Annotated in this window: 42 protein-coding genes, 1 tRNA gene and 1 pseudogene; 21 read left to right on the plus strand and 23 right to left on the minus strand. The window is 41.3% G+C overall.

All coding sequences use genetic code 11. The annotated features are described in order from the left end of the window. Positions 1–825: 825 nt before the first annotated feature. Positions 826–910 (minus strand) — tRNA-Leu (locus tag SKA34_RS13425). A gap of 224 nt (positions 911–1134) precedes the next feature. On the opposite strand from SKA34_RS13425, the gene SKA34_RS13430 reads away from it, so the two are divergent. After that, the gene (locus SKA34_RS13430; protein WP_006646077.1) at positions 1135–1626 is read left to right on the plus strand and encodes an RDD family protein; all 492 of its coding nucleotides are present in this window, start codon (positions 1135–1137) and stop codon (positions 1624–1626) included. Between the two features lie 13 nt (positions 1627–1639). Here the strand turns inward: SKA34_RS13430 and lptG are convergent. Both lptG and lptF read right to left on the minus strand, forming a co-directional pair. Beyond that, positions 1640–2730, minus strand: a pseudogene (lptG, locus tag SKA34_RS13435) (LPS export ABC transporter permease LptG). Beyond that, entirely contained in the window at positions 2730–3830 is a 1101-nt protein-coding gene (gene lptF, locus SKA34_RS13440) for an LPS export ABC transporter permease LptF (protein ID WP_006646079.1), read from the minus strand. The pseudogene lptG and the gene lptF overlap by 1 nt, the downstream one beginning before the upstream one ends. 195 nt (positions 3831–4025) lie before the next feature. Between lptF and pepA the strand changes: the two genes are divergently transcribed. The 5 genes from pepA (at position 4026) to SKA34_RS22955 (ending at position 10517) form a co-directional block, all read left to right on the plus strand. Further along, a complete protein-coding gene (gene pepA, locus SKA34_RS13445; protein ID WP_006646080.1) occupies positions 4026–5534 on the plus strand; it encodes a leucyl aminopeptidase in 1509 nt (502 codons plus the stop codon). A gap of 49 nt (positions 5535–5583) precedes the next feature. Beyond that, a complete protein-coding gene (locus SKA34_RS13450; RefSeq protein ID WP_006646081.1) occupies positions 5584–6036 on the plus strand; it encodes a DNA polymerase III subunit chi in 453 nt (150 codons plus the stop codon). A 28-nt stretch (positions 6037–6064) separates the two neighbouring features. Then, positions 6065–8926, plus strand: coding sequence for a valine--tRNA ligase (locus tag SKA34_RS13455; RefSeq protein ID WP_006646082.1), 2862 nt, complete (start codon positions 6065–6067; stop codon positions 8924–8926). A 180-nt stretch (positions 8927–9106) separates the two neighbouring features. After that, the gene (locus SKA34_RS13460; protein ID WP_006646083.1) at positions 9107–9523 is read left to right on the plus strand and encodes a DUF2061 domain-containing protein; all 417 of its coding nucleotides are present in this window, start codon (positions 9107–9109) and stop codon (positions 9521–9523) included. A gap of 88 nt (positions 9524–9611) precedes the next feature. Beyond that, positions 9612–10517, plus strand: coding sequence for a helix-turn-helix domain-containing GNAT family N-acetyltransferase (locus tag SKA34_RS22955; RefSeq protein ID WP_006646084.1), 906 nt, complete (start codon positions 9612–9614; stop codon positions 10515–10517). A gap of 71 nt (positions 10518–10588) precedes the next feature. Here SKA34_RS22955 and SKA34_RS13470 read toward each other — a convergent pair whose 3' ends face one another. Together SKA34_RS13470 and rraB are read right to left on the minus strand one after the other, a co-directional pair. Further along, positions 10589–13021, minus strand: a complete 2433-nt coding sequence (locus tag SKA34_RS13470; protein WP_006646085.1) for a glycoside hydrolase family 2 protein — start codon at positions 13019–13021, stop codon at positions 10589–10591. Positions 13022–13214: 193 nt separating this feature from the next. Continuing rightward, positions 13215–13613, minus strand: a complete 399-nt coding sequence (gene rraB / locus SKA34_RS13475; RefSeq protein WP_005369784.1) for a ribonuclease E inhibitor RraB — start codon at positions 13611–13613, stop codon at positions 13215–13217. A gap of 651 nt (positions 13614–14264) precedes the next feature. Between rraB and SKA34_RS13480 the strand changes: the two genes are divergently transcribed. The 8 genes from SKA34_RS13480 (at position 14265) to SKA34_RS13515 (ending at position 22365) form a co-directional block, all read left to right on the plus strand. Beyond that, positions 14265–15713, plus strand: coding sequence for a YfcC family protein (locus SKA34_RS13480; RefSeq protein ID WP_006646086.1), 1449 nt, complete (start codon positions 14265–14267; stop codon positions 15711–15713). Between the two features lie 240 nt (positions 15714–15953). Further along, on the plus strand, positions 15954–17174 hold the full coding sequence (gene arcA, locus SKA34_RS13485) for an arginine deiminase (protein WP_006646087.1): 1221 nt from the start codon (positions 15954–15956) through the stop codon (positions 17172–17174). Positions 17175–17242: 68 nt separating this feature from the next. Beyond that, positions 17243–18154 (plus strand): carbamate kinase, encoded by a 912-nt coding sequence (arcC, locus tag SKA34_RS13490; RefSeq protein ID WP_006646088.1) that lies wholly within the window; start codon positions 17243–17245, stop codon positions 18152–18154. 122 nt (positions 18155–18276) lie between these two features. Further along, a complete protein-coding gene (locus tag SKA34_RS13495) occupies positions 18277–19287 on the plus strand; it encodes an ornithine carbamoyltransferase (protein ID WP_006646089.1) in 1011 nt (336 codons plus the stop codon). Positions 19288–19706: 419 nt separating this feature from the next. Next, entirely contained in the window at positions 19707–20636 is a 930-nt protein-coding gene (gene pyrB, locus SKA34_RS13500; RefSeq protein ID WP_006646090.1) for an aspartate carbamoyltransferase, read from the plus strand. A 15-nt stretch (positions 20637–20651) separates the two neighbouring features. Next, positions 20652–21119: an aspartate carbamoyltransferase regulatory subunit gene (gene pyrI, locus SKA34_RS13505; RefSeq protein ID WP_006646091.1), complete on the plus strand. Its 468-nt coding sequence runs from the start codon at positions 20652–20654 to the stop codon at positions 21117–21119. Between the two features lie 273 nt (positions 21120–21392). After that, positions 21393–21884, plus strand: coding sequence for an arginine repressor (locus tag SKA34_RS13510; protein WP_006646092.1), 492 nt, complete (start codon positions 21393–21395; stop codon positions 21882–21884). A 94-nt stretch (positions 21885–21978) separates the two neighbouring features. Beyond that, positions 21979–22365 (plus strand): Rid family detoxifying hydrolase, encoded by a 387-nt coding sequence (locus tag SKA34_RS13515; RefSeq protein WP_006646093.1) that lies wholly within the window; start codon positions 21979–21981, stop codon positions 22363–22365. 98 nt (positions 22366–22463) lie between these two features. Here SKA34_RS13515 and idi read toward each other — a convergent pair whose 3' ends face one another. The 8 genes from idi to nudF form a co-directional block, all read right to left on the minus strand. Further along, a complete protein-coding gene (gene idi / locus SKA34_RS13520) occupies positions 22464–22988 on the minus strand; it encodes an isopentenyl-diphosphate Delta-isomerase (protein WP_006646094.1) in 525 nt (174 codons plus the stop codon). A gap of 110 nt (positions 22989–23098) precedes the next feature. Continuing rightward, positions 23099–23824: a 1-acylglycerol-3-phosphate O-acyltransferase gene (locus SKA34_RS13525; protein WP_006646095.1), complete on the minus strand. Its 726-nt coding sequence runs from the start codon at positions 23822–23824 to the stop codon at positions 23099–23101. Between the two features lie 173 nt (positions 23825–23997). Beyond that, the gene (gene parC / locus SKA34_RS13530; RefSeq protein WP_006646096.1) at positions 23998–26274 is read right to left on the minus strand and encodes a DNA topoisomerase IV subunit A; all 2277 of its coding nucleotides are present in this window, start codon (positions 26272–26274) and stop codon (positions 23998–24000) included. 73 nt (positions 26275–26347) lie between these two features. Next, on the minus strand, positions 26348–28231 hold the full coding sequence (gene parE / locus SKA34_RS13535; RefSeq protein WP_006646097.1) for a DNA topoisomerase IV subunit B: 1884 nt from the start codon (positions 28229–28231) through the stop codon (positions 26348–26350). 214 nt (positions 28232–28445) lie between these two features. Beyond that, entirely contained in the window at positions 28446–29024 is a 579-nt protein-coding gene (gene yqiA / locus SKA34_RS13540; RefSeq protein ID WP_006646098.1) for an esterase YqiA, read from the minus strand. After that, the gene (gene cpdA / locus SKA34_RS13545) at positions 29024–29848 is read right to left on the minus strand and encodes a 3',5'-cyclic-AMP phosphodiesterase (RefSeq protein ID WP_006646099.1); all 825 of its coding nucleotides are present in this window, start codon (positions 29846–29848) and stop codon (positions 29024–29026) included. The genes yqiA and cpdA overlap by 1 nt, the downstream gene beginning before the upstream one ends. A 38-nt stretch (positions 29849–29886) precedes the next feature. Beyond that, the gene (locus tag SKA34_RS13550; protein WP_083784408.1) at positions 29887–30315 is read right to left on the minus strand and encodes a DUF1249 family protein; all 429 of its coding nucleotides are present in this window, start codon (positions 30313–30315) and stop codon (positions 29887–29889) included. Positions 30316–30353: 38 nt separating this feature from the next. Then, positions 30354–30977: an ADP-ribose diphosphatase gene (gene nudF, locus SKA34_RS13555; protein WP_006646101.1), complete on the minus strand. Its 624-nt coding sequence runs from the start codon at positions 30975–30977 to the stop codon at positions 30354–30356. Positions 30978–31296: 319 nt separating this feature from the next. On the opposite strand from nudF, the gene tolC reads away from it, so the two are divergent. Continuing rightward, positions 31297–32592: an outer membrane channel protein TolC gene (gene tolC, locus SKA34_RS13560; RefSeq protein WP_006646102.1), complete on the plus strand. Its 1296-nt coding sequence runs from the start codon at positions 31297–31299 to the stop codon at positions 32590–32592. A 74-nt stretch (positions 32593–32666) separates the two neighbouring features. Here tolC and hldE read toward each other — a convergent pair whose 3' ends face one another. The 3 genes from hldE to SKA34_RS13575 form a co-directional block, all read right to left on the minus strand. Then, complete coding sequence (gene hldE / locus SKA34_RS13565) at positions 32667–34097, minus strand: bifunctional D-glycero-beta-D-manno-heptose-7-phosphate kinase/D-glycero-beta-D-manno-heptose 1-phosphate adenylyltransferase HldE (protein WP_006646103.1); 1431 nt, start codon at positions 34095–34097, stop codon at positions 32667–32669. A 78-nt stretch (positions 34098–34175) separates the two neighbouring features. Further along, positions 34176–37073: a bifunctional [glutamate--ammonia ligase]-adenylyl-L-tyrosine phosphorylase/[glutamate--ammonia-ligase] adenylyltransferase gene (glnE, locus tag SKA34_RS13570; RefSeq protein ID WP_006646104.1), complete on the minus strand. Its 2898-nt coding sequence runs from the start codon at positions 37071–37073 to the stop codon at positions 34176–34178. Between the two features lie 123 nt (positions 37074–37196). Next, complete coding sequence (locus SKA34_RS13575; protein ID WP_006646105.1) at positions 37197–38777, minus strand: methyl-accepting chemotaxis protein; 1581 nt, start codon at positions 38775–38777, stop codon at positions 37197–37199. 130 nt (positions 38778–38907) lie between these two features. Between SKA34_RS13575 and SKA34_RS13580 the strand changes: the two genes are divergently transcribed. Next, positions 38908–39702 carry an ion transporter gene (locus SKA34_RS13580; protein WP_006646106.1) on the plus strand — a complete coding sequence of 265 codons (795 nt, stop codon included), beginning with the start codon at positions 38908–38910 and terminating at the stop codon, positions 39700–39702. 67 nt (positions 39703–39769) lie between these two features. On the opposite strand, the gene SKA34_RS13585 is transcribed toward SKA34_RS13580, so the two are convergent. Further along, a complete protein-coding gene (locus tag SKA34_RS13585) occupies positions 39770–41284 on the minus strand; it encodes an inorganic triphosphatase (protein WP_006646107.1) in 1515 nt (504 codons plus the stop codon). A gap of 185 nt (positions 41285–41469) precedes the next feature. Here SKA34_RS13585 and SKA34_RS13590 point away from each other — a divergent pair, with 185 nt between their 5' ends. The 3 genes from SKA34_RS13590 (at position 41470) to SKA34_RS13600 (ending at position 44183) form a co-directional block, all read left to right on the plus strand. Beyond that, positions 41470–42150: a TIGR00153 family protein gene (locus tag SKA34_RS13590; RefSeq protein ID WP_006646108.1), complete on the plus strand. Its 681-nt coding sequence runs from the start codon at positions 41470–41472 to the stop codon at positions 42148–42150. 30 nt (positions 42151–42180) lie between these two features. After that, entirely contained in the window at positions 42181–43449 is a 1269-nt protein-coding gene (locus SKA34_RS13595) for an inorganic phosphate transporter (RefSeq protein ID WP_006646109.1), read from the plus strand. Positions 43450–43565: 116 nt separating this feature from the next. Further along, a complete protein-coding gene (locus SKA34_RS13600; RefSeq protein ID WP_006646110.1) occupies positions 43566–44183 on the plus strand; it encodes a TIGR04211 family SH3 domain-containing protein in 618 nt (205 codons plus the stop codon). Between the two features lie 83 nt (positions 44184–44266). On the opposite strand, the gene SKA34_RS13605 is transcribed toward SKA34_RS13600, so the two are convergent. Both SKA34_RS13605 and SKA34_RS13610 read right to left on the minus strand, forming a co-directional pair. Further along, complete coding sequence (locus tag SKA34_RS13605; protein ID WP_006646111.1) at positions 44267–45223, minus strand: general secretion pathway protein GspB; 957 nt, start codon at positions 45221–45223, stop codon at positions 44267–44269. Beyond that, positions 45223–46896 carry an AAA family ATPase gene (locus tag SKA34_RS13610; protein ID WP_039860532.1) on the minus strand — a complete coding sequence of 558 codons (1674 nt, stop codon included), beginning with the start codon at positions 46894–46896 and terminating at the stop codon, positions 45223–45225. The genes SKA34_RS13605 and SKA34_RS13610 overlap by 1 nt, the downstream gene beginning before the upstream one ends. Positions 46897–47132: 236 nt before the next feature. Here SKA34_RS13610 and SKA34_RS13615 point away from each other — a divergent pair, with 236 nt between their 5' ends. After that, on the plus strand, positions 47133–48362 hold the full coding sequence (locus tag SKA34_RS13615; protein ID WP_006646113.1) for a multifunctional CCA addition/repair protein: 1230 nt from the start codon (positions 47133–47135) through the stop codon (positions 48360–48362). A gap of 79 nt (positions 48363–48441) precedes the next feature. Here the strand turns inward: SKA34_RS13615 and SKA34_RS13620 are convergent, their stop codons facing one another. The 3 genes from SKA34_RS13620 to folB all read right to left on the minus strand — a co-directional run bounded on the left by SKA34_RS13620 (position 48442) and on the right by folB (position 50131). Next, a complete protein-coding gene (locus SKA34_RS13620) occupies positions 48442–49245 on the minus strand; it encodes an undecaprenyl-diphosphate phosphatase (RefSeq protein WP_006646114.1) in 804 nt (267 codons plus the stop codon). A gap of 62 nt (positions 49246–49307) precedes the next feature. Further along, entirely contained in the window at positions 49308–49781 is a 474-nt protein-coding gene (gene folK, locus SKA34_RS13625) for a 2-amino-4-hydroxy-6-hydroxymethyldihydropteridine diphosphokinase (RefSeq protein WP_006646115.1), read from the minus strand. After that, a complete protein-coding gene (gene folB, locus SKA34_RS13630) occupies positions 49778–50131 on the minus strand; it encodes a dihydroneopterin aldolase (protein ID WP_006646116.1) in 354 nt (117 codons plus the stop codon). The genes folK and folB overlap by 4 nt, the downstream gene beginning before the upstream one ends. A gap of 247 nt (positions 50132–50378) precedes the next feature. Between folB and plsY the strand changes: the two genes are divergently transcribed. After that, entirely contained in the window at positions 50379–50990 is a 612-nt protein-coding gene (gene plsY / locus SKA34_RS13635) for a glycerol-3-phosphate 1-O-acyltransferase PlsY (RefSeq protein ID WP_006646117.1), read from the plus strand. Between the two features lie 54 nt (positions 50991–51044). Here plsY and tsaD read toward each other — a convergent pair whose 3' ends face one another. Continuing rightward, the gene (gene tsaD, locus SKA34_RS13640) at positions 51045–52064 is read right to left on the minus strand and encodes a tRNA (adenosine(37)-N6)-threonylcarbamoyltransferase complex transferase subunit TsaD (protein ID WP_006646118.1); all 1020 of its coding nucleotides are present in this window, start codon (positions 52062–52064) and stop codon (positions 51045–51047) included. Positions 52065–52366 lie beyond the last annotated feature (302 nt).

Below are 52366 nucleotides of genomic sequence, written 5' to 3' on the forward strand. Positions count from 1 at the left end.
AAATCTATAAACCGTGCCCCCTCTATCATTGGAGCGATTTCTTTACTCTCCTACTAATGCGACCGATGTAACTATCAAGAAAATAGCTGCGTGTGTTAAGTAGATAGAATAAGACCATTTTCCCCAAGACTTGAAATACACTTCTATTTAACATTTTTGAAATCGCACCAGACTCAAAAGCAAAAAAACAATACAACAAGATAGAACAATAGCGTTGCGTATATATCTGTCTGTAATTTCATTTGAAACCAAATAAGCTACAGCACTTAAAAGCGCGACTTCAATAGCAGAGCCTGCAACAAAGGAAGGGGGATATGCTTACTTTGGTAAATACAACATGCGTGAATGCACCACCCAAAAAATGATAATCCATTAAATACATATGGTTGAAGTAATATTGAATTGTTCCCCATTAAGCCTAAAACCATAACAGCTATCATCAACCAATTCCAAAATTTGTAACGACCAAAAAAATATAGCGTCAGGAAGAGTAAAACATAGAGATAAAGCTCAATGCTTATACTCCACGGTGAATAGCTGAACGATAAAGGATCAGTTAATGATGTCCATAATGGCACCATTAATAGGTTATGGAGTATTTCAGACAGAGAGCCATGGCCAGTAAATGGAAAAGTAGATTTTAAACTAAAGAATTGAACGCTACGTTACTCGACTCATTCAAAATAATTCTGTAATCAGGTCAGATCACTTTAAGCTTAGTGTAACAATTAAATATGGCACGTATGTCGAGGAGAAGTTAAGAGTAAGTCTAATGTCTAGATACAACAAAGCCCCAATCTTTCGATTGAGGCTTTGTTTGAAATTTGGTGCCCGAGGACGGACTTGAACCGTCACTCCCGAAGGAAACGGATTTTGAATCCGTCGTGTATACCAATTTCACCACTCGGGCTTATGGCTGCCATTATACGTATACAATGTAGTGAGGCAAGCCTTTATCGTTAAGATATTCAACCAATATCTTTGACCGCTATATTTTTATTCTATTTCATTCGTTGTTGCTGATAATATCACCCCCCCCACACACATTCTGTAGCAATATCAAGCGTTCTCTGGCTTATCGTTTACTGTTACACTCAGCACATATGGACACAGTTAGATAAAATCGGATTTTTTATGTCAAAATCAACAAAAATAAAAAATACTACTTCCCCACAATATCCAACCTTATTTCGGCGTTTAGCCGCTTGGTTTTATGATGCTTTAATTGTCGCAGCTATTCTTATGTTAGCGGGCGGTATAGCGATGGCAGGAATAGCGCTTCTACTTCATTTTAATATTCTCGATTTAGCTCATTATGAAGATGTAAGTGCTTATTTAACTCATCATCCACAAGCTAACTTACTTTACTCTAGCTACTTAGGTGCCGTAATTATTGGATTCTACACTTATTTTTGGACTCATGGCGGCCAAACTTTGGGAATGCGAGCATGGAAATTAAAAGTACAAAATAAAGATGGGCGCTCAATTACTGTTACTCAAGCATTGATCCGCGCTGCAACTGCAGCCCTAGGGTTGGGGAATTTGCTCGCATACAACACTAAACGTCGGGCGTTACAAGACGTGATGGCTGAATGTGAAATGATAGTGACAAAAGATATTCGCTAATAAAAAGGAGCCGTTAGGCTCCTTTTTTTCGTTTATAGTTGCGTCTTAACAAATATATTGTAATAAACAAGAAAGCTAAACTTGGACCTAATGCAGTAAAATAGGCGGTAATCGGTACACTAAAATCATAGGACCAAACACTTGGTCTGATATATAAAATGCAAAACCAAAAATGACACCAGAAAGTACGCGAGCCCCCATCGTAACAGAGCGAAGAGGACCAAATACAAAAGATAATGCTAATAGCATCATAACAGCAATGGATATTGGCTGAAGCGCTTTACGCCAAAATGCTAAATCATAACGAGAAGCATCTTGCTTGGTCTCTTTAAGATAATTTACATAATGATATAAGCCTGACAACGATAACTCTTCAGGTTTCACCGTCACAACTGCTAATTTATCTGGTGTTAATGTTGTTTCCCAATGCTTGCTTGCTATCTGACTATTGGTTAACTGACTACTACCTATCATGTCAGTTATGGTCACATCATGCATTGTCCAGCCTGTGGCTTTATCGTAAGACGCTCGTTTTGCTGATGTTACATCTTCCAACTGACCTTTGTTGTCAAACTGCCAAATGTTAACAACATCCACTTTATTGAGATCATGAACACGTCCCATATAAATGAAGCTATTGTCATTTTTAGCCCATACACCACTTTGTGCAGCAATCACACTACCGCCATAAATCCATGCCGAACGATATTCACGTGCCATTTTCTGCGCTTGCGGTGCTCCCCACTGCCCCAGTAAAACAACCACTATCATCATTGGGACTGCCGTTTTTAAGGTCGATAAACCGATATCAAGCTTAGAAAAACCTGCCGCTTGCATTACCACCAGCTCTGAGCTTGATGCCAGCATACCTAAACCAATCAATGCACCTAATAATACTGCCATAGGGAAAAACATAATGATGTCTTGCGGCATTGATAATAAGACAAAATACAGCGCCTTGAGGAGATCGTAGCTTCCCTGCCCCACTTTTCTTAACTGCTCAACATATTTAATGATCGCAGATAAGCCCACTAAGGTTGATAGTGTCAGTGAGAAAGTTGCAATGATCGTTCGACCTATATACCAGTCGAGAATTTTAAACATTAACTGCGTCTCCGTAATTTATCTTTAAGGCGTCGCACAGGCATCGAATCCCAGCTATTTAAAGCAAGAGCAACTAACAATGTTGTAATATTAATCGGCCACATGCCAATCACTGACGGGATAATACCATCCTCAATCGCCGATTTTGCTGATGAGATCGCTAAGAAATAAGCCAAATAAATCAATACAGCAGGTGCCAATTTTGCAAATCGTCCTTGACGTGGATTAACAGCAGACAGCGGCACAACAATCATCACTAACAATGGAATACAAAACACTAAAGAGAAACGCCACTGTAATTCAGCTTTTGCTGCCAAGCTTTTATCTTTTATTAGGGTCATTGTGGGTTGAGCTTCCCAATCACGATCACCCGCTTTAACTTCACGTTGTCCTATTAGTGCTTGGTAGTCATTAAAATGAGTAATGGAGTAGTTTAGCTGAGTAGGAATACCTTCATATCGGGCGCCGTCATTTAATTCTAACATTTGACGACCATCAGATAACTCTTTGACGGTACCATTGTCAGCAACCATGACACTAGGCTGCAAGGTGTCCGTTGCTTTTAATTGCGCGACAAAAACCTTATGAAGTCTTGAGCCTTTATCAGTAATATTATCAATAAAGATAACCCCACTTCCATTTGGCGCCTGCTGAAACGTCCCCTTTACCAACATATTTAACGTTGGCCCAGCTTTTGTTTCTTCTTTAAGTTGCTCTATATGCTCTTGCGACCAAGGTGCAACCCAAAACGCATTCACAGCTGCAATTGACCCCGTAATAATGGCCAAGGCTAACGCTGATTGGAGTAATAATTTATTCCCCATCCCCGTCGCATTCATCACCGTAATTTCACTTTCAGCATATAATCTGCCGAACGTGAGTAAGATCCCAATGTACAAACTCAGAGGGAGCATTAGTAGTGCCATCGAAGGGATAGATAATCCCATGAAGGTTAGAATGAGATCACTCGGGATCGAGCCATCGGTTGCATCGGCTAAAATGCTAATAAACTTTTGGCTAATAAAGACAAGAAAAAGTACAAAAAGTACCGCTAATTGGCTCTTTAATGTCTCTCTTGTCAAATACCTAACAATAATCACGCGTTATATTCCCATAGAAAACTTGTTTTTTTGATGGAATCACTATAGTTTTTCGTTAAATCAGTTATTTTTTTATCTTTCAGCTAAATGAAAGACTGCACTATAAGCGTATACCGAAATCACGGCAGAGCAAACAAGTGTGGTATTATCCAACATTTAGCGTTAATTGTCTTTATTAGGATGTTAGGAGTACGCATGGAGTTCAGTGTAAAAAGCGGCAGCCCCGAAAAACAGCGTAGTGCTTGTATTGTTGTTGGCGTCTTTGAACCACGTCGCCTCTCTCCAATCGCGGAACAGCTAGATAAAATCAGTGATGGTTATATCAGCTCCTTACTGCGTCGTGGCGACCTTGAGGGTAAGCCGGGGCAAATGCTTTTACTACACCACGTACCAAACGTGTTATCAGAACGTGTTTTACTTGTTGGTTGTGGTAAAGAGCGTGAACTTGATGAACGCCAATATAAGCAAATCATCAAAAAAACGATCAGTACTTTAAATGAAACTGGCTCTATGGAAGCAGTGTGCTTCTTAACAGAGCTTCATGTTAAAGGTCGTGATACTTACTGGAAAGTACGTCAAGCTGTCGAAACAACCAAAGATAGCTTGTATACCTTTAACCAATTTAAGAGTAATAAACCAGAGACTCGTCGTCCACTGCGTAAACTAGTCTTTAATGTACCGACTCGTCGCGAGCTCTCTTTAGGTGAGCGCGCTATCAGCCATGGTCTGGCGGTAGCATCTGGTGTTCGCGCAAGTAAAGATTTGGGTAATATGCCACCAAACGTGGCAAATCCAGCTTATCTGGCTTCACAAGCACGTCGTCTAGCTGATGATTTTGAGACCGTAAGTACTAAAATCATTGGTGAGCAAGAGATGCAATCTTTAGGGATGACATCATATCTTGCTGTGGGTCGTGGTTCTAAAAATGAAGCCATGATGTCGGTTATTGAGTACAAAGGTAACCCCGATTCAGACGCTAAGCCAATCGTCCTTGTCGGTAAAGGGTTAACTTTTGATTCAGGTGGTATTTCGATTAAACCTGGCGCTCAAATGGACGAAATGAAGTACGACATGTGTGGTGCAGCCTCTGTGTTCGGTACCATGAAAGCATTAGCTAAGCTTAATTTACCCATCAATGTCGTTGGTGTGTTAGCGGGCTGTGAAAATATGCCGGGAGGTAACGCTTATCGTCCTGGTGATATTTTAACCACTATGTCAGGTCAAACAGTTGAAGTATTAAATACCGATGCTGAAGGTCGTTTAGTTCTTTGTGATGCATTAACTTACGTTGAGCGTTTTGAACCTGAATGTGTGATTGACGTTGCGACATTAACAGGTGCCTGTGTTGTTGCTTTAGGTAATCACATTAGTGGTTTAATGGGTAACCATAATCCACTATCCCATGAAATTATTAATGCATCAGAACAATCAGGCGATCGTGCTTGGCGTTTACCGATGAGTGATGAATACCAAGAGCAAATTGCCAGCCCATTTGCTGATATGGCAAACTTAGGCACGCCTGGTGCAGGTACCATAACTGCAGGTTGTTTCTTATCTCGCTTTACTAAAAAGTATAACTGGGCGCACCTTGATATTGCAGGAACCGCTTGGAAAGGTGGCGCAGCAAAAGGCTCTACCGGTCGACCAGTCCCTCTACTTGTCCAGTTCTTATTAAATAGAGCAGGCCAAGAGATCGTCGAGTAAAAGACCATCGAAAAGGGCCGTAAGGCCCTTTTCTTTAGGAACAAAAAACATGACTCATGCTACGTTTTATATAATCGATGACAAGCAAGAGAGTGCTGACAGTCACTTTCAGTGCCATTTTGCCTGTCATTTAGCAGCGATGAGTTACCGGCAAGGTAATAACGTTTACCTACTCGCAGAAAATAAAAAGCAAGCAGAACAAATAGATGAATATCTATGGCAGCAGGATCCTGATAGTTTCGTGCCCCACAATCTTGTCGGCGAAGGGCCTAATGGTGGCTCCCCCGTTGAGATTGGATGGTCAACATTACGTCATACAGGACGCCGTGCTACGCTAATTAATTTAGCGGAAAACGCACCAAATTTTGCGGTTAGCTTTGCACAAGTGGTAGACTTCGTTCCTTGCGATGAAAAGCTCAAGCAGTTAGCGCGCGAGCGTTACAAGGCATATCGCCTTGCTGGCATTCAAATTACGACTGCCACTGCTACTGAGACGCCCTAATTCCACATAGAATCCTTCTAAGAGCGCTATGGAAAAGACATACAACCCACAATCAATTGAACAAGCGCTATATCAGCGCTGGGAAGAGGCTGGTTACTTCAAGCCTCATGGTGATACATCTAAAGATGCTTACAGCATTATGATCCCACCACCAAACGTCACAGGTAGCCTACACATGGGCCACGCGTTCCAGGATACCATCATGGATACCCTGATCCGTTGTGAGCGTATGAAAGGCAAAAACACCTTATGGCAGGTTGGTACTGACCACGCAGGTATTGCTACCCAAATGGTTGTGGAACGTAAGATTGCTGCGGAAGAAGGCAAAACAAAACACGATTACGGTCGTGATGCTTTCATCGATAAGATCTGGGAATGGAAAGGCGAATCTGGTGGCACGATCACTAAGCAGCTTCGTCGCCTTGGCGCGTCAGTAGACTGGGATCGTGAGCGCTTCACGATGGATGATGGTCTATCAAATGCAGTTCAAGAAGTTTTCGTTCGTCTATATCAAGAAGATCTTCTTTATCGCGGTAAGCGTCTAGTTAACTGGGATCCTAAACTACACACAGCGATCTCTGATCTAGAGGTTGAAAACAAAGATAAAAAAGGCCACATGTGGCACTTCCGTTACCCATTAGCTGATGGAGTACAAACAGCGGAAGGTAAAGACTACATCGTTGTTGCAACTACGCGCCCAGAAACGATGCTGGGTGATACTGGTGTTGCCGTTAACCCTGAAGATCCACGTTACAAAGATCTGATCGGTAAAGAAATCATGCTTCCAATCGTTGGCCGTCGCATCCCTATCGTAGGTGATGAACACGCTGATATGGAAAAAGGCACCGGTTGTGTGAAAATCACACCTGCACACGACTTCAATGACTACGAAGTAGGTAAACGTCATAGCCTACCTATGATCAACATCCTAACGTTCAATGCTGATATTCGTGATGCTGCTGAAGTATTCACAACTAATGGCGAGCCAAGTGAAGCATACAGCACAGCGCTTCCAGAGAAATACCATGGCATGGAACGTTTTGCAGCACGTAAAGCGATTGTTGCTGAATTTGATGAACTAGGCCTACTAGAAGAAATCAAAGATCACGACCTAACTATCCCTTACGGTGATCGTGGTGGCGTGGTTATTGAACCAATGCTAACAGACCAATGGTATGTGCGTGCAGCACCGCTTGCAAAACCTGCAGTTGAAGCGGTTGAGAACGGCGATATTCAGTTCGTGCCGAAGCAGTACGAAAACATGTACTTCGCTTGGATGCGTGATATTCAAGACTGGTGTATTTCACGTCAACTATGGTGGGGTCACCGTATTCCTGCTTGGTACGACAACGACGGTAATGTTTACGTTGGCCGTAACGAAGCAGAAGTACGTGAAAAGCATAACCTAGCACCTGTTGTGGTTCTAAACCAAGATAACGACGTACTTGATACATGGTTCTCTTCAGCACTATGGACATTTGGTACGCAAGGCTGGCCAGAAAATACTGCTGATCTTCAAACCTTCCACCCATCTGATGTGTTGGTAACCGGTTTTGATATCATCTTCTTCTGGGTTGCACGTATGATCATGATGACCATGCATTTCTGTAAAGATGAAGACGGCAAGCCGCAAGTACCATTCAAGACAGTTTACGTAACGGGTCTTATCCGTGACGAAAACGGCGATAAAATGTCGAAATCTAAGGGTAACGTTATCGACCCTATCGACATGATCGACGGTATTGATCTTGAGTCTCTCGTTGAGAAGCGTTGTGGCAATATGATGCAGCCACAACTTGCAGCGAAGATCGAAAAAGCGACTCGCAAAACATTTGAGAACGGTATCGAACCTTACGGTACAGACGCACTACGTTTCACCCTAGCAGCAATGGCTTCAACAGGCCGTGACATCAACTGGGATATGAAGCGTCTTGAAGGTTACCGTAACTTCTGTAACAAGCTATGGAACGCAAGCCGTTACGTACTGATGAACACAGAAGATCAAGATTGTGGCTTCGCAGCAGGTAGCGAGCTTGAGTACTCTCTAGCAGATAAGTGGATTGAATCACAATTCCAGCTAGCGGCAAAAGAGTTCAATACTCATATTGATAACTTCCGTTTAGATATGGCTGCTGGTGTACTTTATGAGTTCATCTGGAACCAATTCTGTGACTGGTACCTAGAACTAACGAAACCTGTTCTATGGAAAGGCACAGAAGCACAACAACGTGCAACGCGCCATACGCTAATCACAGTGCTTGAAAAGACATTACGTCTTGCGCATCCTGTTCTTCCTTACATCACTGAATCTATCTGGCAGAGCGTTAAGCCACTCGTTGACGGTGTTGAAGGTGAAACTATCATGACTCAGGCATTGCCTCAGTTTGATGAAGCGCAATTTGACCAAGCAGCGATCACTGATATTGAGTTTGTTAAAGCGTTTATCACCAGCATTCGTAACCTACGTGCAGAATACGATATCGCGCCAAGTAAGCCATTATCAGTAATGCTAAAAGTGGCTGATGCTGCAGATACCGCACGTGTTGAAGCAAACCTGACAGTACTGAAATCTCTAGCAAAACTAGAAGAAGTGAAAGTATTGGCTGACGGTGAAGCAACACCGGCTTGTGCTACTGCACTTGTGGGTAAATCTGAATTGATGATCCCAATGGCGGGCTTGATTGATAAAGATACAGAGCTTGCACGTTTAGACAAAGAAATCGCGAAAATGGAAGGCGAAATCAAACGTACTTCTGGCAAGCTTAGTAACGAAGGCTTCGTTGCTAAAGCGCCTGAAATCGTGATCACTAAAGAGCGTGAAAAGCTAGCCGGTTATGAAGAAACATTAGTGAAGCTTATTGAGCAAAAAGCAACGATTGCTGCGCTATAATCTCACCAATCATTCTTGATTAATAAAAACCGACAGTCACATACTGTCGGTTTTTTTATGTTTCAAATCCGGCATCTCTTTTCAAACAATAGCTTTCACCTATTAGTAATATATAAAATAACAAATTTAGTTATTGCTAATATTCTATGATAATGACCTCATCGAATTGAGGATCACCTTATGAAAAAGACAATCAGTTTTGCCGCCATCCATTTTACTGTCGCTTTTAGCGTGGCTTACCTTCTTACTGGCGATATCATTATTGGTAGTTTAATTGCAATGATTGAGCCGATAGTTAATACCGTTGCCTTTTATTTCCATGAAAAAGTGTGGCAAAGCAAAACACTCAAACAATCACACTTTAATACGCCAAGTCGCAAAACAGTAAGCTTTGCTATTGTGCACTTCAGTGTCGCATTTAGTGTTGTTTACCTTCTTACTGGTGACGTACTAATTGGTAGCCTAATGGCAATGATCGAACCTGCAATTAATACCATGGCTTACTATTTCCATGAACGTGTATGGCAACGTAAAGATCACAACCAAGCAGGGACACATCAGCCCACTTGGCTAGATGCAATGGCTTGTCAGCACTAATAAACAACACGATAGATAAAAAAGATTGACATTGTTGCAGGCTGCAACTAATTTAGTTGCGTAGTGCAATTAAATTCAAGGATAAATCATGCAGCCCCAACAACTTCGCCAGCTCTCTCGCCAATTAGTCCGTCAACTCGGCATGCTAAATAATCAATGTGGACAATTCGCCCTTACCCACGTACAAGCCCACACTTTGATTGAGTTAGAACAAGGGCCTTGTACGGTTAATCAAATGGCAGAGCGTTTACGGGTCGATAAATCCAATGCCAGCCGTAATTTAGCCATGTTACTCAACCAAGGATTGATCCATTCAATTGCCAACCCTAACGATAAACGTAGCCAACTCTCTCAGTTGACACCGAATGGTATTCAAACACTCTCCGCTCTTCACCACCAACTTGATAAAGATACCCAAACGATTTTAAATCAACTGGATCAAGATGAAATAGAGCAGTTAGAAACAAGTTTACGCCGTTACCATAAAGCTTTGACAATCACAGAGCATCAACAGGGGTATGTACTCAGAGAAATCACGCCTTTAGATAATGCCGCCGTTGCTGCACTTATTCGTCGTGTTTCAGCTGAATATGGATTAACCCCAGATAGAGGCTTTAGCGTTGCGGATCCTCATCTTGATGATCTCTTCCAGCATTACCAATTACCGAAAAGTCGTTATTGGGTGATAGAAAAAAACAATCGTATTTTAGGCTGTGGCGGTGTAGCACCATTAGCGGGAGATGCACAGTGGAGTGAACTGCAAAAAGTCTTCTTCTTACCAGAGCTCAGAGGCAAGGGGTTAGCACGAGTATTAACTGTTCAGGCATTAAAGTTTGCCCGAGAAAATGGCTTTAAAGGCTGCTATTTAGAGACCACAGAGGTATTAAAAGAAGCGGTGAAACTCTATCAATCTCTAGGCTTTGTCGATATTCCAACTGCGCTAGGCAATACAGGGCACAATGTGTGTGAAATTCATATGCTTAAAACCTTCTAATTCATTAATAATGATAATAAAAAGCCTGCTCAGAGACTCTCTCAGCAGGCTTATCTAAGCAATATAATGGATTAGTAGCTTTGCTTTAAATGATAAACACGTAAGCCTTGCACGACTTCATCGTAACTGGCTGAGCCAATGTACTTCACTTGGCGTTGGTGCTCAGGGACGAGAGTAAAGCTTGAATCTTCAAATCGACCTTCCCCTTCAAATTCTAAATGAACATAGAAAGCAGGTTTGCTGCTACTCAGCATCACTGATATTTCACCATTCATTTCAGCAACTTCAAAACGTAAATCAGGATCTTCTAATTCACATTCTTTAGGTTTCGCTGGAAACCATGTGTTTTCAATCAGTTTATTGCCATTGCGTAAATGCACATGGAAGAAGCCCTCACTCTCATGACCATCAAGATCTTCGTTTAGCCATTCCCACACTACTTTAGTGCAATCAGGATTAAGGAACTCTGAAATAGGTTCACGATATAAAATCTCACCTTCCCAGCTCTGCCATACCACTTCACCTTTTAACTCAGCACTATTACGACCATCATTGATCAAGTGAAGTTTTACTCCTTGATCATCTCGAATAAAGGTCGCCATCTGTGGCGCAAAGAAACGTCGAGTATGATAGTGCAACTGCTTCCAACGACCGCTATATTCTAGCGATGACCATGAGCTTACTGGCCAGCAATCATTCAATTGCCAGAATAAAATGCCACGATTTGTCGGCTTATGAGCACGCCAATATTCTGCTGCCGTTTTAATCGCCATTGCTTGTTGTACTTGCGATAGGTACAACATATTGACGAAACCATTAGGGAAGCGGAAATAGCGGGTAAACATTTCTGTGATAATAGAGTTACCACGGCTATTTTTCTGATGACATTCAAAACTTGGTGACGTGATATTCCAATCTTGCTCAGGGGCAAACGTCTTCACTGTCGGCAGTGACGGCCATGATTGGAAACCAAACTCAGAACAAAAACGTGGTGTGACAGTTTGGTAGGCTTCAAAATCTTTACCTGAATGCCATACATCCCAGAAATGCATGTCGCCACGTTTATCATCGTGCCACGCATCGCCAAAATCTAACTCACCATTACACGGCGAGCTCGCCCAGAAACGACGAGAAGGATCTTCTTTTTCAACCACTTCTGCTAATGCACGGTTTAAGCGATCATAATTAACAAGATATTTTTCGCGGTTTTGACGCGATTCCGGATACCAACTAATCGCACCTATCACTTCATTGTCACCACACCATAAGGCTAGGCTTGCATGATCTTTTAATCGGCGGACTTGGTATTCAACTTCCTGTTTTACTTCTGCTACAAAATCAGGTGTTGAAGGGTACAGCGCACAAGCAAACATTAAATCTTGCCATACCATGATCCCTAATTCATCACACAACTCATAGAAGATATCTTTTTCATACATGCCTCCGCCCCAAACACGTAGCATGTTCATATTGGCAGCTAACGCATCTTCCAACAAAGAACGATACCGTTGATCCGTCATGCGTGAAGGCATCGCATCCATCGGAATCCAATTGGCACCCAATGCAGAGATCTCAACATCGTTAATTTTAAAGACCATACTTTGGCCAAATTCATCATCTTCAGTGATCAACTCAAGCTTACGCAGGCCAATCTTCTTATTGATATAACTGCCGTCAGCTTCAATTTTAAGATCATATAAACGAGGTTTGCCATACCCAGCGGGCCACCAACGACGAGGCTCCACAATACGGAATAAGACACATGTTTTCGTTGCATCACGATCAAGCGTTAGGTGAAAGGTTTGATCGTTAAACGTAACAGCCGCGTTTGCTAACCCTTTCTCTGATACCACTTCATAATTGAGCGTGACAGATAACTCGCACTCTTGATCGAGCCACTTTTGTTTCGTACTCACATGACTGATTCGAACATGTTCTATCGGCTGAAGCTCAATGTCACCATAAACACCAAGTACCGATAAACAAATTCCCCAATCCCAACCAGCATGACATTGCGTTTTACGCAAAGTATTCATGTGAGGAATTTGGTTATTCCCTTCAGCCCATGGCACTGGAAATGGCAGTTTATCTGCGCGTTTTTTCGCCGCTAAATCAGCACGATGTAAGACAATCTCAATACGATTGCTACCCACTTGAAGACAGCTTAATACATCCACTTTATGACGCATGAACATATTATTAAAATCAGCTACGGTATGGCCGTTTACACGGATCTCGGCAACAGTATCTAAGTGATCCATCACCAAGTCCATCGCATTACAAGCTAACTGCTCTTCGGTTAACTCAAACTGTCGACTAACAACCCAATCGCATTCACCGACCCATTGAACTTTCTTTTCATTGGTAGCCCAATATGGATCAGGGATCTCACCAGCAGCATAAAGCGCAGAATGTACGTCGCCTGGCAATTCAATATGAAGATCTTGTAGTGCCGCTCGTTGAACACAGGTTAACTGCCATTGACCATTAAGCAAAATTGTCATCAATAACTCCAGCACTGAGCACACTCAGTCAACTTGATAATAAAACAAATAAATTTACGCAATTTTTGCTAGTGCACCGTGATCGTGATTACGGTTTGAGCATCTCAAAAAATAAAAAGATCGATAACCACGGCTAAAAAGAGAAAAAGCCAGCAAAATGCCGGCTTTTAATTATTCAATCTGTTTTTTACGATTATTCTTCGTCTTCGAACTCTTCTTCGTCATCTTCATCAGACTCGAAGTAAGTGCCCCAACCGTCATAATCGATATTGTGTTTTTCAGCAAGTTTGATTAACTTTTCTGCTTGTTCGTCAATCAACTCAGCGTTCAGTGCTGATTCCATTACAGCATCGAAACAAACAACTTTACCGCCGCCATCTTCTGGTGCTAGCTCAAGCTCTTCTGCTTCTAAAACTTCAAAACCAAGTTTAAAGGCTTCTACAGCAGCACCTTCTAACTCTTCAAACGTATCCGCAGAAAAGTGGTGCTCAATCGTATAAAGAGCATCTGGCTCACTGCCATCTTCAAGTAACGCGGCAATAATTTCGCGTGTTTCTTCTTTTTGCTCTTCGATCAGTTCTGCATAAGACATGGGTTCACTCCGACTGTGGAATCAATTTGCTGGCAAATATCGCATGGTTTGCCATTAATTACCACCTGTTACGTTAGTAGGAATGCTAATTTGATTTAAGTCAAAAGTCATTACGATTTTAAATCGCAAAACTTAAAGCAATTAAAATGCATAATATTTCCATTCACTTTATAAATTCCAACGCTGATCTCCTTCTTTTTTTATAAAACTTAAAATTACTCACCAAGCTAAAGAAAGTAATCGTCACATCATTTTTGATACTCAATCCAATCATTTTGTTCGCTCTCTAACAAAAAAGAAAAAGAATAAGTAATCACTTTTTATCAATTAATTCCCATCTCGTTGACTTTCCATTCATTCAAGTGATTAGAAAACAGTAAAAAGTGTGAGTGAATACCGAGTTAGAAAACGATTTGAGTAATAATATTCCTGCACGGAAATCAGTAGTAAGCAGAAAAAAAACAAAATAAAATTAAAAAAGGATTTAAGAATGATAAAGATAAGAAATAAAGAATATTCAAAAATGGGTTATTACTAAGTTTCATCATCGCAAAGCTAACAACATATTACTGTAAAGATAGCTACACTCTTTCTGGTCATCGCTCACTTATTAATGCAATTGGCTCTAATAGCTAAATGCTGGAGATCATCATGACAACACACTCTCAAGTTAAGGGAAAAAAGAAAGGCTTTTTTACACATCTCAAGTTCCCTTCTGCCTACACCATTTTATTTATTCTTATAGCATTCGTTGCTGCTCTCACTTGGATAGTACCTGCAGGTCAATATGATCGTGTTCTTAATGAAGAACTAGGAAAAGAAGTACCAGTTACAGGAACATATCATGCCGTAGAAGCCAATCCTCAGGATCCTATTGATGTCCTTCTCGCTCCTATTGATGGTTTCTATAATCACGACACTTATGAAGCAGCAGCTATCGATGTTTCACTTTTTATTCTTATCATTGGTGGTTTTTTAGGTTTAGTTACTAAAACTGGTGCCATTGATGCAGGGATTGAACGCGTTACAGCTAAGCTCTACGGAAGAGAAGAGCTGATGATCCCTATTTTGATGGGACTATTTGCCGCTGGCGGAACAGTTTATGGTATGGCTGAAGAGTCACTCCCCTTTTACACCTTACTTGTTCCCGTCATGATGGCTGCACGCTTTGATCCATTAGTTGCCGCAGCTACAGTATTACTTGGGGCAGGGATCGGAACTTTAGGCTCAACGATTAATCCGTTTGCCACTGTGATTGCTGCAAATGCAGCAGGTATTCCTTTCACTGATGGTATTGCATTACGCATTATTATACTCGTTGTAGGTTTTATCATTTGTGCCGCTTACGTTATGCGCTATGCCAAAAAGGTTCGTGCAGATAAAACAAAGTCAGTCGTTTACGATATGTATGAAGAAAACCAAAAGCATTTTTTGAGTAATAAATCAGAAGATAATTTAGAATTTACAACCACACGAAAAATTATTCTTACTCTTTTCGGCTTATCTTTTGCTGTAATGATTTATGGTGTCTCTGTTCAAGGATGGTGGATGGCACAAATATCGGCCATGTTCCTAGGTTCATCAATTATAATTGGCTTAATTGCTCGTATGAGCGAAGAAGAATTTACTACTAGCTTCATTGATGGTGCGAGAGATCTATTAGGTGTTGCTCTGATTATCGGTATTGCTCGCGGAATTGTAGTGATCATGGATCGTGGCATGATAACAGACACAATATTAAACTCAGCAGAGCATTTAGTAACAGGTTTATCCTCCGTTGTTTTCATCAATGTTATGTATTGGTTGGAAATTTTACTTTCGTTTCTTGTGCCATCAACTTCCGGATTAGCCGTTTTAACCATGCCAATTATGGCTCCACTTGCAGATTTTGCAGGAGTAGGACGAGATCTTGTTGTCACCGCATACCAATCTGCATCAGGTGTGGTTAATTTAATAACTCCAACCTCTGCTGTTGTTATGGGGGGATTAGCTATTGCGAGAGTTCCTTATATTCGCTGGTTAAAATGGGTCGCTCCGTTATTAGGCTTAATTATATTATTAACTATGATTGTATTAAGTATTGGTGCTTTATTTATATAGCAGTCAAAATATTTAAATATATAAAAACCACCAAAGTGTAGATTTTATTAAAAAAATAATAAACCACTAACAAGGAGGGATTTAAAAAAATAGAATATTCAAAAACAAATAAAATATATTTAGATATGTGATTAAGGTCGATTTAAAATAAAAAACAAAGCGTATTGTAACTATCAAATAAATATATTAACAAGATAAAAACCACCTTAAATAAAATAATTTCGTAAGCGAGATACTATTATGAATAACTGTTATGTAGGTTCGGAAATAGGTCAATTACATCGTGTTTTAATTCATCGTCCAGGCCGTTCTATTAGTCACTTAACACCATCCAATTGCCAAGACTTATTATTTGATGATGTTTTATCCGTTGAAAAAGCGGGTGAAGAACATGATGTTTTTGCTGATACATTACGTGGACAGGGGGTTGAAGTATTACTTCTCCATAATATGCTTGCTGAAACGTTAGATATTCCTGAAGCTAAAAACTGGCTACTAGAAACTCAAATTTCTGAATACCGCTTCGGACAAACATTTGCCAATGATATTCGCTGTTTCCTAGCCGATCTACCTCACCTTAAATTAGCATCTATGTTAATCGGTGGACTTAGTTATGCCGATTTACCAATGAAGTCCTCTTCAATGCTACAAGGAATTAATCAACCGAATGACTTCATTATAAAGCCATTACCTAACCACTTATTTACCCGTGACACTTCATGCTGGGTATACGGTGGCGTTTCGATAAACCCTATGGCAAAAGAAGCTCGTCAACGTGAAACCAATCATCTTCGTGCTATTTATCGCTGGCATCCTACTTTTGCAGGTCAAGATTTCATTAAATATTTTGGTGACGAAGTCAGATCATATGACAAATCAACAATTGAAGGCGGTGATGTCTTAGTGATCGGTAAAGGTACTGTCTTGATCGGTATGTCAGAACGAACAACACCACAGGGAGTCGAACACCTTGCCTCTAGTTTATTTAAGCATAATCAAGCAAAGAAAATCATTGCAATAGAACTACCTAAAGATCGTTCATGCATGCACCTAGATACTGTAATGACACACATGAATGTAGATACTTTTTCAGTTTACCCTGAAGTTGTCAGTAAAGATGTTAAATGTTGGAGCTTAACCGGCGATCAATCCGGCAGAGTTGATATTAAGGAAGAGGGTTACTTTGTTACTGCTATCGAAAAAGCCTTAGAAGTCGACAAATTAAACCTCATAACAACAGGTGGAGATAGCTTTGAGGCTGAACGTGAACAATGGAATGACGCAAACAACGTGTTAACCGTGAAGCCTGGCGTTGTTATTGGCTACGAGCGCAATACTTATACGAATGAAAAATACGATAAAGCAGGAATTACCGTATTACCTATTCCAGGCGACGAACTCGGCCGTGGTCGTGGTGGTGCTCGCTGTATGAGCTGCCCAATTGAACGTGATGGTATCTAACAGACTTATCTATATGCACGCTAGCTGATCAATTAGCATCAGCCTGTCTCAACGAAGAGAACATTGTTATGACCAAACAAACGATTGTCATCGCTCTAGGTGGTAATGCTCTTTTGCGCCGTAATGAACCATTAGAAGCCGATATTCAACGACATAATATTGCAATTGCTGCACAAACTATCGCTGAAATAGCTCAGGAATATAATGTTGTCCTTATTCACGGAAATGGACCACAGGTCGGCTTACTCGCTCTACAAGGGCTTGAATATAAGAAAGTGACTCCCTATCCACTTGATGTTCTTGGCTCAGAAACACAAGGTATGATTGGCTATATCTTAATGCAAGAATTGAAAAACATTCTGCCAGAAAAAAATGTGTCTTGTATGCTGACGCAAATGGCCGTTGATCCTAACGATCCTGCCTTTTTAGATCCTAGTAAACCTATCGGTCCCGTTTATCAAGAAGATGAAGCGCGTGATTTAGCAGAAAAGTTTCATTGGACTATCAAACCCGATGGTGATTACTTCCGCCGTGTAGTGCCGAGTCCCAAACCAACAGGCATTATTGAATGCGATGCGATTGAAACCCTTATTAATAAAGATCATTTAGTGATTTGTACTGGTGGTGGTGGCATTCCTGTCAAACGGGAAGAGAACAAACTGATCGGTATCGAAGCTGTTATCGATAAAGATATGTCGGCAGCATTTTTAGCTAAACAACTAAATGCTGACGCTCTCCTGATTTTAACCGATGCCGATGCTGTGTATTTAGATTGGGGGAAACCAACTCAAAAAGCACTGCACAGCACTACACCGTCTGAATTAGCAAACTATGTCTTTGATGCTGGCTCTATGGGGCCAAAAATCGACGCATCCTGCGAGTTTATCAAAAAAGGTGGAAAGTTAGTCGGGATCGGACAACTACAAGATGGCTTAAAAATATTAAAAGGCCAAGCTGGAACAAATATTATTGCTCAATAGTTGAGTAAATATTCACAAACTAGTAATAATACAACAAACATATTCTAACATTGATGAGTATGACTTAATCTTGTTCAGACAAGCTACATTCAATTATAGAAATCATGAAAGAGGGATGTACCATGGCTTTTAATCTTCGTAACCGTAATTTTCTAAAACTACTAGACTTCTCACCTCGTGAAATTCAGCACCTTTTAGAGCTTTCAGCTGACTTAAAAAAAGCCAAATATAACGGTTATGAGCAACCTCGTCTTAACGGTAAAAATATTGCTCTCATTTTTGAAAAATCATCGACCCGTACTCGTTGTGCATTTGAAGTAGCGGCTTTTGATCAAGGCGCAAAGGTGACATATCTTGGGCCTTCAGGCTCACAAATCGGTCACAAAGAGTCAATGAAAGATACCGCTCGCGTATTGGGTCGTATGTATGATGGCATTGAATACCGCGGTTTTGGTCAAGCCGTTGTTGAAGAGTTAGGGCAATATGCAGGTGTCCCTGTATGGAACGGATTAACAGATGAATTCCACCCAACGCAAATTCTCGCTGACTTCTTAACTATGCAAGAGCATATACAAGGTAAACAGCTTCATGAAGTGTCATTTGCTTACTTAGGTGATGCTCGAAATAACATGGGCAATTCACTGATGGTGGGTGCCGCTAAGATGGGGATGGATATTCGTCTCGTTGCGCCAAAAGCATTCTGGCCTGAAGACGAATTAGTTTCACAGTGTCGTAAAATAGCAGAAGAAACGGGTGCAAAAATCACCATGACAGAAAATGTTCAAGAAGGTGTTCAGGGGTGTGACTTCCTCTACACAGACGTTTGGGTATCAATGGGGGAAGCTAAAGAAGCATGGGCTGAACGTATTAACTTAATGCTTCCTTATCAAGTCAATATGGACACGATTAAAGCTACAGGTAACCCACATGTTAAATTCATGCACTGTTTGCCAGCATTCCACGGTGAAGATACAACGATAGGAAAAGAACTCGCGAAAGAATACCCAGAACTCACACAGGGTATTGAAGTAACCGATGAGGTAATTGAGTCAAAACACTCCGTCGTCTTTGATGAAGCGGAAAACCGCATGCACACCATCAAGGCAGTGATGGTTGCAACACTCGGAAATTAACTAAAAGTAATCACTACAATAAAATATCAATATTAAAAATGTCGCCTATTTGTGCGACATTTTTGTTAGTACTCATATGCATAAAATTCAACAGACAGCCTTAACTTTCAATAAAAACGCACACTTATTTATATTGGAAATTGAATAAATATCCGTTAATTGAATACTTTAAGCAAACGCTTGCGTCATGGAGAAATGGCGGTATAATCCTTGCCAATTTGTCGAACACGAGCCCAGTAATGAATCTGACAAAAGTAGACAGCACTGATTTATTGTCACCGTTTACTAACATCGGTTCGCATTCCTATTTTTGAAAAAAGCCTCCTTTTATTAGGAGGCTTTTTTTTGCCTAAAATTCGGCAAAGATAACGGCTCAGGTCGTAATAGCGTTATTTTATTATTAATAGAGGGAAGAAGACATGGCTAATTCGCTGTTTAAGAAGCATATAATTTCCATCCCAGAACTAAGTCGAGCAGAGCTTGAATTAATTATCCAGACAGCAAAGATGCTTAAAACAGATCCAAACCCGGAGCTGTTAAAGAATAAAGTCATTGCAAGTTGCTTCTTTGAACCTTCTACCCGTACACGCCTTTCATTTGAGACAGCTATTCAGCGTTTAGGTGGTACTGTTGTAGGTTTTGATACCGCAGGCAATACATCACTTGCAAATAAAGGTGAAACGCTCTCAGACTCTGTTCAAGTGATCACCTCTTATGTAGATGCTTTTGTTATGCGTCACCCTCAGGAAGGTGCGGCACGTTTGGCTTCTGAATTCTCAAATGGTGTACCAGTAATTAATGGTGGTGATGGCGCTAATCAGCACCCAACACAAACACTATTGGATTTATTTACCATTTACGAAACTCAAGGCACGCTTGATAATATCAACATCGCATTTGTCGGTGATTTAAAATATGGTCGTACCGTTCATTCATTAACACAAGCCCTATCAAAATTTAATAACGTTAAATTTTTCTTTATTGCACCAGAAGTATTAGCGATGCCAGATTACATTTGTGAAGAACTGGATGATGCGGGTATCAAATACAGTGTTCATAGTGAAATGGAAGAGGTGATCCCAGAGTTAGACATTCTTTATATGACACGAGTACAAAAAGAACGTTTCGATGAATCAGAATACGCACATATGAAAGCAGCTTATATCCTGACAGCAAAAATGTTAGATAATGCCCGAGATAATTTAAAAGTGCTTCATCCCCTTCCTCGCGTCGATGAAATCACTGTCGATGTAGATAAAACCAAGCATGCTTACTTTTTTCAACAAGCAGAAAATGGTGTATACGCGCGCCAAGCGCTATTAGCTCTTGTTCTTAATGAAACGCTGTAAGTAGGAGTATTGATCATGTCTAAAGAAACACAACTGCAAGTTGAAGCAATTAAAAATGGCACGGTTATCGACCATATTCCTGCTAATGTTGGTATTAAAGTTTTAAAGCTATTTAATATGGATAACTCAAATCAACGAGTTACTATCGGCTTAAACCTACCATCATCGGCTCTCGGCGCTAAAGATCTCATTAAAATCGAGAATGTATTCATTAATGAAGATCAAGCAAATCAACTAGCACTCTATGCACCGAAAGCAACTGTAAACCAAATTGAAAACTATGAAGTGGTAAAAAAGCTAAACCTTTCACTTCCTAACTTTATCAGCGCTGTATTTAAGTGTCCAAATAGTAACTGTATCTCTCACGGTGAGCCTGTTAGTAGTGGTTTTAAAGTGATAACTAAAAAAGCAGATATTCAATTAAAGTGTAAGTACTGTGAGAAAGTTTTCTCTCGCGAAATTGTGACTGAGTGCAACGCTTAATATCTCAGTTGAATCACTAAGCCTATTTCAATCGAATAGGCTTAGTTTCCCCTCTTATAATGCTCCACCTATCAGCATGAACGATACATAGCCCCAACCCCATGCCTTTTGATAGATTAGTGATAAGCATCAAATCTCTTATTAGTATTTATTGTTACTCTACTTTCGAAAATAATAACAACATTGGAAATATGCTCACATCGCCTCTGAGTCTCGGACTTGAAACCAAAGTGCGTAACATTATAGTTGATAGCATAAAGAAAGGAGCAACCCGTGGAGGACTATGTATCACACGGTGCAATAAATCATCACTTTAAAGAGGATGACATTACCTCGGCCTGTAAACAGTTATTGCAACAGCAAAGCTTTACTACTCAAGATGATATCCGACAAACCCTGATCAAAATAGGTTTTAGTGACATCAGTCAATCCACGGTTTCACGTTTACTTTCACGGTTAAGTGTTACCAAAATACCTAACGTTTATGGCAAAAAAGTTTACTGCTTAACCACCGAAAATGAACCAGTCAAAGTACAATCCGTCATCGCCTCACAAATTGAATATATTACTCATAATCAACTAGTTATCGTAGTAAAGACACACCCTGGCTGCGCGCAATTAATCGCAAGGCTTGTCGATGTTCACCCTCATAAAGAGATCCTAGGCACAGTTGCTGGCAATGACACTGTTATGATTGCTCCAAGTGATATAAACAGAATTACCGAATGCGAAACAGCGATACGTACAAAACTAGGGTTGATATAAATAGGTTTTAAGCTTGAATCTTATAGCAAATGCCCCAATAACATTAGAAATAAGTAATATGCCCAGCATGAATTATGATTTATAAGGATAAACAATGACTAAGGTTCTTCATACAGAACAAGCTCCTGCAGCAATCGGTCCATACGTACAAGGTGTTGACCTTGGCAATATGGTACTAACTTCAGGTCAGATCCCTGTAAACCCTGCAACAGGTGAAGTACCAGAAGAGATTGCTGCGCAAGCTCGACAATCTTTAGACAATGTAAAAGCTGTAGTGGAATCTTCAGGTCTTCAGGTTTCTGACATTGTTAAGATGACTGTTTTTGTTAAAGACTTAAATGACTTCGCTGCCGTTAACGAAGTGTATGGTAACTTCTTTGATGAGCATAACGCACCTTACCCTGCACGTTCTTGTGTTGAAGTTGCACGTTTGCCAAAAGATGTAAAAATTGAAATCGAAGCAATTGCTGTTCGTAAATAATCGTCGATATTAAACGTTTAATTACGTCTTAATTTGCTATAAAAAAAGCTGCTAACGGAGTCTCGTTAACAGCTTTTTTATTAATAAAACAACGCTAGTTACTTAGTGGCAAAAGCAAACACTTGACCAAACCATGCAGTAAATAATTCAGGCTGAGTCTTTAACGTTTGTTTAATCGCCTCTTCAGACCACCAGCGATAGTCCATCACTTCATCAGCGTTAGGGACAATCTTTATCTCGCCAACATCAGCCATCAACACATGATCGAGTTCATGCTCAAACAGTTGATTATCAAGCTCTGCGTAATAACAGAAGTGACCAATATCTGATAACGAAGTCACTTGCGTGATCCCCATTTCTTCTGCTAAACGTCGTATCCCTGCTTGTTCTATCGACTCATGTTGACGAGGGTGTGAACAACACGTATTAGTCCACAGCCCACCACTATGATATTTATGCAACGCGCGTTGATGAAGTAAGTATTCACGACCAGACGTGGTATTTCGATACAACAAAACCGAAAATGCCAAATGTAAAGCACCTTGTTGATGCGCTGCCATTTTCTCTTGTAAGCCTTGAAATTCACCTTGGCTATCAACCAAGACTACATATTCTTCAGTCATCAATCTTTACACTGTTATAAAATTACCCCTTTAAATTCAGGGGGATTAAAATAAAACAAGGACATGTGATAAACATGTCCTTGTTTATTAATACTTACGAAACAAATAAATTAGCCTTTACTACGCTCACTCGCTTCTGCATTAAGCTCTGCTAATTTTTCAGCCATGACATCATGAGAACGGCTAGAGAGACTACGAACGTCTTCTTTATGTAAGCCGTCCGTTGAAATCGGCTTCATCACTTCTACAATCACCACGTCGTTATCCCAACGATTTAACCTGACATGATCAGTTGAACTACAAACAATCGGTACAACAGGAACATTCGCGCCAATTGCAGCATGGAAAGCACCTGTTTTAAACGGCAATAAACCACGCCCACGAGAGCGAGTTCCTTCAGGGAACATCCACACAGAAACTTTGTTTTGTTTAATTTTATCGACAACTTGACCTATGGTACCCACCGCTTTACTGCGGTTTGCACGATCAATTAAGATATTACCTGTTATCCAGTATAGCTGACCAAATAACGGTAACCATACTAAACTTTTTTTACCCACAGTAACGGTGCGAGGCATGATTGCACCAGAAACCGTAAAGAGATCATAAGTATTCTGGTGGTTCGCAATATAGATAGCAGAGCCGACTTTTTCAGCACCCTCTGCGTATCGGAACTCTAATTTGATCCCTAGTACACGTGACATTTTACTAAACAAACGTCCAAAGGTATAAACGTGTTTAGGGTTACGTGGGCTTAATAAACAATATCCGCAACCAAAAATAAACGTCACGATAGCAAAAATTGCGATAGCAAATATCCGCAAAACAAAAATCATTTTAGCTCTCCTCAGCGTACAAGCGTTCGCTAGTATACTCACAGCAAGAGAAAATACACGTTTTATGTGTATTCTTTATTCACTTATTATTCGCTTATCAATAGAAACGATACACACAACTTAGATCAAAAAAGCCCTCAATGTGAGGGCTTTGAATATCTCATCAGAAATAACTATTCCGATGGAATACCGGAAGATTGCTCGTTTGGTGAATCAATCTCCATGCGTGTCACTCGCTGTAGACCTCGAGGTAACATCGCTCCTCGACGCCCACGCTCACCACGGAAATTATAGAGATCCGACGGTTTCAATCCTAGTTTACGTTTACCTGCATAAAGAGTGACATGGGTATCTGCACTAATTACCGTTAAGTAGGATAAGAATTCTTCACGCGCTTTTGAACGTGCAGATGGAATGTTAATGATCTTGTTACCCTTACCTTTACCCAGTTGCGGTAAATCTTTAATTGGGAACAGTAACATTCGACCTTCATTGGTAATGGCTAATATCTGATCATTCTCAATATCAGCAACAGGCTGTGGCGGCAGCACAGCAGCATTTTCAGGTACCGTTAATAAGGCTTTACCGCTCTTATTTTTCGATACCATATCTGTGCTCTTACAGATAAATCCATAACCTGCATCCGATGCCATTAACCAAATTTGATCGTCTTCTGCCATTAACACTTGGCGCATATTTGTGCCTGGGGTTAAATTTAAACGCCCCGTGATAGGTTCACCTTGGCTACGTGCAGATGGCAAGCTATGTGATTCTAACGCATAACTTCGTCCATCAGAGCCTAAGAAAATCGCAGGCAGATTACTCTTACCTCGAGCATGCGCAAGGTAACTGTCACCCGACTTATAATTTAGCGAGCTTGGATCTACCTCATGGCCTTTAGCATGACGGATCCAGCCTTTCTCTGATAGTACAACTGTGATCGCCTCACTTGGGATCAAGTCACGTTCAGTTAATGCTTTCGCTTCTTCACGTTCAACTAATGGCGAACGGCGATCATCACCATACTTCTCTGCATCAGCGAGAATTTCTTTCTTAATTAAAGTATTTAAGCGACGCTCAGAGCCCAGTAACTTTTCTAGTTGCTCACGCTCTTTGGCTAATTCGTCTTGCTCAGCACGGATCTTAATTTCTTCAAGCTTGGCTAATTGACGCAGTTTAATTTCTAAAATTGCGTCTGCTTGAATCGCTGATAAACCAAAACGTGACATGAATTCTGCTTTTGGATCTTCCTCATTACGGATGATCTCAATCACTTCATCAATGTTAAGGTAAGCGGCCAGTAAACCTTCTAAGATATGTAAGCGCGCATTCACTTTATCTAAACGGTACTGTAAACGACGACGTACTGTTGTACGGCGATATTCAAGCCATTCAGCAATAATCTCCACTAAACCTTTTACTTGTGGACGACCATCTAGACCTAGCATGTTCAAGTTCGCACGGAAGCTCTTTTCAAGATCTGTTGAAGCAAACAGGTGATTCATCAACTGCTCGCAATCAATGCGGTTAGAGCGTGGCACAATCACAATACGAGTTGGGTTTTCGTGATCGGATTCGTCACGTAAGTCCTCAACCATTGGCAATTTCTTCGCACGCATTTGGCTAGCAATTTGCTCAAGTAGTTTTGCACCTGACGTTTGGTGTGGCAATGCGGTAATAACAATATCACCGTTCTCTTTGTGCCAAACCGCGCGCATTCTAATGCTGCCTCGGCCACTCTTATAAACTTTCTTTAGGTCAGCCTTAGAGGTAATGATTTCCGCTTCTGTTGGGTAATCAGGGCCTTGAACAAACTCCATTAGCGCATCAAGATCCGCCTTTGGGTTTTCAATCATGTGTACTGCAGCATTGGCAACTTCACGCGCATTGTGCGGTGGTATATCGGTTGCCATACCAACAGCAATACCCGTCACGCCATTAAGCAAAATATGCGGCAGACGTGCAGGTAACATCTTAGGCTCTTGCATTGTACCGTCAAAGTTTGGTACCCAATCTGCAGTGCCTTGACCTAACTCAGACAGCAATACTTCAGAAAAACGTGATAAACGTGATTCGGTATAACGCATCGCAGCAAATGACTTAGGATCATCAGGTGCCCCCCAGTTACCTTGCCCATCTACTAACGGATAACGGTAAGAGAAAGGCTGTGCCATCAATACCATGGCTTCATAACAGGCAGAATCACCATGAGGGTGATATTTACCTAATACATCACCCACTGTACGGGCTGATTTTTTATATTTTGCCGTTGCACTTAAACCCAGCTCAGACATCGCATAAATAATACGGCGCTGTACGGGTTTAAGACCATCACCGATAAACGGTAAAGCACGATCCATGATTACATACATGGAGTAATTTAAATAAGCGTCTTCAGTAAACTTCCTAAGAGGAAGTTGTTCAACGCCATCCATTGAGACATCAGTCATCGTTAGATAATCCGTCTTTAATTTTGCTTATCTGCCAGTTATCACTAACAGATGAAATAGAATAAAAAGCTGATCACACTTCAGCCATATCGCCTTTGCTTTGCAACCAATGACGACGATCTTCTGCACGCTTCTTACCGAGTAGCATGTCCATCATTTCATTGGTTTCATTGTCATCATCAATCGTTAACTGCACTAAACGACGAGTATTAGGATCCATAGTCGTTTCACGCAATTGCAATGGGTTCATTTCACCCAGACCTTTAAATCGCTGTACGTTAACCTTGCCACGCTTGCCTTTCAAGCGTTCAAGAATACTGTTTTTCTCAGCTTCATCGAGGGCGTAGTAAACCTCTTTACCTAAATCGATACGGTATAACGGCGGCATAGCAATAAACACATGCCCAGCACGGACTAGGTGTTCAAAGTGCTTCATAAATAACGCACACAACAAGGTAGCAATGTGAAGACCATCGGAGTCCGCATCGGCAAGTACGCAGATCTTACCGTAACGTAACCCACTCAAATCTTCACTATCGGGATCAATACCGAGCGCAATTGAAATATTATGTACTTCTTCTGATGCAAGAACTTGGTCAGAAGATACTTCCCACGTATTTAAGATCTTACCGCGAAGTGGCATGATTGCTTGATACATACGATCACGTGCTTGTTTCGCAGAGCCACCTGCCGAGTCACCCTCTACTAGGAATAATTCAGTGCGGTTAAGATCTTGCTGTGAACAGTCCGCTAATTTACCTGGCAGTGCTGGACCTGAAGCAATCTTCTTACGGACAACCTTTTTGCTGGCGCGCATACGACGATGGGCATTAGCAATACACACTTCAGCCAGTTGTTCAGCCAGTTGTGGGCGTTCATTAAGCCATAAGCTAAAGGCATCTTTCACCACACCTGAAACAAATGCAGCACATTGACGTGACGATAAACGCTCTTTGGTTTGACCGGCAAATTGTGGGTCTTGGATTTTTACCGACAGGACATACGCACAGCGTTCCCAAATATCATCAGCCGTGAGCTTTACACCACGCGGTAATAAATTACGGAACTCACAGAATTCACGCATAGCATCAAGCAAGCCTTGGCGTAAACCGTTAACGTGAGTACCCCCTTGTGCTGTTGGGATCAAGTTAACATAGCTTTCAGTGATCAGTTCACCACCTTCAGGTAGCCACAATAGTGCCCAATCAGCCGCTTCCGTTTGTGCGCTAAATACGCCAGTAAATGGCTCTTCTGGCAGTAAGGTATAACCTTTAACACCTTCTGCAAGGTAATCTTTAAGGCCATCTTCGTAGCACCAACGAATAGTTTCATCAGTGATCTTATTAGTGAAAACAATCTCTAAACCCGGGCATAGCACTGCCTTAGCTTTTAGATTGCTCTTAAGGCGAGAAACTGAGAACTTGGCGCTGTCGAAATATTTTGCATCCGGCCAGAAATGAACACGAGTACCTTTAGCACGACGACCACAGGTACCAATCACTTCAAGTTCAGAAACTTTATCGCCGTTTTCAAAGGCAATTTGATAAACCTGACCATCACGTTTTACCGTGACTTCAACGCGCTTAGAAAGGGCATTTACAACCGAGATACCTACCCCGTGTAAACCACCTGAAAATTGGTAATTTTTACTAGAAAACTTACCACCTGCGTGAAGCTTACATAAAATAAGTTCAACCCCTGATACACCTTCTTCAGGGTGAATATCAACAGGCATACCACGACCATCATCAACCACCTCTAATGATTGATCGGCATGAAGAATCACTTCAACTTTACGGGCATGTCCAGCCAATGCTTCATCGACACTGTTATCGATAACTTCTTGACCTAAGTGGTTAGGTCGAGCCGTATCGGTATACATACCGGGACGGCGGCGTACTGGCTCAAGGCCATTAAGAACCTCAATGGCTCCAGCGTTATAGCTTTGATCTGTCATATCACGGAAATTTACGGGAAAGTTTTGAAAATAATAGTCAGTAACCCAGCGCTATATGTCAAGTTCTGGGACACATGAAGGCTCATGACTGTGAGTAATGATGTTATTTACAAGAACATCAGATGGAACATGTCATAGAAATATAAGCAATATCAGAAAACATATCGCGGCACATAGCCACTCACGAATGCTAAACATGGCAGTATTCTAACAGTTATAATTCTAAGAATTGGATAATTGACGCAGGAAATCGTTCAAAATTGACAAAACTATGATCCCCATTAGGCTCAACAGTCAATTTTGATTCAGCATATTTCAACTCTGATTGGCGATAATCTAATACTTCATCACCTTCTTGTAATAGCACCCAAAAGTGTTGTGGAGCATTTATTGTCACCACATCTAATTGCTGTAATTGCGCCATATGCTGGGGAACAAGTACATAATTTTCGCCACTATATGGATTCTGCTGTGGTCCTAAATAATCAACTAGCAACTCATAAGGTTTTACTGCTGGGTTAATTAATACCGCTGGTAAAGCAAACCGTTCACTTAACCAAGTACATAGATATCCACCTAATGAACTCCCTACTAAACCTATCTTGTACTCGTCTTTAAAGCGAAGGATCAACTCTTCAAGATAAGTCTGCGCTTCTTCAGGATAGCTAGGTAATTGCGGTATCACAACCTTAATATCAGGTCGATGAACTGCACAATACTGCGCCATTTGCTGAGCTTTTAGTGATTGTGGCGAGCTATTAAAGCCGTGTAGATAAATAAGTAGTGATGCCATTAATACCCTGCTGAATCAAAAGTTGGTTGGAATACATCACCTTCAAGACGCTCAACCTGGGTAATAATATCCCCTGTCGCGGTTAATTCTAAATAACGCCAACCTGGGGTTACTTGATCTAATGCAAAATCATCAGAATCAGGAAGAAATTGAATGCACGTCGAAGGTGTAGCTAGCACTCTGACATCACGATGAATACGATCCAACTCTTGATGAATATGTCCACATAAAATAGCTTTAACTTGAGTATGTTTATCAATGACCTGCCAAAATGCATCACTATTGTGTAACTGATGTTGATCAAGCCATGCGCTCCCAGCGGGTAAAGGATGATGATGGAGTAATACCAAAGCATGTCGCTCAGGGTATAGCGATAAAGCATGATCTAGCAATGCTAATTGATGATGAGATAATTCGCCATGTGGCACACCAGCAACTTGGCTATCAAGTAATACAACTTGCCAATGATCACCGACCAATATTTGTTCACAATCTTTAATTTGTTCAGAAGGTAATATTGATGCCATTGTTGGTTGGTAATCGTGATTACCCGGTAACCAAAAACACGGTTGTTCCCAACGAGCAATGCCTTCTGCAAAACGTTGGTAAGAATCTGGGGTGTGATCTTGGGAAATATCTCCCGTTGCTACAATTGCATCAAATTTACGCGTAGAAGCATCTACCGCATTAAGTACGGCATGAAAGCTCTGTTGAGTTGCCACACCAAGCAGAGCGCCTGATTCATTGGCAAACAAATGAGTGTCTGTAATTTGAAGAAGAACCACACTATCAGGGTTCGTCTGTGGCAGCGAATAGGTCTGCAAAACGTCAAAAACCTTGTCTTTTAATCAATCAAAAACAATTAACAAACAGATTGGTTACTGATCCCACGGCGTAAACAATGGTTTAACCAATCGCCTAAAAAACGATTTACTTGATGTTTCTCATCTTTCTGATGCATACGCAAGTTAGGATAATCATATATTGGCTTTAAACGAGAAATCTGTTGAGCGGAACACACTTCTGCGACTCTAGCATCATGATAAAGCCTTACTGTTAATACTGGCGATAAATAATCGACAACATCTTGATCACTCTTTAATCCTAGAGAAATCATCGTAGTATAGCGTGTGGATTCTATGATTTTTAGGCGATATATATCATCACATACTCGATAAAACCTTTCATCACCTACTTCGTCACTACGAGGTAATAACGGGAGCAACTTAGCATAATTGGTTTCGTACAAGCGCATTAGGCTTGATAAGTCGACAGTATATCGAGAGTTCAATGATAAAATCCTTTAAATAGTTTTAACCTTTTATTGGCCTATTGCTGTAACTGTAAATAATGCAGCTGTAACCATTGTAAGGCAATAATCGAGGCAGCATTTTCAATTTTACCAGATTCTACCCACTGATAGGCTTGTGCTCTTGAAACAACATGAACACGAATATCTTCACTTTCCTCAGCTAAACCATGAATACCACTCGCTATTGTACTATCAACAGTGCCTACGAATATATCCAGCATTTCAGAGCAACCACCAGAGCTTGATAAATAACGCGTCACTTTTTGAAGTTCAGTGACTGTTAACCCCGCCTCTTCAACCGCTTCTCGTTTAACGACATCTTCTGCAGATTCATCTTGGTGATCAATCATGCCCGCGACAATTTCGAACTGCCAAGGCTCACATCCAGCCGCCATCGCACCGACACGAAATTGTTCAATTAAAACCACGTCATCAGTGACAGGGTCATAAGGTAATAAGGCGGCGGCATGCCCACGTTCAAACATTTCTCGGTTGACCGTATCGCTCCATCCGCCCGCAAAGAGTTTATGACGAAAACGGTATTTCACCATTTTAAAAAAGCCATTGTAGACAATATCCTTCGCCTCAACTTTTACATCATCCACACCAAACTGCAGTGGACTTTTCTCATTTTTGCTCATCATTATTCCCTTATATAAATAAAGTGCGCTAGCTCGCAATAATTAACAGGTAACTATAACAAACAGAGAAGGTTGGCTATCTTTTCATTCAATCAGATTATCAGCAATGATTAACTTCAACAAAATTAACAAAGATTACATTTTTTTTAAATCAAATTGATAAAAGTGTAAATATCAACCACCATAAATAAAAAATAAACCATCATATTTACGTAAATTTTTGCAATGATCAGTTTCAAGCAAGGCATGTTAAGGTAAACTACAGTTTGTAATTATATTTTTAGCTCCTATTTTGTCAGCAAGACCAGGAAAGGCATCCATGAAAAAATTGCTTCCAATCGTTATCAGCCTTGCATTTGGCTCACTAAGTCAATCAGCTCTTGCTGATGATCTCGCTCAAATTTATCAGCAAGCAAAACAAAATGATCCACAACTTCTAAAAGCTGCGGCAGATAAAGATGCAGCATTTGAAGCAATCAACTCTTCCCGTAGTGTATTGCTACCCCAAATTAATTTAACTGCCGGATATAATACTTTCCATTTAGATGCAAAAAACAATACCGATGGATTTGTTGGTGGTCTTCAGCTTGATCAGGAGATTTACAATCGCGCAAGCTGGATTGGTTTAGACGTATCAGAAAAAACAGCACGTCAAACTGATGCCGCATATGCAGCCGAACAGCAAGGCTTAATTCTTCGTGTAGCAGAGGCTTACTTTAATATTTTAAAAGCCAAAGACGATCTAAGTTTTGGTGAGGCAGAAAAGAAAGCTGTTGGCCGACAGCTTGAACAAATGAAGCAACGCTTTGAAGTGGGTCTATCTGCCATTACTGATGTACATGACGCCCAAGCACAATACGATCAAGTTGCTGCTGATGTAATTCTAAAAGAAAATGCAGTCGCAAATAGTTATGAAGAGCTGCGTGCAATCACTGGTCATGAGTACACCTCTCTAGATACCTTGAACACCAAAACTTTCTCTGTAAGCCCATTACAACAAGAACCCAATACGTTTGTAAAAACAGCTGAGACAGACAACCTATCATTATTGGCGTCAAGAATTGGCCAAGATATCGCAAGAGACAATATTTCACTTGCTGAGTCTGGGCACCTACCAACGTTGTCGTTTACTTCGGGTTATAAATACGATAAGTCCGGACCAAACAATCCAAATCCAGATGAGGGTGCTCTAACTGCAGGAATTCAATTAAACCTTCCAGTTTACTCTGGTGGTAATGTCAGCTCTCAAGTAAAACAGGCACAATACGCTTATGTCGCCTCTAGTGAAGAGCTTGAAGGTCAATACCGTACGGTTGTGAAAGATGTGCGTAACTATTACAACAACATTCATGCCGCTGCGGGTTCAATAAAAGCATACAAACAGCTAGTTATTTCAGCTAAATCAGCTTTAGAAGCAACAGAAGCTGGCTTTGATGTAGGAACGCGTACCATTGTTGATGTTCTTGACTCAACAAAGAGCCTCTATTCAGCCAACAGCCTATTGGCTAATGCTCGTTATGATTACATTCTTGCACAACTACAGCTTAAACAAGCAGTAGGTACCCTGAGTGAGCAAGATATTGTTGATATAAATAAAGGCTTAATTAAACAATAAGCTTTAATCATCAAAAATAAAAAAGCGCCTAAAGGCGCTTTTTTATTATCTGCAATTTTTGTCGCTATAACTTATTATCCACGACCACCACGGATCGCTTCAATTATTTTTGACGTAGAGCAGCCGTCTTCAAAGTTAAGTACCAGTACTTGACCACCAGCCGCCTCAACTTCTTTACCACCTGCAATTTCTTCAGGTTTATAATCGCCACCTTTCACCAAAATGCTCGGAAGTACTTCACTGATCAAACGCTGTGGTGTTTCTTCCGTAAACGGTACCACCCAATCAACGGCACCAAGACCTGCTAATACAGCCATACGACGATCTTCTGGGTTTACTGGACGACCAGGGCCTTTTAAGCCTTTCACTGAGCTATCAGAGTTCACCGCAACAATTAAACGATCGCCTAATTTTGCAGCTTCAGTTAAATAAGCAACATGGCCGGCATGTAAAATATCAAAACAACCATTCGTCATAACTACCGTCTCACCACGAGCTCGTGCTGACTTTACGGCTTGAATTAATTGAGGCTCTGAGATAACCCCAAAGCCACTGTCTTGACTACCATGAATAGCATCCGTTAATTCAATAGTAGATAAGGTTGATGTGCCTAGTTTCGCGACAACGACACCAGCAGCAGCATTCGCTAATTTACAAGCATCTGATAACGATTTACCTGCAGATAATGAAGCGGCAAGTACTGAAATCACCGTATCACCAGCACCCGTTACGTCATACACTTCTTGCGCTTGCGTTGGCATATGTAAAGGCTCACCGCCTTTTTCAAGTAACGTCATACCATGCTCAGAGCGAGTGACTAACAATGCTTCAAAATCAAACTTTTCAATAAGGGCTAAACCTTTCTCAACTAAGTCTTCATCTGACGTGACTTTACCTACTACCGCTTCAAACTCAGATAAGTTCGGTGTAAGTAGCGTGGCGCCACGGTAACGTTCAAAATCTGAACCTTTTGGATCAATTAACACAGGCACATTCGCTTCGCGCGCTAATTGGATCATACCTTGAACGTGCTCTAATACACCTTTCGCATAATCAGATAAAATGACGGCTTTCACATCCGTTAATGATTGCTTCATACGCGCGATGATCGGCGCGGGATCAACATTATGAAAACCTTCTTCAAAGTCTAAGCGGATCAACTGTTGTCCACGACTCATTACACGAAGTTTGGTAATTGTAGGATAGTTAGGAAGCGAAACAAAATCACAATAAACGTTCAGTGAAGACAACTTCTCAGTCAGTGCTTTCGCCTGCTCGTCAATGCCCGTTAAACCTATTAATTTTGCATGTCCGCCTAATGCTGCAATATTCATTGCAACGTTAGCGGCACCGCCCGGGCGCTCTTCAATCTGATCAACCTTAACAACAGGTACTGGCGCTTCTGGTGAAATACGTCCTGTAGGACCTGTCCAATAACGGTCTAGCATGACATCACCAACGATCAAGACACCAGCTTGGTTATAATCAGGAAGGGTCAGTTTCATTTTTCTCTCCGGGAATGTGAAAACGCTCAAATACTAGCATAAACTAAAATCAAGATGCATCAGGACAATGTTATTCAGTTAATTATCATCAATATTGATTGGCTCTAAAATTTGCTGCCAGATCGCTTCTACATTTTCTCGTAGCTCAACAAATTGTTGATCAGATACAAACGCATCTGATCCTAATAAATTAAGCTTGTGCGTTTCATTACGCATTTCACAGTAAGCATGCTGGAGTAAGTTTGCATCCTCAGTGGAAATAATGCCTTCTTGTGTCATTGATGAAAATATACGGATATTATCGGACCAACGGGTTACGTCAGGTTGCTCAGCAGCATTCACTAACACAAGAAATTGGGCTAGAAATTCAATATCGGTGATACCACCTTTATCTTGTTTTAAACCAAACATTCCCGCTTTTTTCTTACCTAAATGATCACGCATTTTATGGCGCATCTCGACAACGGCTTTAGTTAATTCACTTCGTTGACGAGGTATGGATAATATCTGCTGACGAACATCGGCAAAGGCGTGCTGCAATTGTTGGTCACCATAAATCATACGAGCACGAACAAGCGCTTGATGCTCCCATGTCCACGCATCTTGCTGCTGATAATCAGCAAACGCGGTGACAGTACTGACCAATAACCCTGAAGCGCCTGATGGACGTAACCGCATATCAACCTCATATAATACACCGGATGCAGTTCGAGTTGAAAATAGATGAATGATCCGTTGCGCTAGACGTAAATAAAATTGGCGACCATCTATTTCTTTAGGGCCGTTGGTATAAACATTATCAGGACAATCATGCATAAAGACCAAATCAAGATCAGAACCATAGCCAAGCTCCCAACCACCGACTTTGCCATAGCCTACAACACCAAACCCTTTCCCCTGTCGTTCAACTAAATGGCTCGGCTCACCATATTTCTGAGCAATTTGTAACCATGCTTGGTTCACCACAGCATCAACAATCGCTTCAGCTAAATAAGTTAAGTGATCACTGACCTTCATCACAGGTAAAATGTCTGCAATGTCAGCCGCGGCTATTTTCAATAGCTGAACTTGTTTAAATTGTCGAATCGCCTCCATTTGCTGCTCCATATCTTCCTCTGGAATACGAGCAAGATATTCACGCAGTTCGTCTTTATAACTGGTGAGTTCTGTCGGCTTATAAAGGTGCTGTGGATCGAGTAATTCATCTAATAAAAGTGGATATAACGCCAGTTGATTCGCAACCATTGGGCTTGCTGCACAAAGTCGTATTAATTGCTGTAAAGCAGCTGGGTGTTCAACCAATAGTTCAAGATAAGTGGTACGCGTTGCAATCCGAATGATCAGTTTGGTTAAACGCGGTAACAGTTGAGTTGCATCATCGCGCATCACAACTTGCGATAACACTTCGGGCATTAGACGAGCTAACACTTCGCGCCCACGAGGGCCCAATGTACGTTTAGATAGCTCAGTTTTAAAACCAATTAAGTGCTCTGCTAACTCAATTGATGCTGGCTCATTTAGTTCAGCTAGGATCGCAAGTAAAACTTCGTAATTGAGTACCATTGCCCACATTTCATGGTATTGAGCATCGACACTTGCTTGATCATCTTGCTCTTCCACACCGATGATATCTTCAAAAATCAAGTGAATTGCAGACATATGTGATTCGACATCTTGGATTAAAGCAGCCCAATTAGCATATCCCATTGCACACGCTAAACGCGCTTGATCAATTGCTTTATCTGGTAACGTTTGCGTTTGTTTATCGTCGATTGCTTGCAGTAAATTTTCTAAACGGCGCAAGAAACAATAGCCATCTTTTAACACCGCCACCCCTTGTGATGGCAATAAACCTAACTCACTCATCGCTGATAAAGTTGGCAGTAATCCTCGTCCTCTCAGACTCGGTTCACGTCCACCACGGATCAACTGAAATGACTGGGCAATAAATTCAACCTCTCGGATCCCACCGGCGCCTAATTTAATATTATTGCTAAGTCCTCGACGTCTTACTTCACTGCTGATCATCGCTTTCATTCGACGCAAAGCTTGTACGGCACTGAAATCGATATAACGGCGAAAAACAAAGGGGCGTAGCATTTGACGTAATTCTTGGTACTGGCTAAAGCTTTCTTTTCCCATAACGCGCGCTTTGATCATCGCATAACGTTCCCAATCACGTCCTTGCTCTTGGTAATAATCTTCAAGTGCAGCATAGCTCATCACTAATGGGCCACTGTCCCCAAAAGGACGTAAACGCATATCAACGCGATAACAAAAACCATCATAAGTTTGTTGATCTAACGCTTTAATCAACTTCTGTCCTAGACGGGTAAAAAACTGCGCATTGGCAAGACTTCGACGTCCACCTTGCGTTTCACCATTTTCTGGATAGGTAAAAATAAGATCGATATCGGAAGAAAAGTTTAGCTCTCCTCCCCCCAGTTTACCCATACCTAATACCAACATAGGTTGAGCTTCACCGCTTGCGTTCATTGGTGTGCCCCAATCAACACAACATTGACGATATAACCAATGGTACGCTTCCATGATCAGCGCTTCAGCAAGCTGTGATAAATCCTCTAAACTCTGATCTAACGGGACTACATTGATAAAGTCATGCCAAGCAATAAGACACATTTGTCGACGACGAAATTGCCTTAACACATGCATTAATTGGTTTTCATCTTTTACATCATTTAACTGCTCAGATAAGCACTGGCGGTAATCAATAGATTGAAGATGCTGACGATGATGAAGTAGCCAAGTTAGCCATTCAGGATCTTGCACTAATGACGAAAAAATAAAATCACTTAAGCCTAAAACTGAACGTAGTTCTTCTCTGTCTTGTCCTTGCCATTGCCCTAACGCTTCAGGGTGATGTTCGGCAAGTTTATGAATAGCAAGGTCAGCGGCATCAGCCAATGAAGTAAAACGAGAAATATTAGGAAAAAAAGCGGTCTTTTCTAAAGTCATGTGCTTTCCTTGAACAAGTAATCTGACAGAATTGTTTCTACATTAGCATAGAAAAACGCCCATCAAATGATGGGCGTTATAATTTTATACATTACTGGTTATCTCATTACACGAGACGCTGCATTACACCTGAAATGCCTTAATTTTTGTTTCTAAATCATTAGCATGTTGATGCATGGTATCTGACGTTTCAGCAAGCTCAGTCACCACTGTTACCGACGCTTCTACCAACTCTCGTACATTGGTTAAATTCTGGTTCATCTCATCAGCAACCGTTGTTTGCTGCTCTGCTGCGGTGGCAATATGGAAATTCATGTCATTGATTATTTTTACTTGTGCGACAATTTTTTCTAGTTCATCCCCTGCACTGGTCACCAAGTCGACCCCTTCAGCCGCTTCTTCAACACTTTGCTCCATCAACCCCACGGCTTGCTGAGCACTTTGCTGTAATTGACTGATCATCTCTTGAATTTCAACCGTTGCAGTTTGTGTCCGTTGTGCCAAATTACGTACTTCATCAGCAACAACAGCAAAACCGCGACCTGCATCTCCTGCGCGTGCAGCTTCAATCGCAGCGTTCAGTGCCAGTAAATTGGTTTGCTCAGAGATACTTTGGATTGTCACAATCACTGTACTGATCTTCTCAACACGCGCTTCAACCTGATTAACCGCATCAGCTGATTGGCGAATATCGCCAGAAAGCTGATTAATTGTGTTCATTGTTTTACCTACAAATTCTTGCCCTTCCGCGGCTTGTTCTGATGTTCCAACTGTGGCATCAGAAGCTTGCCTTGCGTGTTCAGCGACGGTTTGGACCGTAGAGGTCATTTCTGACATCGCCGAAGCTAATTGATCAATCTCAGCAAACTCTTCTTGTGCCGACGCTTTCGTCTCTACCATGCTAATAGACATAATATCGGAAAGGCTGGAAAGCTCGCTCGCCACTGTACGTTGAGCTTGCAATACTTCCTGTAACTGAAAGCGTGCTGTTTCTAATTCACGCGCTAAATCACCAAATTCATCACGGCAATCCATCTGAATCGGCTCAATTAAATTACGTTGTGCCAAATTTTTAATACTTAGTTTTAAGTAATTAATTTGACGTAACATTATCCTTGCCCCCCCTAATAGCAGCACCATAAAAGCAAGGATCATAACCCCTGTTTGCCATGCAATTTGCCATAAGTATTGATAGTAATAATTTTTAGCAACTTGAGTTGACTGAGAGCCCACGACCACTAAATCACGCTGGGGAAGTAATTCTGCATACTCATAACGGCCTTGTTCTAACGTTAAAGGAGAAGACATCGTTAATTGAGAAAGTAAAGCTGATAATGGCTGATTTGCTGATGTCGTTGCATTGAGTTGGGCGAGTTGCGTTACTGATGGGTGCCCAACGACCCTACCACTTTTACGATCAATAATATAAACATACGCATCTTGAGCTGAAGCTTGATTAAGAAAAGTCTTTGTTATATCAGCGTCGGCTTGATCCATATTTTTCAATAAATTAGCATATAAAACAGCTTGTTCTTTAGCGCGATCTTTTTGAATTTGTGAGACAGCAGAATAAAACGTTTGGGCATCCCATAACTGCTTTCCAAGCAGCAATACCGTACTAAATACCATTAATAGGATCAATTTAGGCACAAGACGGATATTTGTTAGTCCTTTTTCCCAAGATGAAAAGTGTATCGTTGCCATTTGGATCCTCCCTGTTACCCTTCAATTTTCAAGTCAAATAAATGAAGATGAAGCACAATAACTATAAATAAATTTTGCTATCGTTTTTCTTAATAGCAATATATCGACAATAACCACAAAGACCTTAGTGATGAAAGTAATTGATGACGTAAAGTATGAGCTACATCCCATGAGTTTGATGGCATTGGTTCTCTCTATCACCTCACTTATCATTGTGACCAGCACGCTTTTCCTTAATAAGCACAGTCCAACATTTCGTATTTTTATAGCCATCGACACTTTTATCTGCCTGATTTTCTGGTGCCAACTACTGATAGATTTATTTAGAAGTAAAAGTAAAGCAGCCTACCTAAAGCACCACTGGCCTGATTTTGTTGCCAGTATTCCCGCTATCGAACCGTTACGTTTTATGCGTATTTTACAAATTCTGCGCGTTATTCGCTTGTTACGTTCGAGTAAAAGTATTTACTTTCAACTACAAAACAATCGTCGAGAAACCACTTTAGCTTCGATCTTCTTATTGTTGACGGTACTTATCACCATTGGCGCAAGTTCTATCTTGTTTGTAGAAGGCAATGTAGCAGAAGCCAACATTCATACTGCAGGAGATGCACTATGGTGGGTATTTGTCACTATTTCGACCGTAGGCTATGGCGATTATTATCCGGTTACAACATTGGGTCGGATCATTGCTATCGGAATCATCATTTGTGGCGTGGGTTTATTTGGTATGGTGGCAGGCTTGATAAGTTCAATCATTTCAGACCCACAACATGAAAAAGGCTTACTCGAAAAAGCACATCGAAAAGAATGGCGAGAAATGCTAGCCAATCAACAAGTCTTACAGGCTAAATTAGATCGCTTGGAGACGAAACTTGATCAACTATCACAAGATAAAAGTACCAATACAAAAAGCCATCATTAAAAAAACAAAAAAATACCGCCATAAAAAAAGCCTTGCTTGAGCAAGGCTTTTATTTTCTATCTAGCACTTAAGGCCAATATGGCGCGAGTTCAATACTCATCTTACGTGTTTGATCCATGGCATGGATCAGTGATTCATTTTGACGCTGCAACCATCTCTCAATTTGCACAAAGTCATCACCTTCAAATAATGGTAATAACTGACGTATTGGCTCTAAGGCATAAAGGTCTTCAATACCTTGCAATAAATCAACCCATGGCATTCGGAAAGCTTGACGCCATTCCGGATCGTAAAGCTCAGCAAAAGATAAACCACACATCAAATTTCGTTGCAAACGTGGTTTCTGATCAAGGTAATCAGAACGTGTTAATTGGCGTTCAGCAGGAAAGGCATCAAGTAGCTCACGCCATGAACGAGATAACATATTATCGGCAAAAGGTTTAATCGCACCAGCAAGTTTTGCGCGTGATTTGTCATCTAAAAACGGCTGCCAACCACGGCTTAATACCCAACGACTTAAATCAAGTAATAAACCGCAATAACGTGCCGAGTTCATCAATCGAAGCATATCTTCGCTACCAGGTAGCTGTTCATAGCGCACATCTAACTGCTGTTGTAGCGATTTTCGGACATTTAACTTACGCAATACATAAGATTTATCGTCCGTTAGCGCTTGAATACTATTGGCATCTTCTAACCACGCTAACTCACCCTCTAACCATTGTAATTCTTGGCGCAACAAAGCACTGGCACGGCGCGGAATAATACCGCCGAACGTTGCAAAGGTTTGACGCAATAAGCTTAATGATTGGGAGATTTGAACTAACGCTTGCTGATCTTGCGATTCAGTATAAATTTGTTCGTGGTATAACCAATGCTCTAATGCATGCTCTAACGTTTTAATGAACGTCGATTCAACGGTATCTTGCTCCGTCGTTGCCACAAGCGTTAAAGGCTTCGGTGTATCACCTTGATAATCTGCTGCTAAGCGGTAGCCACGAGCAGCTTTACTCAAATTACCTAATCGCATACCACCATCCGCGCAAAGTTCACGGGCAAGCGTAAATAGAGCGTCGGTTTGACCCGATTTAAGCTCTAACTCAACTTCACAAATTGGCGATGATTTACCATTTGTATGGACATCACCATGATCATAAGCTAATTCAATTTGGCTTCCATCTGGCATGGCGACTAACCATTGTTGACGGGTGAAATCGGTTGAGAATAAAGGTTTAATTTGCTGTTGAGCAAGATCAACATCAAAACCTTCTGGCCAAGCATCCGCTGGATGTAAAGCCAAAGTGGGCGCATCACCATCAATTTCTACATTATACTCAGGACGTTGGTGTAAACCAGCAACGACCCGACCTGCAGTTTTTAATGTTTGCACATAAACATCGTCAAAACGACGTATCCGAAGGCCAATATCATGCTGACGCAATAATTGGTCTGGCGTATCGAAGTAAATATTGCCTAATTCTCTACTACTCTGCTGCAGAATTTTCGCTTCAGTTATTTTGCTCAATAATTGGCTAGAAAATTCTGGTGAGACGATAAACTTCAGTTCTATCTCGGTTTCCATAGTTATACCTATAAACAGTGGCAATCCAAGGATATTTGCTTCTGCGCTTTAGAGCAAGTTAGAAATATCGACAAAACCTTGATCAAAATTAGTTCCACTATACTCACATATACGTTAACATGCGCGCTTCAATGACCATCGCTCAAGATTTAGCCTTTTTCGGGCGCTCTCTAGGTTGATCGGCTATGCCAGTAAATACAATTATGGGGCTCTTTGCAAAATCCCCAATCAAACCACTGCAACGTCACGTTATTCGCGTAACTGAATGTTGTAACTTGCTTATCCCATTCTTTGAAGCATGTAATGCTGGAGACTGGGAAAAGGCGGCAGTTTTACGCGAACAGATCTCGCAACTTGAAAAAGATGCGGATGTGCTTAAGCGTGAGATCCGTCTGAAGCTTCCTCGTGGTCTTTTCATGCCAGTAGATCGTACTGACATGTTGGGACTGTTAACCCAGCAGGATAAACTCGCTAACCTCTCTAAAGATATCGCTGGTCGTGTCTTAGGTCGTCAGCTACAAATCCCTGCGATCATGTATCCAGACTTTGTCGCTTATGTTCAACGTTGTTTAGACGCTGCTGATCAAGCACGCCGTGTAATTAACGAATTAGATGAGCTTTTAGAGACTGGTTTCAAAGGCAGAGAAGTGACGCTTGTTGCCGAAATGATCAATCAGCTAGATGTTATCGAAGATGATACTGATTCTATGCAGATTGTATTGCGTCAACAATTAATGTCCATCGAAGACCAACACAGCCCGGTGGATGTCATGTTCCTGTATAAGATTCTCGAGTGGGTAGGCGCGATTGCTGATCAAGCACAGCGTGTAGGCTCACGTTTAGAGATTATGCTTTCGCGTTCTTAATCACGAGAATTAACAAAACAAGGTTTTACAATGGAAATCCTGGCTAACTACGGCACTCTTATTATTGGAGTGGCAGCTATTTTTGGTCTTTTAATGGCGATTGGTATTGGTGCAAATGATGTTGCCAATGCCATGGGTACTTCAGTGGGTTCAAAAGCACTGACTGTGAAGCAAGCAATCATCATTGCGATGATTTTTGAATTCGCAGGAGCTTACCTTGCTGGTGGTGAAGTAACAGATACAATCCGTAAAGGTGTTATCGATACTTCACTCTACACAACTCACCCTGAAGTATTAGTATACGGCATGATGTCGGCGCTACTTGCTGCTGGTACATGGCTTCTGCTCGCATCTTATATGGGCTGGCCAGTATCAACAACTCACTCAATTATCGGTGCAATTCTCGGTTTTGCGTGTGTGTCTGTTGGTACTAATGCAGTGGATTGGCATTCAATCCAAGGTATTGTTGGTAGCTGGTTAATTACCCCTCTTATTGCAGGTATTTTTGCTTACCTAATATTTATCAGTGCACAAAAGTTAATTTTTGACACAGATACTCCACTTATAAATGCAAAGCGCTTTGTTCCTATATATATGTTTATTACTGCGATGGTCATTGCGCTAGTAACAATTAAGAAAGGTTTAAAGCACGTTGGTTTGCATTTAACAACTAGTGAAGCTTGGGTTGCATCACTTGTAGTATCTCTACTTGTGATGATAGCAGGTTACTTCTACATTCAACGTAAATACACCGACGATGGCTCTTCTGTTGATAGTAATGGCTATGCCGGAGTTGAAAGTGTATTTAGCGTACTTATGGTAGTAACCGCTTGTGCAATGGCATTTGCTCACGGTTCAAATGACGTAGCGAATGCAATTGGTCCTCTTTCTGCTGTTGTTTCAACAGTACAGCATGCAGGTCAAATTGCAGAGAAAAGTGAAATTGCATGGTGGATCCTTCCACTGGGTGGTATCGGTATTGTTATCGGCCTTGCTACTCTAGGTCATAAAGTAATGGCTACCGTAGGCACAGGTATTACAGAACTAACACCTAGTCGTGGTTTTGCTGCACAGCTTGCAACAGCATCAACTGTTGTGCTTGCTTCAGGCACCGGCTTACCTATCTCAACCACACAAACACTTGTTGGTGCGGTTCTTGGAGTAGGTTTCGCCCGTGGTATTGCAGCATTGAACCTTGGTGTTGTTCGTAACATCGTTGCATCATGGGTTGTAACTTTGCCAGCAGGTGCATTACTTGCTGTCATTTTCTTCTACATTATGCAAGCCATATTTGGTTAAATAGTGGCACAGGTTCAAAAGAGGGAGGCTTAGCCTCCCTCTTTTCTTGCACCTTCCTTCCAAAATTCTTACTATCAACGACCTTAACAAAATCAAGACTCCCCAAGGATCAGATTGTGAAGTACCTCATTAGTCTTTGTTTACTTATTTGTGCGGTAATAACGCCTGTTGCAAATGCAGCACAAGTTCGTTATATCTCCGACAACCTATTTACTTATATGCATTCAGGCCCCGGCACACAATACCGCATTATTGGCAGTATTGATGCAGGAAGCAAAATCACCCTAATCAATACCAATAAAGCAGCAGGCTTTAGTCAAATTACGGATGACCGTGGTCGTAATGGTTGGGTCGATTCAAAATTTGTTTCAACCGAAATTGGCCTAAAAGAGCGTGTTCCTGCGCTACAAACAGAATTAACAGAAGTGAAAGCTAAACTAGCTGAAGCTCTTACTTCAAGCGATAGTCAAAACGCTGGGCTTAAAAACACATTAGCTCAACGTAATACACAGATTAATGATCTAGAAACACGCAATAATAAGCTGCAAAGCGAATTATCTTCATCTCAAGATCAAATCCGTGAACTTCGCGCAAAAATTGATACCCAAAAAGACGACCTCTTAATGAAGTGGTTCACTTATGGCGGTCTCGTTGCAGGTGCAGGCTTATTGTTTGGTCTTGTACTACCTCACCTTATTCCACGCCGTCGTAAACGTAATAACGGTTGGGCTTAATGCTCAAAGAGGCAGAGGTCTCGATATCTGGATCAAAAAAGGCAGCTTAGCTGCCTTTTTTATTATCTATTGTCAGCGTACATTTACCACTCTGATAATGCTGGCATACTGATTTCATAACCATCAAATTTTAATACCACATCACGTGACTCGATACGGGCTAACTTAACACCTGGAGCAATACTGTCGCCTTCATGTAACTCTTTACCGTTGACCTTAACCCAACGCTTTGCTGGCGTTGACGAATAGATATGCTGCTCAAAATTCATTTTAGGTAATTGGTTTTGAATCGATGACGGTAGCAAGCCAATAGGAATAACCTTAGTTTGTGTTTTTTTAGATGCTTTCATAACAGGTTGAGCATCTGCTTCATCAACACTGCGATCCAATTCATTGTCTTGATAGCTTTCGCCATCTGTCGCCACAATAGCGGATTTAAGCTGAGCGGCTAACTTAGGTGATAAAGCAGAAAGATCTAAATTATCTAGCTGATATGGATCTTGCTCTTCAGATTGCTTTGCTACCGGTTTGGTTACTGTCGCGTAACTGTCCGCAGGAGCATTCGCTGAATAAGATTGAGTAGGCGTTGATACTTCATAATCTTGATAAGCCGGAACAGCTGAATACAGGCTATCACCAACAGGAAGAGGCTCAGTCACCAATTGAGGGTAATCCAGAAAAACGACGTCTTTATTTAGCATTAATACAGTAGCTTGACCGCTCTTTGCGGGCGCTTGCAATACTTGCTTATTATATGTTGATGTCGATGGTTGCGATTGAAGCGCTTGCTTTAACGGCGCACTAAACTCTGTTGTTTGAACCTGCTCATATTTAGTTTGCTGATAAAACTTATATCCAACAATAGAAGCGGCAGGAAGTAATGCAATAACAAGTGGCCACGCCCATGATGTTGACATTTTCTGGGCTTTAACACTTCGCATTGGATGCACAACTTTAACGGCTCCTTGAGTCGCTTCTCGTTCAGACTGATCCGTATTCTTATTATCTGATTGTTTCAAACTATCTAGCAATTGAGACATTAGCTTTGCTCCGGCTGTAACGATGGTCCAGGTAGGTTCATAGCAGAATCCAGCACCATAAGTGTCATTGGCCCCGCGATCCCATCAGCCGCTAAATCTTGTGAACGTTGGAAACGACGCAATTTATCTAATATTGATTGATCGAAATAGCCTTTTCTTGGAGATTCCTCACCAAGAAAATCATTCAATTGTTGATCAAGCCACGCAACGCGTGGACCATTCTGACCAAAGCGAATACTGGTTTTATCACCTAATGGTGGACGCCACAATAAACTAAATTGTCCATCCCATCGTGATTCAAACCAGTTAGGTGTCACCGAGATTCGCTCTTTTCCTAAGAGTAATTCAATACGATCATCCGTAATAGCGTATAACACCGCGTAAAAAGGTTTCTGCGCACCATCTTTTAGAGTCACGATCACGGGACGATTAATTAAGCCTAATTTCGCTAAAGTCGCTTTACCACTAAAGCATGCCAAGCTGATCCTCGAACTGGTAGCACATGTTGCTTGATTTAATGCGGTATCAAAGCCCCATAGACGATATAACGTTTGCATCGAAGTTCGCTCTTTACGACTAGCATCAATCACTTTCGCTAAACGCTCTTGGGTATTCTCTGGGAGATTAAACGCTGTTGTTATTCCCTGATTTTTTAACTCACTCGATGTTTCAACGGCTGACAAATTTGCAACAGCATATAACGAATGGTTTGGTGCTATCGGCAGGACAACGGGCGCGACAGGTAATGGCCAATAATGCCAGACACCCATCACTAATGTAGAACATAATGCCACAGCGACTCCCCACGGGAGCCATGATGCCGCAGTTTTAGCACCTTGTGAGTGCGCTTTTGACTGAGCAGGAACTTGCCAACTTAAAATATCTTCACACGCTTGAACCGCCATCGTTTTAGTCACTTGATGAGTGCCAGCTTGACAAGCCAATTGCATCGACTTATCACACACAAGATTAATTAAGCGCGGAATACCTTGGGTTGCTTTCGCAATATATTTGATGCTACTTGCGTCAAACACAGGGTATAAACAATCAACAGCAGTTAAACGGTAGTGAATGTACTCACTTACTTCGATTTCTGTTAAAGGTAATAGGTGATATCGAGAGGTAATACGTTGAGCAAGCTGACGTAACCGCTCTTGCTGTAATAATTGCTGTAATTCAGGCTGACCAATTAACACAACCTTGAGCAGTTTTCGGCTATCCGTTTCTAAGTTAGTCAATAAGCGTAATTGTTCTAACACATCAGGCATAAGATGCTGTGCTTCATCCACCAGCAGCAATGTTTGTCGACCTTCAGCATGATTAGCAATTAAGTGGCGGTAAATGATATCTGTTAACTGTTTAAAGCTTGCGTCAGATTGATAATGCATGCCTAACTCATCACAAATCGCGGCTAATAAATCATGAGCAGATAACGCTGGGTTTAAAATAACAGCAACTTGTGTTTGGTGTGACAATCGAGAAATCATCGCACGTAGTACGGTGGTTTTACCGGTACCAACCTCTCCCGTTAATAAACCAAAACCACCACCATCGGTTAATCCTGACAACATATGTGTCAATGCTTCTCGATGTCGTTCACTGAGATATAAAAAACGAGCGCTGGGGACGATAGAAAAAGGCGCTTCAGTGATCCCGAAAAAGTCCTGATACATAAAAATACTCTGGTGCTTAAAATAAGTGATAATCGTTTAACGAGGTTAAATTCTCTTTGGTTCTAAAATACCCGTCAACATTGCAGTATTTATTATCATGGGTATTGATTGGGTTATTGTATACTGCCAAGCAGTAGCGCATAGACCAAGTTCACAATGAATACAGTATTATGGTCAGTTTTTAACTAAAATCGGTAGAGATTCGTCTCATTAGTTTCAGATATAAGGAGCTTTCATTGCAAACCTATCTTGTTGGTGGTGCCGTTCGTGACACCTTATTAAACCTTACGGTAACAGATAAAGACTGGGTTGTGGTTGGCACAACACCTGAAGCAATGCTAGCCGCAGGATTTGAACAAATAGGCAGTGATTTTCCTGTTTTTCTTCACCCAAAAACAAAACAGGAACACGCACTCGCTCGAACAGAGCGAAAATCAGGGCATGGTTATACTGGCTTTGTTTGTTATTCAGCACCGGATGTAACGCTTGAACAAGATTTACAGCGCCGTGATCTTACCATCAATGCGATAGCTCAAACACCTACAGGTGAGTTAATTGATCCTTACTATGGACAACAAGATCTTCACGATAAAATTTTACGTCACGTCTCCCCTGCATTTAGTGAAGATCCTTTGCGTGTGTTACGTGTCGCTCGTTTTGCCGCGCGTTTTGCCCATTTAGGTTTTACTGTCGCGCCTGAAACTATCGCATTAATGCAAGAGATGGTGATCAGTGGGGAATTAGAAAGTCTCACACCTGAGCGAGTATGGAAAGAGTGGGAAAAATCACTCTCTAGTGATGATCCACAAGTATTTATTACAGTACTACGCCAATGTGGTGCATTATCGGTTGTTATGCCTGAAATTGATGCGCTGTTTGGCGTCCCACAACCTGAAAAATGGCATCCTGAAATTGATTGCGGTATCCATACTTTATTAGTAGCTAAAAAAGCCGCTGAGTTAACTACCGATAAAACTATTCGATTTGCCGCACAGGTACATGATTTGGGTAAAGCCCTATCACCAAAAGAGGATCTTCCTCATCACAAAACACACTGTCGAGATGGTATTAAGCCTATCAAAATACTATGCCAACGTTTACGTATACCGAATGACTATCGCGATCTGGCATTATTGGTCTGTGAACAACACACCAAAATTCATTATGCAGAAGAAATGCGTGCCGATACCTTTGTTAAAATCTTTGATCAAATTGACGCATGGCGAAAACCCGACCGTATTGCTCAACTAGCAACGTGCTGCCGTGCTGATGCTCGTGGGCGCACCCACTTTGAACAAACACCTTATCAGCAAGCTGACATTCTACAAGCTGTCTTTAAGACCGCACTAACCGTCAATGTCAAAGCTATTGTCGCTGCCGGGTTTAAAGGCGTAGAGATCAGAGAACAGCTTGCCTTAAAACGTATCGAAGCCGTCGCGCAACACCTAAAAGAAACCAGAAAATAATTCCAATATTTACTAGATAATCCATACAAAAAAAGCCGACATGATGTCGGCTTTTTTGATCGTAAATCGCGAGTTAAAATTACTTGGAAATCAAGAATAAGAACAAACCAATACCCAAAATTAAGCGGTATATAACAAACGGTGTCATACCCAAACGTGTTACCAGCTTCAAGAATACGTGAATACACGCATAAGCACTGATAAATGATACTGTGATACCAATACCTAAATTACCGAAATCAATCGGATCTGCGCCTGTCACGAGTTTTAAACCAAGGTAACCGCCAGCAAGCAAAATAATTGGAATCGACATTAAAAATGAAAAACGCGCTGCAGCCTCACGAGTAAAGCCAAGATAAAGTGCAGCTGTCATAGTCGCACCAGAGCGTGAGGTTCCTGGGATAATGGCCGCCGCTTGCGCTAGACCAATAAACAGCGCACTCTTCCAATTAGCTTGATACTCGTTATCGGTTTGCTTTGCGCGTTTATCAACCCACCATAACAACAAGCCAAAGATAATCGTGGTACACGCAATCACCCATGCTGAACGCAAGTACATTTCGATAAAGTCTTTCATCACAAAACCGAAGATACAGGCGGGGATTGTCGCTATCACAATCATCCATGCCAATTTCGATTCAGCGCTATGCTCACGCTTAAAAATTGAGTTAATCCAAGCAGCTAACAACGAAACCACTTCTTTTCGAAAATAAAGAATAACCGCCATCAACGTACCAACGTGTACAGCGACATCAAATGCTAAGCCTTGATCAGGCCAACCTAAGATCTCAGACGGTAAGATTAAATGGGCAGAGCTAGAGACGGGTAAAAACTCTGTCAGTCCTTGAATAAGGGCTAACATAAATGCTTCAAAATGACTCATTAATTGTCCTTAATTAAACAAAGTATAAAAAGTAAGTAACTACTAACTTTTTACTAAACGACTCATTCAACAGGCCATAATATTTGCTGTTGAGAAAAATTTTGCCAAAGTTGCGCCAATGTTTGAGTCTCTTGTGGTATCACTAAATCAGGATTTAACTCACTGAGCGGCCACAAAACAAAAGCAAAACGGTAAATATCAGAACGTGGTAACGTCGGTAAAACATCACTCACAGCATCACCATACAACAGTAGATCAAGGTCGATAGTACGACTTTGATTTTTAACAGCATGTGCCGGACGCCCTAATTGGCATTCAATCTCTTTGAGCTGAGATTGTAATGCAGGTAACGATAACGATGTCTGTATTTCGATCACTGCATTAAAAAAATTATCGCCATCAAAACCCACAGGCTCTGCTTCAAAGATGCGAGACATTCGCCACTTGCTTGCCAGTGTCTTTACCGCTTCTAAGCCGGCTTTTAAATGATATTCACGTTCAATATTACTACCAATACTGATATACGCGGTGATCACTTACTACCTCGCTCAATTTGCACTCCAACGCCACGCGTATTCACCACAGCACCAGGTTTAGTCACTCGCACTTTGATCCAAGGCACATTAAAATCTGTCATGATTAAATTTGCCACATCTTCAGCTACACGCTCAACTAACAGAAATTGTCCCTGTTCAATCAAATTCGTGACAGCGGTACTTACCGTTGAATAATCCAATGCATAAGTAACATCATCACTGTTAGCTGCTGGTCGATTATCATGCGCCATTTCCAAATCAAGCACTAATTTCTGCTTAATTTCCTGCTCCCAGTCATATACCCCAATAGTGGCAATAACTTCTAGTTTTTCGATAAATACCGTATCCATGCTCAATCGCTAATTTTGTTAGAGGTCGGATACCCAATGTCAGCAAAAGCGCGTATTATCAGGTAATATTCGTTAACATAAGTGTTGTTAGTAACGATGCAACATTATCAATGTTAACTTGGCTGGAACTATACCACAGCCATGAACGAGTCAAAATTACTGTTCCGTAATATTGACGCAGATAAGACCCAGTTAACATTTCAATTCCTGTTGTACTGGTACTTACCTTAGATATCCGGAAAAATGCATGACACCACTAGCGCTACTGATGATCATTGCCGCCTACTTACTTGGGTCTATTTCTAGCGCCGTATTAATTTCACGGTTGTATCGACTTCCCGATCCTCGAAAAAGTGGTTCAGGTAATCCTGGCGCCACTAATGTGCTTCGTTTAGGTGGAAAAAGTGCAGCTGCGTTAGTCTTAGTATCTGATATTTTGAAAGGTATGTTGCCAGTATGGCTAAGCTACTTTTTAGGTATTAATCCTTTTTTACTCGGTATCATCGGGATTGCTGCCTGTTTAGGTCACATCTACCCACTGTTTTTTCATTTCCAAGGCGGAAAAGGGGTTGCAACAGCCCTTGGGGCATTAGCGCCTATTGGATGGGATCTAAGCGGCATGCTCATTACAACATGGGTACTCACACTGGTTGTAACTGGCTACTCTTCACTCGCTTCACTTATCACAGCCCTTGCTGCAACTATGCTCACTTGGCTGGTAAAACCGGAATACACCATGCCTGTATCCATGCTGTCTTGCTTAATCATTTTTCGACATCACGAAAATATTCGTCGCCTACTCGATGGACAAGAAACCAAGATTTGGGATAAGTTGTCTAAGAAAAGCAAAGACGCTTAAACAACAAAAGCGAAGCTCTTTGCTTCGCTTTTATATTAATGTTCCCAATTTTTATTAGTCAGCAATCGGCTTAAGTTGATCAATCGGCCAGCGTGGGAATGCTTTAACACCTAAATCCATCGTTTCTTTGTTTTTCAAACGCTGCATGCCAGCATAAGCGATCATTGCACCGTTATCTGTACAAAATTCTGTACGAGGATAGAACACTTCACCTTTTAGGTTCTTCATCATGCTTTCAAGCTCTTGACGTAAATACTTATTTGCACTGACGCCGCCTGCAATCACTAAGCGCTTTAAACCTGTTTGTTTTAGTGCTCGTTTACATTTAATGGCTAAGGTATCAACTACCGCTTCTTGGAATGCAAAAGCGATATCAGCTCGAGTTTGTTCATCGTCGTCGCTTGCACGAATCGTATTCGCTGCAAATGTTTTTAAACCCGAAAAACTAAAATCAAGACCGGGACGATCTGTCATTGGACGTGGGAATTTAAAACGCCCTTTGGTACCTTTTTCTGCCATTTTAGACAGTAATGGGCCGCCTGGATAATCAAGCCCCATCATCTTCGCGGTTTTATCAAAAGCCTCACCCGCCGCGTCATCAATCGACTCGCCTAGGATTTGGTATTCACCAATACCTTTCACTTCGACCATCATGGTATGACCGCCAGAAACCAGCAAAGCAACAAATGGGAATTCAGGAGCATTATCTTCTAACATTGGTGCGAGAAGGTGTCCTTCCATATGGTGCACAGCAACGGCAGGTAAATCCCACGCATATGCTAGGCTACGTCCAATGGTTGCACCCACTAATAATGCACCAACAAGACCAGGGCCTGCGGTGTAAGCAACACCATCAAGATCGTCATGAGTCAGTCCGGCAGAAGCAAGCGCAGCCTTGATCAATGGAATCGTTTTCTTAACGTGATCACGCGATGCCAACTCAGGCACAACACCACCGTAATCTGCATGTAGCTTTACTTGACTGTAAAGTTCATGTGCCAAGAGACCTTTTTCATCATCAAAAATCGCAATACCTGTCTCATCACAGGAAGTCTCGATGCCCAGTATACGCATAACAACCTCTATACTATTAGGGGGTTTAAATGAAAAATCGGTATAGTTTCAATAACAACCGATAACTCAAATAGGGTTAGGAAGTACTAATTAAGGGGCATGTTACCGTTGTTGACATAAATTAACCAGTTCATAGACGTAGAATGCTTTACAAATGCCCCCAGATCAGATTAGAATTTCGCACCATTTTTAATCAGCTGACACTTTGAACGTCAGCTTTAAATAGAATCACTCTGAGGTGAGTATTACATGCCAGTAATCAAAGTACGTGAAAACGAACCGTTTGACGTAGCACTACGTCG

The sequence above is a fragment of the Photobacterium sp. SKA34 genome (genome assembly GCF_000153325.1).
GTDB lineage: Bacteria > Pseudomonadota > Gammaproteobacteria > Enterobacterales > Vibrionaceae > Photobacterium.

Coding starts and splice junctions, on each gene's coding strand:
- SKA34_RS13430 (WP_006646077.1), top strand. CDS start 1,135: ATGTCAAAATCAACAAAAATAAAAAATACTACTTCCCCACAATATCCA.
- pepA (WP_006646080.1), top strand. CDS start 4,026: ATGGAGTTCAGTGTAAAAAGCGGCAGCCCCGAAAAACAGCGTAGTGCT.
- SKA34_RS13450 (WP_006646081.1), top strand. CDS start 5,584: ATGACTCATGCTACGTTTTATATAATCGATGACAAGCAAGAGAGTGCT.
- SKA34_RS13455 (WP_006646082.1), top strand. CDS start 6,065: ATGGAAAAGACATACAACCCACAATCAATTGAACAAGCGCTATATCAG.
- SKA34_RS13460 (WP_006646083.1), top strand. CDS start 9,107: ATGAAAAAGACAATCAGTTTTGCCGCCATCCATTTTACTGTCGCTTTT.
- SKA34_RS22955 (WP_006646084.1), top strand. CDS start 9,612: ATGCAGCCCCAACAACTTCGCCAGCTCTCTCGCCAATTAGTCCGTCAA.
- SKA34_RS13470 (WP_006646085.1), bottom strand. CDS start 13,021: ATGACAATTTTGCTTAATGGTCAATGGCAGTTAACCTGTGTTCAACGA.
- rraB (WP_005369784.1), bottom strand. CDS start 13,613: ATGTCTTATGCAGAACTGATCGAAGAGCAAAAAGAAGAAACACGCGAA.
- SKA34_RS13480 (WP_006646086.1), top strand. CDS start 14,265: ATGACAACACACTCTCAAGTTAAGGGAAAAAAGAAAGGCTTTTTTACA.
- arcA (WP_006646087.1), top strand. CDS start 15,954: ATGAATAACTGTTATGTAGGTTCGGAAATAGGTCAATTACATCGTGTT.
- arcC (WP_006646088.1), top strand. CDS start 17,243: ATGACCAAACAAACGATTGTCATCGCTCTAGGTGGTAATGCTCTTTTG.
- SKA34_RS13495 (WP_006646089.1), top strand. CDS start 18,277: ATGGCTTTTAATCTTCGTAACCGTAATTTTCTAAAACTACTAGACTTC.
- pyrB (WP_006646090.1), top strand. CDS start 19,707: ATGGCTAATTCGCTGTTTAAGAAGCATATAATTTCCATCCCAGAACTA.
- pyrI (WP_006646091.1), top strand. CDS start 20,652: ATGTCTAAAGAAACACAACTGCAAGTTGAAGCAATTAAAAATGGCACG.
- SKA34_RS13515 (WP_006646093.1), top strand. CDS start 21,979: ATGACTAAGGTTCTTCATACAGAACAAGCTCCTGCAGCAATCGGTCCA.
- idi (WP_006646094.1), bottom strand. CDS start 22,988: ATGACTGAAGAATATGTAGTCTTGGTTGATAGCCAAGGTGAATTTCAA.
- SKA34_RS13525 (WP_006646095.1), bottom strand. CDS start 23,824: ATGATTTTTGTTTTGCGGATATTTGCTATCGCAATTTTTGCTATCGTG.
- parC (WP_006646096.1), bottom strand. CDS start 26,274: ATGACTGATGTCTCAATGGATGGCGTTGAACAACTTCCTCTTAGGAAG.
- parE (WP_006646097.1), bottom strand. CDS start 28,231: ATGACAGATCAAAGCTATAACGCTGGAGCCATTGAGGTTCTTAATGGC.
- yqiA (WP_006646098.1), bottom strand. CDS start 29,024: ATGGCATCACTACTTATTTATCTACACGGCTTTAATAGCTCGCCACAA.
- nudF (WP_006646101.1), bottom strand. CDS start 30,977: ATGAGCAAAAATGAGAAAAGTCCACTGCAGTTTGGTGTGGATGATGTA.
- tolC (WP_006646102.1), top strand. CDS start 31,297: ATGAAAAAATTGCTTCCAATCGTTATCAGCCTTGCATTTGGCTCACTA.
- hldE (WP_006646103.1), bottom strand. CDS start 34,097: ATGAAACTGACCCTTCCTGATTATAACCAAGCTGGTGTCTTGATCGTT.
- glnE (WP_006646104.1), bottom strand. CDS start 37,073: ATGACTTTAGAAAAGACCGCTTTTTTTCCTAATATTTCTCGTTTTACT.
- SKA34_RS13575 (WP_006646105.1), bottom strand. CDS start 38,777: ATGGCAACGATACACTTTTCATCTTGGGAAAAAGGACTAACAAATATC.
- SKA34_RS13580 (WP_006646106.1), top strand. CDS start 38,908: ATGAAAGTAATTGATGACGTAAAGTATGAGCTACATCCCATGAGTTTG.
- SKA34_RS13585 (WP_006646107.1), bottom strand. CDS start 41,284: ATGGAAACCGAGATAGAACTGAAGTTTATCGTCTCACCAGAATTTTCT.
- SKA34_RS13590 (WP_006646108.1), top strand. CDS start 41,470: ATGCCAGTAAATACAATTATGGGGCTCTTTGCAAAATCCCCAATCAAA.
- SKA34_RS13595 (WP_006646109.1), top strand. CDS start 42,181: ATGGAAATCCTGGCTAACTACGGCACTCTTATTATTGGAGTGGCAGCT.
- SKA34_RS13605 (WP_006646111.1), bottom strand. CDS start 45,223: ATGTCTCAATTGCTAGATAGTTTGAAACAATCAGATAATAAGAATACG.
- SKA34_RS13610 (WP_039860532.1), bottom strand. CDS start 46,896: ATGTATCAGGACTTTTTCGGGATCACTGAAGCGCCTTTTTCTATCGTC.
- SKA34_RS13620 (WP_006646114.1), bottom strand. CDS start 49,245: ATGAGTCATTTTGAAGCATTTATGTTAGCCCTTATTCAAGGACTGACA.
- folB (WP_006646116.1), bottom strand. CDS start 50,131: ATGGATACGGTATTTATCGAAAAACTAGAAGTTATTGCCACTATTGGG.
- plsY (WP_006646117.1), top strand. CDS start 50,379: ATGACACCACTAGCGCTACTGATGATCATTGCCGCCTACTTACTTGGG.
- tsaD (WP_006646118.1), bottom strand. CDS start 52,064: ATGCGTATACTGGGCATCGAGACTTCCTGTGATGAGACAGGTATTGCG.